The 57427-nt window shown below is 67.4% G+C and carries 50 protein-coding genes, 1 other RNA gene, 1 pseudogene and 1 other annotated feature (1 of these 53 cut by a window edge); of the genes and pseudogenes, 22 read left to right on the top strand and 30 right to left on the bottom strand.

Annotation, left to right across the window (positions count from 1 at the left end; translation table 11 throughout):
* The 8 genes from lpdA to CGZ91_RS09615 all read left to right on the top strand — a co-directional run.
* Positions 1-869, top strand: partial view of a dihydrolipoyl dehydrogenase gene (lpdA, locus tag CGZ91_RS09650; protein WP_094454695.1) — the 3' portion only. The gene continues 556 nt to the left of window position 1, outside the view; 869 of the gene's 1425 nt are visible here — the last part of the coding sequence; its start codon lies off the left edge, out of view; the stop codon is at positions 867-869.
* A 113-nt stretch (positions 870-982) separates the two neighbouring features.
* Positions 983-2824: a 2-oxoglutarate dehydrogenase, E2 component, dihydrolipoamide succinyltransferase gene (gene sucB, locus CGZ91_RS09645; RefSeq protein WP_094454693.1), complete on the top strand. Its 1842-nt coding sequence runs from the start codon at positions 983-985 to the stop codon at positions 2822-2824.
* Between the two features lie 117 nt (positions 2825-2941).
* Positions 2942-4351, top strand: coding sequence for an AI-2E family transporter (locus tag CGZ91_RS09640; protein WP_094454691.1), 1410 nt, complete (start codon positions 2942-2944; stop codon positions 4349-4351).
* Positions 4351-5070, top strand: a complete 720-nt coding sequence (gene lipB, locus CGZ91_RS09635; protein WP_094454689.1) for a lipoyl(octanoyl) transferase LipB — start codon at positions 4351-4353, stop codon at positions 5068-5070. Before CGZ91_RS09640 ends, lipB begins: the two co-directional genes overlap by 1 nt.
* The gene (gene lipA, locus CGZ91_RS09630) at positions 5067-6044 is read left to right on the top strand and encodes a lipoyl synthase (RefSeq protein ID WP_179229303.1); all 978 of its coding nucleotides are present in this window, start codon (positions 5067-5069) and stop codon (positions 6042-6044) included. Before lipB ends, lipA begins: the two co-directional genes overlap by 4 nt.
* Positions 6034-6816, top strand: coding sequence for a DUF4191 domain-containing protein (locus tag CGZ91_RS09625; protein ID WP_094454687.1), 783 nt, complete (start codon positions 6034-6036; stop codon positions 6814-6816). The genes lipA and CGZ91_RS09625 overlap by 11 nt, the downstream gene beginning before the upstream one ends.
* A gap of 4 nt (positions 6817-6820) precedes the next feature.
* Positions 6821-8623, top strand: a complete 1803-nt coding sequence (locus CGZ91_RS09620; RefSeq protein ID WP_094454685.1) for an ABC-F family ATP-binding cassette domain-containing protein — start codon at positions 6821-6823, stop codon at positions 8621-8623.
* A 192-nt stretch (positions 8624-8815) separates the two neighbouring features.
* The gene (locus tag CGZ91_RS09615) at positions 8816-10009 is read left to right on the top strand and encodes an alpha-hydroxy acid oxidase (RefSeq protein ID WP_324252660.1); all 1194 of its coding nucleotides are present in this window, start codon (positions 8816-8818) and stop codon (positions 10007-10009) included.
* Positions 10010-10013: 4 nt separating this feature from the next.
* Here CGZ91_RS09615 and CGZ91_RS09610 read toward each other — a convergent pair whose 3' ends face one another.
* Positions 10014-10454 (bottom strand): RDD family protein, encoded by a 441-nt coding sequence (locus CGZ91_RS09610; RefSeq protein WP_094454681.1) that lies wholly within the window; start codon positions 10452-10454, stop codon positions 10014-10016.
* 130 nt (positions 10455-10584) lie between these two features.
* On the opposite strand from CGZ91_RS09610, the gene glnA (CGZ91_RS09605) reads away from it, so the two are divergent.
* A complete protein-coding gene (gene glnA / locus CGZ91_RS09605; RefSeq protein WP_094454679.1) occupies positions 10585-12006 on the top strand; it encodes a type I glutamate--ammonia ligase in 1422 nt (473 codons plus the stop codon).
* Positions 12007-12114: 108 nt separating this feature from the next.
* Here the strand turns inward: glnA (CGZ91_RS09605) and CGZ91_RS09600 are convergent, their stop codons facing one another.
* The 8 genes and pseudogenes from CGZ91_RS09600 to CGZ91_RS09565 form a co-directional block, all read right to left on the bottom strand.
* Complete coding sequence (locus tag CGZ91_RS09600; protein WP_094454677.1) at positions 12115-13023, bottom strand: bifunctional methylenetetrahydrofolate dehydrogenase/methenyltetrahydrofolate cyclohydrolase; 909 nt, start codon at positions 13021-13023, stop codon at positions 12115-12117.
* Between the two features lie 155 nt (positions 13024-13178).
* The gene (locus tag CGZ91_RS09595; RefSeq protein WP_179229302.1) at positions 13179-14798 is read right to left on the bottom strand and encodes a glucosaminidase domain-containing protein; all 1620 of its coding nucleotides are present in this window, start codon (positions 14796-14798) and stop codon (positions 13179-13181) included.
* A gap of 70 nt (positions 14799-14868) precedes the next feature.
* A complete protein-coding gene (locus tag CGZ91_RS09590) occupies positions 14869-15438 on the bottom strand; it encodes an LURP-one-related/scramblase family protein (protein WP_229116553.1) in 570 nt (189 codons plus the stop codon).
* Positions 15439-15497: 59 nt separating this feature from the next.
* Positions 15498-16451 (bottom strand): DUF2510 domain-containing protein, encoded by a 954-nt coding sequence (locus CGZ91_RS09585; RefSeq protein WP_144276861.1) that lies wholly within the window; start codon positions 16449-16451, stop codon positions 15498-15500.
* A 263-nt stretch (positions 16452-16714) separates the two neighbouring features.
* Positions 16715-18484: an ATP-binding cassette domain-containing protein gene (locus tag CGZ91_RS09580; RefSeq protein WP_094454671.1), complete on the bottom strand. Its 1770-nt coding sequence runs from the start codon at positions 18482-18484 to the stop codon at positions 16715-16717.
* Entirely contained in the window at positions 18477-19529 is a 1053-nt protein-coding gene (locus tag CGZ91_RS14985; RefSeq protein ID WP_144276860.1) for a phosphopantetheine-binding protein, read from the bottom strand. The genes CGZ91_RS09580 and CGZ91_RS14985 overlap by 8 nt, the downstream gene beginning before the upstream one ends.
* Before the next feature lie 521 nt (positions 19530-20050).
* Positions 20051-21137 (bottom strand): annotated as a pseudogene (locus CGZ91_RS09570) (transposase).
* Positions 20728-20856: a sequence feature (AL1L pseudoknot), on the bottom strand. It overlaps the preceding pseudogene by 129 nt.
* A complete protein-coding gene (locus CGZ91_RS09565) occupies positions 21080-22099 on the bottom strand; it encodes a DDE-type integrase/transposase/recombinase (protein ID WP_229116552.1) in 1020 nt (339 codons plus the stop codon). The pseudogene CGZ91_RS09570 and the gene CGZ91_RS09565 overlap by 58 nt, the downstream one beginning before the upstream one ends.
* A 252-nt stretch (positions 22100-22351) precedes the next feature.
* On the opposite strand from CGZ91_RS09565, the gene CGZ91_RS09560 reads away from it, so the two are divergent.
* The gene (locus CGZ91_RS09560) at positions 22352-22846 is read left to right on the top strand and encodes a hypothetical protein (RefSeq protein WP_179229301.1); all 495 of its coding nucleotides are present in this window, start codon (positions 22352-22354) and stop codon (positions 22844-22846) included.
* A 117-nt stretch (positions 22847-22963) separates the two neighbouring features.
* Here CGZ91_RS09560 and CGZ91_RS14980 read toward each other — a convergent pair whose 3' ends face one another.
* The 5 genes from CGZ91_RS14980 to CGZ91_RS09540 form a co-directional block, all read right to left on the bottom strand.
* Entirely contained in the window at positions 22964-23260 is a 297-nt protein-coding gene (locus CGZ91_RS14980) for a transcriptional regulator (RefSeq protein ID WP_407670868.1), read from the bottom strand.
* Positions 23260-23442 (bottom strand): hypothetical protein, encoded by a 183-nt coding sequence (locus CGZ91_RS14050; RefSeq protein ID WP_144276859.1) that lies wholly within the window; start codon positions 23440-23442, stop codon positions 23260-23262. The genes CGZ91_RS14980 and CGZ91_RS14050 overlap by 1 nt, the downstream gene beginning before the upstream one ends.
* Positions 23443-23922: 480 nt before the next feature.
* Positions 23923-24684 (bottom strand): decaprenylphospho-beta-D-erythro-pentofuranosid-2-ulose 2-reductase, encoded by a 762-nt coding sequence (locus CGZ91_RS09550; RefSeq protein ID WP_094454663.1) that lies wholly within the window; start codon positions 24682-24684, stop codon positions 23923-23925.
* Positions 24681-26096 (bottom strand): FAD-binding oxidoreductase, encoded by a 1416-nt coding sequence (locus tag CGZ91_RS09545; protein ID WP_094454661.1) that lies wholly within the window; start codon positions 26094-26096, stop codon positions 24681-24683. Before CGZ91_RS09545 ends, CGZ91_RS09550 begins: the two co-directional genes overlap by 4 nt.
* 89 nt (positions 26097-26185) lie before the next feature.
* Positions 26186-29104 (bottom strand): bifunctional [glutamine synthetase] adenylyltransferase/[glutamine synthetase]-adenylyl-L-tyrosine phosphorylase, encoded by a 2919-nt coding sequence (locus CGZ91_RS09540; RefSeq protein WP_094454659.1) that lies wholly within the window; start codon positions 29102-29104, stop codon positions 26186-26188.
* Between the two features lie 119 nt (positions 29105-29223).
* Between CGZ91_RS09540 and CGZ91_RS09535 the strand changes: the two genes are divergently transcribed.
* Positions 29224-30009, top strand: a complete 786-nt coding sequence (locus CGZ91_RS09535; protein WP_179229300.1) for a sterol carrier family protein — start codon at positions 29224-29226, stop codon at positions 30007-30009.
* Positions 30010-30066: 57 nt separating this feature from the next.
* On the opposite strand, the gene glnA (CGZ91_RS09530) is transcribed toward CGZ91_RS09535, so the two are convergent.
* A complete protein-coding gene (gene glnA / locus CGZ91_RS09530; RefSeq protein ID WP_094454655.1) occupies positions 30067-31401 on the bottom strand; it encodes a type I glutamate--ammonia ligase in 1335 nt (444 codons plus the stop codon).
* A 21-nt stretch (positions 31402-31422) separates the two neighbouring features.
* Positions 31423-31629: a hypothetical protein gene (locus tag CGZ91_RS09525; protein WP_094454653.1), complete on the bottom strand. Its 207-nt coding sequence runs from the start codon at positions 31627-31629 to the stop codon at positions 31423-31425.
* A gap of 68 nt (positions 31630-31697) precedes the next feature.
* On the opposite strand from CGZ91_RS09525, the gene map reads away from it, so the two are divergent.
* Positions 31698-32558 (top strand): type I methionyl aminopeptidase, encoded by an 861-nt coding sequence (map, locus tag CGZ91_RS09520; RefSeq protein ID WP_229115920.1) that lies wholly within the window; start codon positions 31698-31700, stop codon positions 32556-32558.
* A 22-nt stretch (positions 32559-32580) separates the two neighbouring features.
* Positions 32581-32958, top strand: an RNA gene (rnpB, locus tag CGZ91_RS09515) — RNase P RNA component class A.
* A 25-nt stretch (positions 32959-32983) separates the two neighbouring features.
* Here the strand turns inward: rnpB and CGZ91_RS09510 are convergent.
* Genes CGZ91_RS09510 through CGZ91_RS09500 form a run of 3 tightly spaced genes read right to left on the bottom strand, consistent with a single transcriptional unit; the run spans position 32984 to position 36159 of the window.
* Positions 32984-34429: an RNB domain-containing ribonuclease gene (locus tag CGZ91_RS09510; protein WP_229116551.1), complete on the bottom strand. Its 1446-nt coding sequence runs from the start codon at positions 34427-34429 to the stop codon at positions 32984-32986.
* Between the two features lie 4 nt (positions 34430-34433).
* Complete coding sequence (locus CGZ91_RS09505; protein WP_094454651.1) at positions 34434-35165, bottom strand: zinc ribbon domain-containing protein; 732 nt, start codon at positions 35163-35165, stop codon at positions 34434-34436.
* Positions 35166-35205: 40 nt separating this feature from the next.
* Positions 35206-36159 carry an acyltransferase domain-containing protein gene (locus CGZ91_RS09500; RefSeq protein WP_094454649.1) on the bottom strand — a complete coding sequence of 318 codons (954 nt, stop codon included), beginning with the start codon at positions 36157-36159 and terminating at the stop codon, positions 35206-35208.
* Positions 36160-36249: 90 nt separating this feature from the next.
* Between CGZ91_RS09500 and CGZ91_RS09495 the strand changes: the two genes are divergently transcribed.
* A complete protein-coding gene (locus CGZ91_RS09495) occupies positions 36250-37761 on the top strand; it encodes an aminopeptidase P family protein (RefSeq protein ID WP_094454647.1) in 1512 nt (503 codons plus the stop codon).
* Between the two features lie 135 nt (positions 37762-37896).
* Here the strand turns inward: CGZ91_RS09495 and CGZ91_RS09490 are convergent, their stop codons facing one another.
* Positions 37897-38388, bottom strand: a complete 492-nt coding sequence (locus CGZ91_RS09490) for a general stress protein (protein WP_229116549.1) — start codon at positions 38386-38388, stop codon at positions 37897-37899.
* A 99-nt stretch (positions 38389-38487) separates the two neighbouring features.
* Between CGZ91_RS09490 and CGZ91_RS09485 the strand changes: the two genes are divergently transcribed.
* From CGZ91_RS09485 to CGZ91_RS09475, 3 genes are all read left to right on the top strand, one after another.
* Positions 38488-39756, top strand: coding sequence for a magnesium transporter MgtE N-terminal domain-containing protein (locus tag CGZ91_RS09485; RefSeq protein ID WP_094454643.1), 1269 nt, complete (start codon positions 38488-38490; stop codon positions 39754-39756).
* A 56-nt stretch (positions 39757-39812) separates the two neighbouring features.
* Complete coding sequence (locus tag CGZ91_RS09480) at positions 39813-40337, top strand: DUF1003 domain-containing protein (RefSeq protein WP_094449795.1); 525 nt, start codon at positions 39813-39815, stop codon at positions 40335-40337.
* Positions 40338-40433: 96 nt separating this feature from the next.
* A complete protein-coding gene (locus CGZ91_RS09475) occupies positions 40434-41582 on the top strand; it encodes an Mrp/NBP35 family ATP-binding protein (RefSeq protein ID WP_094454968.1) in 1149 nt (382 codons plus the stop codon).
* A gap of 42 nt (positions 41583-41624) precedes the next feature.
* Here the strand turns inward: CGZ91_RS09475 and CGZ91_RS09470 are convergent, their stop codons facing one another.
* From CGZ91_RS09470 to dapA, 5 genes are all read right to left on the bottom strand, one after another.
* Positions 41625-42047, bottom strand: coding sequence for a sec-independent translocase (locus CGZ91_RS09470; RefSeq protein ID WP_094454641.1), 423 nt, complete (start codon positions 42045-42047; stop codon positions 41625-41627).
* 9 nt (positions 42048-42056) lie between these two features.
* Positions 42057-43532 (bottom strand): S1C family serine protease, encoded by a 1476-nt coding sequence (locus CGZ91_RS09465; RefSeq protein ID WP_094454640.1) that lies wholly within the window; start codon positions 43530-43532, stop codon positions 42057-42059.
* Entirely contained in the window at positions 43529-45019 is a 1491-nt protein-coding gene (locus CGZ91_RS09460) for a zf-HC2 domain-containing protein (RefSeq protein ID WP_179229299.1), read from the bottom strand. The genes CGZ91_RS09465 and CGZ91_RS09460 overlap by 4 nt, the downstream gene beginning before the upstream one ends.
* Positions 45020-45024: 5 nt before the next feature.
* Positions 45025-45651 carry an RNA polymerase sigma factor SigE gene (sigE, locus tag CGZ91_RS09455; RefSeq protein ID WP_229116548.1) on the bottom strand — a complete coding sequence of 209 codons (627 nt, stop codon included), beginning with the start codon at positions 45649-45651 and terminating at the stop codon, positions 45025-45027.
* Between the two features lie 104 nt (positions 45652-45755).
* The gene (dapA, locus tag CGZ91_RS09450) at positions 45756-46652 is read right to left on the bottom strand and encodes a 4-hydroxy-tetrahydrodipicolinate synthase (protein ID WP_094454634.1); all 897 of its coding nucleotides are present in this window, start codon (positions 46650-46652) and stop codon (positions 45756-45758) included.
* Positions 46653-46816: 164 nt separating this feature from the next.
* On the opposite strand from dapA, the gene CGZ91_RS09445 reads away from it, so the two are divergent.
* The gene (locus CGZ91_RS09445) at positions 46817-47467 is read left to right on the top strand and encodes an O-methyltransferase (protein WP_094449789.1); all 651 of its coding nucleotides are present in this window, start codon (positions 46817-46819) and stop codon (positions 47465-47467) included.
* A gap of 30 nt (positions 47468-47497) precedes the next feature.
* On the opposite strand, the gene glgC is transcribed toward CGZ91_RS09445, so the two are convergent.
* On the bottom strand, positions 47498-48721 hold the full coding sequence (glgC, locus tag CGZ91_RS09440; protein WP_094454632.1) for a glucose-1-phosphate adenylyltransferase: 1224 nt from the start codon (positions 48719-48721) through the stop codon (positions 47498-47500).
* Positions 48722-48804: 83 nt separating this feature from the next.
* Here glgC and glgA point away from each other — a divergent pair, with 83 nt between their 5' ends.
* The gene (glgA, locus tag CGZ91_RS09435) at positions 48805-49989 is read left to right on the top strand and encodes a glycogen synthase (RefSeq protein ID WP_094454630.1); all 1185 of its coding nucleotides are present in this window, start codon (positions 48805-48807) and stop codon (positions 49987-49989) included.
* A 67-nt stretch (positions 49990-50056) separates the two neighbouring features.
* On the opposite strand, the gene CGZ91_RS09430 is transcribed toward glgA, so the two are convergent.
* Genes CGZ91_RS09430 through dapE form a run of 4 tightly spaced genes read right to left on the bottom strand, consistent with a single transcriptional unit; the run spans position 50057 to position 52467 of the window.
* Complete coding sequence (locus CGZ91_RS09430; protein ID WP_094449786.1) at positions 50057-50224, bottom strand: DUF3117 domain-containing protein; 168 nt, start codon at positions 50222-50224, stop codon at positions 50057-50059.
* Positions 50225-50261: 37 nt separating this feature from the next.
* Positions 50262-50594, bottom strand: coding sequence for a DivIVA domain-containing protein (locus CGZ91_RS09425; RefSeq protein WP_094449785.1), 333 nt, complete (start codon positions 50592-50594; stop codon positions 50262-50264).
* Positions 50595-50599: 5 nt separating this feature from the next.
* Entirely contained in the window at positions 50600-51307 is a 708-nt protein-coding gene (locus CGZ91_RS09420) for an LOG family protein (protein WP_094454628.1), read from the bottom strand.
* A gap of 29 nt (positions 51308-51336) precedes the next feature.
* The gene (gene dapE, locus CGZ91_RS09415; RefSeq protein WP_267490242.1) at positions 51337-52467 is read right to left on the bottom strand and encodes a succinyl-diaminopimelate desuccinylase; all 1131 of its coding nucleotides are present in this window, start codon (positions 52465-52467) and stop codon (positions 51337-51339) included.
* Positions 52468-52496: 29 nt separating this feature from the next.
* Here dapE and dapD point away from each other — a divergent pair, with 29 nt between their 5' ends.
* The 3 genes from dapD to CGZ91_RS09400 all read left to right on the top strand — a co-directional run bounded on the left by dapD (position 52497) and on the right by CGZ91_RS09400 (position 56740).
* Positions 52497-53477, top strand: coding sequence for a 2,3,4,5-tetrahydropyridine-2,6-dicarboxylate N-succinyltransferase (gene dapD, locus CGZ91_RS09410; RefSeq protein WP_094454626.1), 981 nt, complete (start codon positions 52497-52499; stop codon positions 53475-53477).
* 1 nt (position 53478) lies between these two features.
* The gene (locus tag CGZ91_RS14845; protein ID WP_094454624.1) at positions 53479-54351 is read left to right on the top strand and encodes a hypothetical protein; all 873 of its coding nucleotides are present in this window, start codon (positions 53479-53481) and stop codon (positions 54349-54351) included.
* An 814-nt stretch (positions 54352-55165) separates the two neighbouring features.
* A complete protein-coding gene (locus CGZ91_RS09400) occupies positions 55166-56740 on the top strand; it encodes a DUF222 domain-containing protein (protein ID WP_094454622.1) in 1575 nt (524 codons plus the stop codon).
* Positions 56741-57427: the final 687 nt, after the last annotated feature.

Here is a 57427-nt window from a genome sequence, read left to right as displayed (position 1 = left end):
GCGCGGTGATCATCGGTGGTGGCGTCATCGGCGTGGAGTTCGCCTCCGCCTGGGCCGGACTGGGCGCCAGGGTGACGGTGCTGGAGGCCGCCGACCGACTGTTGCCCAGCGAGGATGACCCCTCGGCCAAGCAGGTCGACAAGGCACTGCGGGCCCGGGGCATCGACATCCGGGTCGGCACCCGTTTTGACGGCATCCGCGCCAGCAGCACCGGTGTCGAGGTCGCCGCCGGCGGTGACCGCATCACCGCCGACGTCGCCCTGGTCGCCGTCGGCCGGGTGCCCAACGGGGAACCCTTCGCCGAGGCCGGGGTGGAGTTGGACGGGTCATGGGTGGTCACCGATGAGCGACTGGCGACCAATCTGCCCGGCGTCTTCGCCGCCGGCGACCTGGTGGCTGGACCGCAGTTGGCGCACCGCGGCTTCGCCCACGGCATTTTCGTCGCCGAGGAGATCGCCCACCGGCGCGGTCGGCTCGACGATGCCCCGAGCCCGGTGGTCGACGCCTGGCTGCCGCGGGTCACCTACTGCCATCCCCAGTTGGCCAGCGTCGGCGCTGCCACCGGTACGCCGGGCACCGAGACCTATCTCTACGACCTGGCCGGCAACGGTCGCGCCCAGATCCTGGGCGAACGCGGCCAGGTCCGAGTCGTGCACCGGGGCACCGACGGGGAGCCCGGCGAAGTCGTCGGCATCCACATCGTCGGGCCGCAAGCCGGCGACCTGATCAGCGAGGCCCAGCTGATCGTCGGCTGGCAGGCGATGCCGACCGATGTCGCGGATCTGGTCCATGCCCACCCGACGCTGAGCGAGGCGCTGGGCGAGGCGCATCTGGCGTTGGCGGGCAAGCCGCTGCACGTCCATCGCTGAACCTCACGGCACCCGCAGCGGCGATGTCATCGGCAGCGCTAGTGTGGGGGTGCCGTCCGCCACCGGTGCAGGGCTAGGCTAAGCACCAACAGTCACCAGAGGAGTCCCGTCACATGTCGACACCCGTTCCCTTGCCAGCTCTGGGCGAAAGCGTCACCGAGGGCACCATTTCGCGTTGGCTCAAGGAGGTGGGCGACACCGTCGAGGTCGACGAGCCGTTGGTCGAGGTTTCGACCGACAAGGTCGACACCGAGGTGCCCTCCCCGGTCGCCGGCGTGGTCCTTGAGATCAAGGCCGCTGAAGACGACACGATCGAGGTCGGTGCCGTCATGGCGATCATCGGCGAGCCTGATGAAGCCGGCGGCGGGTCGGACGAGTCCGACGACGACGATGCGGACGACGAGGCCGCCACCGATGATTCCGGCACCGCCGAGGCCGACACCGAGGAGCCGGCCGCCGTGCCGGCCGAGGAGTCCGCGCCCGCCGAGGCCCCCTCCACCGACACCGAGGAGCCCGCCGCCAAGCCGACTGCCGACACCGGCGCATCGGCTGCCAGCGGCACCGAGGTCACCCTGCCCGCGCTGGGTGAGAGCGTGACCGAGGGCACCGTCTCCCGCTGGCTCAAGGAAGTCGGCGACACCGTCGAGGTCGATGAGGCTCTGCTGGAGGTCTCCACCGACAAGGTCGACACCGAGGTGCCGTCCCCCGTTGCCGGCACCGTGCTCGAGATCCGGGTCGCCGAGGACGAGACCGTCGAGGTCGGCGGCGTGTTGGCGATCGTCGGCAGCGCCGACCAGGCCCCGGCTCAGTCCGAGCCGGAGCCCGAGCAGCCCGAGGCCGCCCCGGAGCCGGCCGACGAGAAGCCCGAGCCCAAGGATGAGGCTCCCGAGCCGGAGTCGGCTCCCGAGGATGAGGATCCCGAGCCGGAGTCGGCTCCCAAGGCTGAGGCCGCCAAGGCCGAGCCCAAGGATGAGGCTCCCCAGGCGGAGGCTCCGGCTTCCAACTCGGATGTCTACGTCACCCCGCTGGTGCGCAAGATCGCGACCGAGAACGGCGTCGACCTGTCGACCGTGACCGGCACCGGCATCGGTGGTCGGATCCGCAAGCAGGACGTGCTGGCCGCCGCCGAGGCCGCCAAGGCTCCCGCCGCTGCTGCTCCGGCGCCGGCCGCCGCTGCCCCGGCTCCGGCCGCCGCTTCGGCTGGTTCGGTCCAGGCCCCCGCCCCGAGCAGCCAGCGTGGCACCACCGAGAAGCTCAGCCGGTTGCGCAAGATCATTGCTGCGCGCATGACGGAGTCGCTGCAGACCGCGGCTCAGTTGACCGCGACCGTCGAGGTCGACCTCACCAACATCTCGCGGCTGCGGGCGCAGGTGAAGGACGACTTCAAGAAGCGCGAGGGCGCCAGCCTGTCCTACCTGCCCTTCATCACCAAGGTGGTCGTCGAGGTCCTCAAGGCCATGCCGACGCTGAACGCGACGATCGACACCGAGGCGGGCACGGTCACCTTCCCGGCCGAGGAGAACATCGGCATCGCGGTGGACACCGAGAAGGGCCTGTTGGTCCCGGTCATCAAGGGTGCCGGCGACCTCAGCGTTGCCGGTCTGGCTCGCAAGATCGGCGATCTTGGCAACCGGACCCGCACCAACAAGGTCGGTCCCGACGAGCTCAGCGGCGGCACCTTCACCATCACCAACTACGGTTCGGCCGGCACCTTGATGGACACCCCCATCATCAATGTCCCCGAGGTTGCGATCCTCGGCACCGGCGCACTGGTGAAGCGTCCGATGGTCATCAACCATCCTGAACTGGGTCAGACGATCGCGATCCGCGACATGATGTACCTGTCGCTGACCTACGATCACCGGCTCGTCGACGGCGCCCTGGCGGCCCGCTTCCTGAGCGCGGTCAAGGAGCGTCTGGAAGGCGGCGACTTCGGCGCCGAGTTCGGTCTCTGATCACCCATCACCATCACCGCAACACGCCCCGGGATTCCCCGGGGCGTGTTGCGTATCGGCTGGCCATGAGGCGGGCCAAGCCGGAGTAAGCTCCGGCACGAGCGGAGGAGATCATTGATGAGCGACACCACGGTCAACCCGGTGCCGGGGACCGACCCCCAGCAGTCCCGGGCATTCTCGTTCGGCATCGTCGCCCTCGTCGTGGTGGCCGCGATCGTCATCGGGATGGCAGGGTTGAGCTTCATCACCGCGGTCTTCACACCGGCCTTCTTTGCCCTCACGCTCGCCGTCACGGCCCGCCCGGTGCGCAACTGGCTCGAACGCCACCACGTCCCGCGCATCTTCGCCACCATCATCGTGCTGCTGGGCCTGTACGCCATCCTCTCCAGCATCGTGCTGGCGATGGGCATCTCGGTGGTCGAGCTGGGACGGGTGGTGCCGGAGTACGCGGGCCGCCTGCAGGAGCTGTGGGGCGGCATCCTGACCACCGCGCAGTCGCTGGGCGTCGACACCTCCGACCTCAACGCGCTGCTCAACCAGATCGACTGGGGCAGCGTGTTGGGTCTGGCCCAGTCGCTGCTGAGCTCGCTTTCTTCGGGCGGGTCACAGGTCGTCGTGGTCGTCATCGCGCTGGCGTTCATGGTCTTCGACATGTCAAACGTCACGGGTCGGATCGAGACCCTGGACCGGTTCCAGCCCCACTTGGCCGACTCGCTGCGCGACTTCGCCCACCGGATCCGCAAGTACTGGATCGTCAACACCGTCTTCGGTCTCATCGTGGCCGTCATCGACATGGTTGCGCTGTGGTTCATCGGCGTGCCGCTGGCCATGGTCTGGGGCCTGTTCGCCTTCGTGACCAACTACATCCCCAACATCGGCTTCGTGATCGGCGTCATCCCGCCTGCGCTCATCGCGCTGCTGGATTCGGGTTGGGTCTCGGCGCTGTGGGTCGTCATCGCCTACTCGGTGATCAACTTCACGATCCAGAGCCTGATCCAACCGAAGTTCACCGGTGATGCGGTCGGGTTGAACGTGACCGTCACCTTCTTGTCCTTGATGTTCTGGACCACGGTCGCCGGTGCCCTGGGCGCGATCCTGGCGGTGCCGCTGACGCTCTTCTGCCTGGCCCTCTTCGTTCGCTCCGACCCCAAGACGATGTGGTTGATGGCCTTCTTCCGGGCCAAGGACGATGAACACGTCGTTGAGCCCAAACCCGAGGGCATGCGCCAGATCCGCGAGCTCTTCCAGACCGGCGGCGAGGGCAAGGACCGCGATGCCTCTGCCCCGTCAGGTGGCAACGGCAAGAATCGCCACCGCCGCCAGATGCTGAGCCGTCTGCAACGTCGCCGCCGCAACCGGGGCGACACCGAGCACGCTGAGGCCAACCACGCTGACACCGAGCAGGAACCCCAGCCGGTCCAGGAGCCGCAGTCGGTCCAGTCCCCGCCTGCCCAGGAAACGCCATCCCCGGACGCCGACACCACCGCGGAGCCGCGCACCGACACCGACCCCGGCGCTGAGCGCTGATGGCTGTCGTCGTCGAACACCTGGGCCTGGCCGAGGGTGAACTGATCGACTACCAGGAGGCATGGGACCTGCAGCGTCGGATCCATGCCGAGGTCGCCGACGGCTCCCGCCCCGACACCATCCTGTGTCTGCAGCATGCCCCGGTCTTCACCGCCGGACGCCGCACCCTTGACTCCGAACGGCCCACCGACGGTTCGCCGGTGGTGGACGTGGACCGGGGCGGCAAGATCACCTTCCACGGTCCCGGCCAGTTGGTGGTCTATCCGATCGTCCGGCTCCCCCAGTCGGTCGGTGTGGTCGACTTCGTACGCCGCGTCGAGGAGGCACAGATCCGGATGCTGGCCGACCTGGGCCTCACCACCGGGCCGGTGCAGCGGCGTACCGGGGTGTGGGTCGGCTCCGACGAACACCGAGCCGAGCGCAAGATCACCGCGATCGGCATCCGGGTGGCCCGCAAGACGACCATGCACGGGCTGGCGCTCAACCTCTCCACGGACCTGTCGTGGTTTGACCGGATCGTGCCGTGCGGCATCGAGGACGCCGGGGTCACCTCGGTCGAGCAGGAGCTCGGGCGAGCCCCGAGCCTGGTCGCGGCAGCAGAAATGTTGGTGCCTCGGATCATCGAACTGATGAGTTGGGAGCCGTTCACCGCAGCGCCGGAGGTCAGCCACTGGTACGCGACCCCAACCCTGGCCCAGCAGGTACAATCCGCAAGGTGACTATCGCCCCAAACGGACGCAAGCTGCTGAGGCTCGAAGTACGGAACTCGCAGACGCCGATCGAGAAGAAGCCTTCGTGGATCAAGACGAAGGCCAAGATGGGGCCGCAATATCGCGAGTTGCAAAAGCTCGTCACGACCGAAGACCTGCACACGGTCTGCCAGGAGGCGGGCTGCCCCAACATCTTTGAGTGCTGGGAGGACCGCGAGGCCACCTTCCTCATCGGCGGCGACCAGTGCACCCGCCGCTGCGACTTCTGCCAGATCGACACCGGTAAGCCCGCCGACTACGACGAGGGTGAGCCGGTCCGGGTCGCCGAATCGGTCCAGACAATGGGGCTGCGGTACGCGACCGTGACCGGTGTCTGCCGCGACGACCTGCCCGATGAGGGCGCCTGGTTGTACGCGGAGACGATCCGCAAGATCCATGAGTACAACCCCGGCGTCGGCGTTGAGATGCTGGCCCCGGACTTTTCGGGCAACGCCGACCATCTCGGCAAGCTCTTCGAGACCCGACCGGAGGTCTTCGCGCACAACGTGGAGACGGTCCCGCGGATCTTCAAGCGGATCCGTCCCGGCTTCCGCTACGACCGTTCCCTGGGCGTACTGACGATGTCGCGCGACGCCGGGCTGGTCACCAAGACCAACCTGATCCTGGGCATGGGTGAGACCCGTGAGGAGGTCTCCCAAGCGCTGCGCGAGCTCCATGACGCCGGTGCGGAGATCATCACCATCACGCAGTATCTGCGGCCGTCGCCGCGCCACCATCCGATCGACCGTTGGGTCGAGCCGGTGGAGTTCGAGGAGATGGCCGAGGAGGCCCGCGAGATCGGCTACGCCGGTGTCATGTCGGGTCCGTTGGTGCGTTCCTCCTACCGCGCAGGTCGGCTGTACCGTCAGGCAATGGAAGCGCGTGGCGAGCCCGTCGCCGCGGCTGTGGGCTCCACCGGGGGTGGCAACAACGATGGCGAGTGAACGCGCCAAGGCATTGAAGGCCGAACAGAAGGCAGCCAAGCAGGCGGCCAAGGAACGTCGGAAGAATTCCGACAACCCGCGCGACTGGGGTGCGGTACGCCAGATCCGCGAGGCGTACAAGCTGGGCTCCGAATTCGACAAGACGTTGAAGTGGAAGTTGCTCGGTGCCATCGTGGCGCCGACGCTGCTGATGGTGCTGCTGGTCATCTTGGTCAAGCCGGGCATCTGGTCGGTGTCGCTGATCCTGCTCGGGCTGGTCGGCGGCATGGCGCTGGCGGCCTGGCTGCTGGTACGGGCCGTGAAGACCGGCACCTACCAGCGCTTCGCCGGGCAGGCCGGTTCGGGTGAGGTGGCCCTGGGCATGCTCGACAAGAAATGGTTCACCACACCGGCGATCGCCGCCAACAAGCACAAGGACGTGGTGCACCGCGCTCTCGGCCCGGGCGGCCTGATCCTCATCGGCGAAGGCGAGCGCGGCCGGCTCAAGCAGCTGCTGGCCAGCGAGAAGCGCAAGCACGAGCAGGTGGCGTACGGCGTCGAGGTGACCACCATCATCATGGGTGAGCGCGAGGGTGAGATCCCGTTGGACCAGCTCGCCAAGCACATCAAGAAGTTGCCGAAGACGCTGCGTACCGACCAGATCACCGAGGCGAAGGGCCGCCTCAAGGCGCTGGACCACATTCGCCCGAAGATGCCGATCCCGCACGGCCCGATGCCGACCTCGCAGCGTTCCGCCGCGAAGGGCATGCGGCAGAGCATGCGCGGCCGCTGACCGGATGGCACACCTTCTCGGAGCCGAGTCCCTTCACCTCGAATATCCGACTCGGGTCGTTCTCGATGCCGTGACCTTGGGCATCAACGAGGGTGACCGGATCGGTGTCGTGGGCCGCAACGGTGACGGTAAGTCCAGCCTGCTGGGGCTGCTGTCGGGGCGGATCGAACCCCAGTCCGGTCGGGTCACCCGCCGCAGCGGCGTCACCTTCGGTGTCTTGGACCAGAGCGACGGCCTCGACCCGGACCTGCCGGTTGGCGTGTCCATCGTCGGTGATGCCGCCGACCATGAGTGGGCCGGCGATCCCCGCATCCGCGACATCATCTCCGGGCTGGTGGCCGACCTCGACTGGCAGGCGCCGGTGGGCACCCTCAGCGGCGGTCAGCGACGTCGCGTGGCGTTGGCCCAGTTGCTCATCGGCGACTGGGACCTGCTCGCCCTGGACGAGCCGACCAACCATCTGGACATGGAGGGGGTGGCCTGGCTGGCCGACCACCTCAAGCGCCGCTGGACCCGCAACGCCGGCGGCCTGCTGGTCATCACCCACGACCGCTGGTTTCTCGACGAGGTGTGCACCAAGACCTGGGAGGTGCACGACCGGATCGTCGAGCCCTTCGAAGGCGGATACGCCGCGTACGTGCTGCAGCGGGTGGAGCGGGACCGGATCGCTGCGGCCACCGAGGCCAAGCGCCAGAACCTGATGCGCAAGGAGTTGGCGTGGTTGCGGCGCGGTGCGCCGGCCCGTACCTCCAAGCCGAAGTTTCGCATCGATGCCGCCAATGTCCTGATCGAGGATGTCCCCGAGGTCCGCAATCCGCTCGAATTGCAGCGGTTGGCAGTGGCCCGGCTGGGCAAGCAGGTCGTTGACCTGGAGGACGCTGGCGTCAGTTTCGGCGATCAGGACGTGCTGCGGCAGGTCACCTGGCGGATCGCGCCGGGTGAGCGCACCGGCATCCTTGGTGCCAACGGTGCGGGCAAGTCCACCCTGCTCGGCCTCATCACCGGCGCGGTCGCGCCCACCGAGGGCCGGGTCAAGCGGGGCAAGACGGTCCGGATCGGCCTGTTGGACCAACAGTTCTCGCAGCTGGCCAGCATCGAGCACAGCTTGGTCCGCGAGGTGCTCGCGCGCACCCAGACCAGCTTCACGATCGAGGGCAAGGACTACACCCCCGCGCAGTTGTTGGAGCGGCTCGGCTTCTCCCGCGCTCACCTCCAGGCTCGCGTCGGTGAGCTGTCCGGCGGCCAGCGGCGACGACTGCAGCTGCTGTTGCTGCTCCTCGACGAGCCGAACGTCATCATCCTCGACGAGCCCACCAACGACGTGGACTCCGAGATGTTGACCGCGCTGGAGGACCTGTTGGATTCCTGGCCGGCGACCCTGATCGTGGTGTCCCACGACCGCTATCTGATGGAGCGCGTCACCGACCAGCAGTACGCAATCCTGCCCGACACCGATGGGGTGGGGCGGCTGCGTCACCTGCCCGGTGGGGTGGATGAATATCTGCGGCTACGCCGGGAGTCGGCCGCTGAGCCGGTGAAGAGCACCACGACCTCGCCGCCGGTGGAATCCAGTGGGTCGGGGCTGTCTGGTCAGGAACACAGGGCGGCCCAAAAGGAAGTCGCCTCGATCGAGAGACGCCTGCAGAAACTCGCCGGCCAGATCGAGGCCACGCACCAGCAGCTCGCCGACCACGACCAGAGCGACTACGTCGGTCTGCAGCGCCTGAGCGAAGAACTCACCGGCTTGGAGACCGAGGTCGCCGAGTTGGAGGACCGTTGGCTGGAGCTGTCGGAGCTGGTCGGCTGATCAGGCGTACAGCTCGGTGGCGGTAGCCACCATGTCCAGCCATGCACCGCGGCACAGCGCGCCCGCCAGCCGTCACGTGACCCTGCCCACCCGGGCGGCGCGATGGGCGCAACAATGGGCCCAATCGATTCCGAGAGGTCCGCTGACATGGTCACCCGTCAATTCCCGCGTCCGGCTGAGTTGCTTGAGCTGATGAAGTTCAAGCGACCCGAGCTCAATGCCAAGAAGCGTCGTCTGCGTGACGCGTTGACCATTGAGGACCTGCGCCGGATCGCCAAGCGACGTACGCCGCGGGCCGCCTTCGACTACACCGAGGGCGCCGCCGAGGGTGAGCTGTCCCTGGCCCGGGCCCGGCAGGCCTTCCAGGACATCGAGTTTCATCCCTCGATCCTCACCGACGTGTCCCACGTCGACACCCGCACCAGCATCTTGGGCGGCCGATCCGAGATGCCTTTCGGGATCGCGCCCACCGGCTTCACCCGGCTGATGCAGACCGAGGGCGAGACCGCCGGCGCCGGCGCAGCTGGCGCGGCCGGGATTCCCTTCACGCTGTCCACCCTGGGCACCACCACCATCGAGAACGTGGCCGCCGCCAACCCGCATGGCCGCAACTGGTTTCAGCTGTACGTGATGCGGCAGCGCGAGATCAGCTACGGCCTGGTGGAGCGCGCCGCCGCGGCCGGCTTCGACACCTTGATGTTCACCGTCGACACCCCGATCGCCGGCGCCCGGCTGCGCGACACCCGCAACGGCTTCTCGATCCCGCCGGCGCTGACGCCTGCCACCATCATCGACGCGTTGCCCCGGCCGTGGTGGTGGTTCGACTTCCTGACCACGCCACCGCTGGAGTTCGCCTCGCTGAGCTCCACCGGCGGCACCGTCGGCGAACTGCTCAACTCGGCGATGGACCCCTCGATCAACTTCGAGGACCTCGCGGTGATCCGTGAGATGTGGCCGGGCAAGTTGATCGTCAAGGGCGTCCAGACCGTCGAGGATGCGGTCAGCTTGGTCGACCACGGCGTCGACGGGATCGTGCTGTCCAATCATGGCGGCCGGCAGCTCGACCGGGCGCCCGTGCCCTTCCACCTGCTCCCGCAGGTGCGCCGCGAGGTTGGCCGGGACACCGAGATCCTGCTCGACACCGGCATCATGAACGGCGCCGACATCGTCGCCGCCATCGCCATGGGAGCCGACTTCACCCTGATCGGACGGGCCTACCTCTACGGGCTGATGGCCGGCGGTCGCCAGGGCGTGGATCGCACCATCGCGATCCTGGCCGACCAGGTGGTGCGCACCATGAAGCTGCTGCAGGTCGCCACCGTGGACGAGTTGGAGCCGAGCCACGTCACCCAGCTGCACCGGATGCTGCCGCGAGCCCAGGACTGAAGACTCAGGCCGTACGCGGGGCGCGGCGCTGCACGACGGCCAGGTCCAGCACCATGTCGGGGACGTGGCGCCGGTCACCGTCGATGATGAGCCCGGGCAGCACCAGGCACAGGCCCAGCTGACGGATCGGCGCCCGCCACCCGACCGGTCCCCCGCGGGGTCGGACCACGCCGATCCCGGCGAGCAGATGTCCCGGCGTCCCGCCGGTGATCGCCAGCATCACGCTGGTCAGCACGAAAAAGATGGTGAGGGTCATCCACCGGTGCCACCCGCCGCCGGTGACCACCTCCGGGCCGAACGCGACGACCGCAAGGATCATCGCGATGGCCCAATCGGCAATCAGTGCGGCGACCCGGCTCCACCAACTCGCGACGGCGCCGACGCCGGACTCCGGCAGGCCCATGCGGGCGCCGGGCCAGGTTGCGGTGTCGGTCTTGGGGCTCATCGCTGCCATCCTATCCAGCCAGTCACAGTTCATTTGTGCACCGGATCCGTAACACCACTGAAACACCGCCGTGACGCTTGAGGCGCAAAGCACCCTAGGCTGAGGGTCAAGAAGTCAACACGGAGGACACATGTTCAACAGCGACGAGGAACTCCTCGCGTACATCAAGGACGAGGGCGTCGAGATGATCGACGTCCGATTCTGCGACCTGCCCGGGACCATGCAGCACTTCACCGTCCCGGCGAGCTCGTTCGGCCCCGACGTCTTCGAGGAGGGCCTGAGCTTCGACGGTTCGTCGGTGCGCGGTTTCCAGAAGATCCACGAGTCCGACATGGCTCTGCTGCCGGATCCCACCACGGCATACCTCGATCCCTTCCGCAAGGCCAAGACCCTGTGCGTGAACTTCTTCGTGCACGACCCCCTCACCAAGGAGTCCTACAGCCGCGACCCGCGCAACATCGCCCGCAAGGCCCAGGAATACCTCGCCTCCACCGGTATCGGTGACACCGCCTACTTCGCGCCCGAGCCCGAGTTCTACGTCTTTGACGACGTTCGCTTCGAGACCAAGCAGAACACCGGCTACTACCACATCGACTCCGAGGCAGGCGCCTGGAACACCGGGCGTACCGAGGACGGCGGCAACCGCGGCTACAAGGTGCGTTACAAGGGCGGCTACTTCCCCGTCGCGCCGACCGACCACTTCGGCGACCTGCGCGATGACATGGTGCTCCACATGGAGAACGCCGGCCTGCAGGTCGAGCGCGCCCACCACGAGGTCGGAACCGCCGGGCAGGCCGAGATCAACTGGCGCTTCGACGAGCTGCTGCGCACTGCGGACAACGTGCAGATGTTCAAGTACATCGTGAAGAACACCGCCTGGGCCCACGGCAAGACCGCGACCTTCATGCCGAAGCCGATCTTCGGTGACAACGGTTCGGGCATGCACGTGCACAGCTCGATCTGGTCCGGCGGCGAGCCGCTGTTCTATGACGAGTCCGGCTACGCCGGCCTGTCCGACATGGCGCGTCACTACATCGGCGGCATCCTCGCCCACGCGCCGGCGATCCTGGCCTTCACCAACCCGACGGTGAACTCCTATCACCGCCTGGTGCCCGGCTTCGAGGCCCCGGTCAACCTGGTCTACTCCCAGCGCAACCGCTCGGCCTGCATGCGGATCCCGATCACCGGCTCCAACCCCAAGGCCAAGCGAGTCGAGTTCCGCTGCCCCGACCCGTCGTCGAACCCCTACCTGTCCTTCGCGGCGATCCTGCTGGCGGGGCTGGACGGCATCCAAAACCGGATCGAGCCGGCCGACCCGATCGACAAGGACCTCTACGAACTGCCGCCCGAGGACCACGCCGACATCGCCACCGTCCCGGCCTCGCTGGAGCGGGTGCTGGAGGCGCTGGACGCCGACCGCGACTTCCTGACCGCCGGTGACGTCTTCACCGAGGACCTCATCGACACTTGGATCGAGCTCAAGCACGAGGAGATCGCCGCCATGCGGCTGCGGCCCAATCCGCACGAGTTCGAGCTCTACTTCGACTGCTGAGTCGAGCGCCCCGCGTACGGGGTGTGCGAAAACGACGGTCAGAACGGCTGATCTGCGCTGAGGTGCCAGATCGGTCGATCTGACCGTCGTTTTTGCACGCGTACGCCCTCAGTGCAGCGTGGTCAGCCGGACCAGGTTGCGCATCGCCATCGCGACCGTCAGCGGGCCCACCCGGGGCACGATCACCGAGGCCACCTCGGCGATGGAGTCATCGAAGTTTTCGAACTCGGACACGTTCACGCAGATGGCGCCGGGCTTGATCTCCTCGCCGCGTACCAGCTCGAAGGTGGGTGAGGGTACGCCGGTGATGACCACGTCCGCGGCGGACAGCGCCTCGGCGCGGGTCACCTGCGAGTCCCGTACGTCGTGGGCGCGCCGCCCGATCGCCGGCTCGAAGACCAGCGAGCCGTTGAGGTCGATCGAGTGCACCCGGGCGCCGTCGTTGGCCAGCATCGCCGACAGTGGCCGCCCCACAATGTCGCTGCGGTTGATGACGCAGGCCGTCACGCCCTCCAGCGGCGCCCGCTCCCCTTCACCGCGCATGCCGGCATGCTGGAGCAGCTTGAGGATCGCCAGCGGCGTACAGGGCAGGATTGCGCGCTGCTGACCCGCCTCGTCGAGGGTCCGGGTGTTCTCGTAGAGCAGCCGGCTCCAGAAGGAGTGCAGGCCCTCGACGTCCTTGCGCGGATCGACCAGCTCGCGCAGCCAGCGGTCCTGGGGGCCTCCCTGGATCGGGTAGTAGAGGAAGATGCCGTCGACGCTGTCGTCGGCGTTGGCCTCGGCGATCGCCTGCTGCGCCCGCCCCGGGTCGACCTGGCGCACCTCCATCTCGATGCCGACATCGGCCGCTCCCTTGGCGGCATAGCGGGCATAGGTCGCGGCCGGCCCGCTGGTCTGGCTCAGCAGACCCACGATCCGCAGCGGTGCCCGACCTTCGGTCAGCCGCGCCACCTCCAGGCGCACCTCAGCGCGATAGTCGGCGGCGACGGTGGACGGGTTCAACACGGCGGCGCTCATGTTCGCTGAGCCTACCGTTGGTCAGGCGATGCCGCCGTTCTCGCGGGCCTTGGCGATCTCTAGCGGTGCGTCACCGCTGTGACCGGTTGTCGTTTCCTCATCGCGGCGGTGGTTGTTGGCTCAGTATCAGCGATTCCTTGGCCGATGGGCCAGCCTCAGCCTCGGCTGGTGCGGATGTCGGTCTGCGAGTCCCAGGTGATCGTGCCGCCCTGGAAGGTCTGCGTACACACGCGACGATCGGTCAGGTTCTGGCAGCTTTCGGCGCTGGTGGGATAACCGAAGACACCGGTCTCCCAGCCGGTGCTGGCCCAGTGGTCATAGATGCGGCCGTACGCCGGCCAAGCGCCGCTGGTGCCGGACCAATAGATCGTGCCACCTTGGAAGAACTGGAAGCAGCCGCCGTTGCGGAGCCCGCAGAACTCGCCGCTGGTGGGGTAGCCCAGGTTGCTGCGTTCGTAGTCCATCGCGGCCCAGCGGCCGCGGATCTCACCGTAGGTGGGGTGGGCGTCGGTGGCCAGCGTCCAGGTGATCCCACCGCCGGAGAAGTTCTGGTAGCAACCGCCCTGGGTCAGGCCGCAGATCTCATCGCTGACCGGCTTGCCCAGGGTCGACTTCTCCCGTCCCATGCCGTCCCAGCGAGTGCCGATCCGGCCCCAGGTGGCGCGGGCGCCGGTGGGCAGCGACCAGGTGATCGTGCCGCCGGTGAAGGTCTGCTGGCAGCCCCCGCCGGGCAGGTTGCAGCGTTCGTTCGAGGTCGGCACGCCGAGGGTGCCAGCGTCGGCGCGCACGGCGGCGTACCGGTTGTAGATGGCCCCGAAGACGGCGAAGGTGCCACGGTCGGTGTGATAGAGGCGGCCATGTTCGAACTCCTGCGCCCAGCCACCGGCCACCTTGTAGCGGTCGCCCTTGACGTGGCCGATGGTGGCGCGCAGGCTCTCGCTGGAGCGGTACAGCCGCCACAGGTCCGCCGAGATCGGGTGGGCGCCCCACCGGTGGGTGAAGACGATCGCGCCGGCCGCGAACATCGTCATCCGGCTGCCCGGCAGCGGCCCGTCGATCTCTTCACCGATCGGCACCCCCAGCGCGCTGGACGCGCCGCCGACCTGGGCGTACTTGTCCCCGATCGCGCCGTCGACGCGCACCGGCGTGGTCGAGGCGGCCTCGCGGTCGTAGCGGTAGAGGTCGTAACGCTGCATCAGGCCGATGATGAGGTTGGCGTAGTTGGGGTCGGTGGCGTAGCCGGCCCGGTGCACCGCCCGGATGAAGTCATCGGGGTTGTTGGTCGAGAAGGCTGCGGCGTAGCGGCGGTTGTTGCGCAGGAAATGGCCGTGGTCCTTGAAGGAGTCGCCGGCCTTTTTGTAGATGCGGAAGGCAGACACTTCCGAGACCGGGTTGGCCGGGTCGTAGTACTCCAGGGAGTTCTTGTTCATGCAGCCGGACTGGTAGGGGCTGCCGGCGTTGGAGGTGTTGCACTTGATGCCGAAGTAGGCCTGCCCATAGACCGCCAGCGAGGAGGTGCCCCAGCCGGACTCGAGGATCGACTGGGCGATCGAGACCGATGCCGGTACGCCGTGGTCGCGCTGCCCCTGTTGGGCCATCGGCGCCACCGCGGCGATGTAGCGGCTGGTGTCGCGAGCCGAGGCGGTCGGCGCCTGGAGCGCGCCCACGGTCAGCCAGGTCGAGACGGCGACGGCGAAGGCGGCCATCACGGCCAGCGCCCGGCGCGGCCCGGAAACGACGAAACGCGCACTCGGCAGGGAAGGAACGGCGGTCATGGCCGCCATCTTCGGTTGCCGAGCGCGCGTGGCGCCAGTGGGGCCTCAACCCCCGGTCAAGAGTCGATCGTCAGCGTCCCATCAGGGCATCACACGCCACGGCAAGGCAGGCGCCGACGCGCCAGTCCAGCCGCTGCCCGTTGGGGGCGGCGGGCAGGTTGACGAGGTAGCGGTCCCGGACCGCCCACTTGCGCTCGATGCTCGCGACCGGGATGTCGCCACCGTTGGTCTGGAAGTCGAAGTGGATCGGCCAGCTGAAGTCGAGGAAGCGTCGCAGGACCGCGACGGTCGCGTTGCGCTCCTGGCCGGTCGCCTCCAAGCCCAGCGAGGGCACCCCCAGCGTCCAGGTGGAGCGGAGCATCGACTTGGCGAACTCCTTCTTGAACCAGCCGAGCTGGTTGCCTTGGACATCGGTGATGTCGTAGGTGGCGGCGACGTCCATGCGCTGCCGGGCCTTGAACTGGAACATCGGCTGGGTGCGGGCCTCGTCGGCGAAGAAGGTGACCTCGTCGCGCAGCGCCATGCGCTTCTGCTGCGCCATGGCGAGGATGGGGCCGTTGTCGTCGGGACGAATCTCGTACCGATTGACGGTCATGGTGATCTTCTGCTTCATCACGAAGCCGGGCAAGTCCTGATTCACCGGGAAACTGTACCGCGCGGCCCGGCCACCACGGCAGACCCAGAGAAGAAATTCTTCGGTCAGGGCGCCTGCAGGGACTGCAACGCAGTGGCGATGGTCTCCATCTCGTCGCTGCCGCCCGGGGCCCAACCCACCACCTGCACCAAGCCGTCAGGCATCTCCACGATCATGATCGTGACCTCATAACCGGCATAGCTGAGCTTGCCCTGATCCGGCAGCAGATAGGCGTACGCCACCCGCTTGGCTGGGTAGTCCCCCACCCGGGTGTCCCCGGCGGCGATCTCCTGCACCTCGTATTCGAGGTCGCCGAAGGCGCCATCGGGCCGGCGGAGGCACTCGTGGGCCCACGCCAGACCTTCGGCGGCGCTGCGCGGCCCCTCGCCGTCGGTCCCGATCCGGCCGATGGACACACCGGTGGCCCAGCCCTCGTCTCCGGGCCCGACGTCGACCCGGCCCCAAGACGCGGAGTCATCGAGCCAGGTCCAGTAGTCCAGCGAATACCGCCACGGCCAGTCGGCCGGCACCGTCATCTCAAGTCCGGGAGTGCCCAGCTTCGGCGGCCGAGCCCCCGACCCGGAGCCGTTTCCGATGCGGCAGTCGTACTTGTCGGGGTCCCGGCCGCCCGGACCGGTCGGGTCATCGGTGGTCTGAGTGCCCGGGCCGTCGGTGGTGGCGGGATCCTCGCCGGGGCCGGGGGCATTGCTGGGACGCGCGACCAGGCTGCCGATCAGCACCGCGGCGAGGATGATGATGCCGGCGGCGAGCAGCAGCCAGCGCAGTTGGACGCCGAGGACTTCGCGCGGCTGGCCGCCCGGCGTACCGGATCCGGCGCCACCGCCGGGGCCCGGGGGCTGCTGCCCGGCGTACTGACCTGACTGGGGGTGAGGGCCGTTCTGACCTGCTGGCGGCTGACCGGCCTGGTCGGAGACCGAGGTGGTCCACTGCTGACCGTCGAAGTAGCGCAGGGACCCCGCTTTGCCCATCGGGTCGGGGTACCAGCCTGGCTCGCTCACCCCACCAGCCTAACGAGCAACACCAGTGGCCGGACACCCTGTGAGCCGCCCGAGGTTTCATGCCGCGCCCGTGTGAGTCGAAAGAATGCCGGTCCTGCCGACGCGGATCGATCCGAAGGCCCAGGCACGTGGGCGCGGCACCTGTTGGAGCACTTGCCGGAGTACCCGTCGCTGCCCGAGATCTCGCAGCTGGGCGACCGCTACAGTCTGACGGTGACCTCTCAGCTCGCTCCGATCCGCGGCCAAGAACCCGTAAATCCGGTTCAGATATCCCCGACCAGCTGGTCGTGAAACAGTCGATAGAACTCCCCATTGGTATCCGTCACCAGTTCGCTAAAGGAGCCTGCTTGGACGATTCGCCCGGCACTGACGACGTGGATCCTATCCATCTTTGCCAAGGTCGAGGCTCGGTGAGTCACCACTAATGTGATCCGGCTGGAGGCCTCTCTGCGCAATGTATCGAAGACCTGCTGCTCTACCTCAGCATCAAGCGAGGCCGTCGGCTCATCCAGCACCCACACCGGCGAATCACGCAGTGCAAGCCGAGCGATCGCAAGCCGTTGCCACTGCCCGCCCGACATTCCGGACCCACCCCATTGCTCCCCTAGAACCGTGTCGAGCCCGTTCGGTAAACTAGAAACGACCCTCCTCAGGTGGGCAAACTCGAGCGCACTCCACATCTCCTCGTCCTTGACAGCGCCGCTTCGCCGCCCCACACCCAACTCGAGCGAATCTCGGATCGACAGCTCAAACCGCCCGAACTCTTGTGTCAAGAGCGCGAACATCTCACGTCTCTCGTCCCCGGGCAGCCCCGATAGGTCAATGCCGTCGGCTCGGACCGACCCCGAGGCCAGTGGACGCGCGCCGACCAAAGCGTTAACGATTGTCGATTTCCCTGCGCCGTTCACGCCGACCATCGCCACAAGCTCGCCTCGACGCAGAGTCATGTCGATCCCTTGGATGGCGAGGGACTCAGCGCCGGGGTACCTCAGCCCTACACCGTCCACCCTTAAGCACGAAACCGCCGCTCGAGCTCCGCTAATAGGCCCGGATGACGCATCGTCTGCCCCCGCCATCGCCCCGGCAATCTTCTCAAAACTCTCAAGTCGCGGACTCGCCGAGATGAGACCGCCTGCGGCATACCCGCACTGCCGAATGGAGTTCATTCCGACGATAACCGCAACAACTGCGGCCGCCACGCTCGCCGCCGAGCCGCTTACCAAGACTATTCGAATGATGACACCCCCGAACAACACCGCTGTTGCTCCGGCCGCAATCAACTCCATGCGCATGGCGTATCCGACCATGCCGTCCAGGACCTGAGCAGCTTGGCGAATCTTCGCCTGCCCACGTGCCGCCACAAGCCAACCTCCGCCCATGGTCGACAGCTCGGTTGCGGTTCGCTGCTGGAGCAACTGTTCCATCAGATAGCGCCCACGCCTTTCGGATGCGGCCACCTTAGGCCAGCCCGCCGACTCGCGCCTTGCGACCAAGGAGAAGGCCACAATCGCCGGCAAGACCGCCGCGGCCACCAGTAGGCCGGCAACTACATCGACGGACCACAACGCACCGGTGAGAAAGAAGCTGGCCCCCACTGCGCCCATGAGCTGCAGCGCCTTTGGGCCGACATCATGGATAGCCACTATGGCCTGATCTGCCGCCTCGAGGGCTGTCGCAACCTCCTCAGTGGCCAGATCCTGCGGTTCGAGCGCGGCAGCACGGTCCATCAGCTGCGCCCGATAATCGGCGCGAACCCGCAGTGCCATCCGCTGCGAAGCCGCCGTCGCAATCTGCGCGAGCGGATACACCAGCCCCACCAGCATCGCAATCGCCACAAGGACGGGCGCCATGTCTTCAACCTGGGCTCCCGCTGCCCCAACGAGCCGCCGCATCAGAAAGAACTGCATCGCCGGAAACGCTGCCTGCAGCAGCGTCAACACTAGTGCCAGCAAGAACCAGCCGGGGGAGCAGCGAAAGCTCGCCCGTACCCCAACCAGTCCAGTCCGAAGCAGTTTTCCCAATCCATCAATCATGCGTCCGCCCTCTCTCAAACGCCGCAGCTAGGGGGCGCCAGTTCCACCCGTGTCCGTACGATCGAAGCTCTCTCCACGGAAACCCCCAAGTAAGCTCCGCATGCCCCCCTGGAAATACCAAACGCTTGGAGCCCTCATACGTCGGGTCGCCCCAATGGCCGCGCCATGACCCTCGACTCGAGATCAGCAGCGAGTGTGCGGGCAGCGGCGGAGCTTCCGTCATCGCCGCCCGTGCGGTTCGAAACTGAAACAACTCAATTCTGCGCAGGTCGTCACCTCCCAGATAGCCAGGCAACGCCCCACGCTTGATTGCCAGCCTGGAAACCTCGGGCCAACTCCGACTCGCCCCGCGCCCAACGGTGTACCGCTCCCAAACGCGGCGCCGCTGGTCCAGAAACTCAGCTTCCGACCCACGTAAGTACGCGCTAGGAGGCAAGGGGTCCATCAAAACCAATCCAATCGAGCCAGAGTCAACGCACCCATGCGCCGCCTCCGCGACAAGTCTTGCGATCCATGCCCCCAGCGAAAACCCAACAAAAACCACCCTCCGATCCGGCCTCTCCAAAACCAGATCCTCGACTGCCTTCCAGTAGACTTGACCAAGCGCCGCGCCAGAGTCAGGGACTAGTTCATTGGGCCCCAGGCCATAACCCCGCAGCCCAAGAACGCCATCCCAATCCAGTAAGCTGCGTCGAGCGAACCCTACCTCCCCGTTCCCCGCAGGGAGCACCACCCAGATTATGGACGCATTGTCTTCTATTCGGGTACTAAACACCAGTAGCCCCGGCGGCACCATGGCCCCCGTCGCAGCGACAACACGCTCCGCCAAACTCGCGCAACTCGTACTCCTTGGATCTAAACCAAGTCCGAGCAAGGGAGCCCCCGTCGCGCGCCCAAGCTCGGCCAATAGGACCATAAAATCAACGGAGTCCAAACCAATGTCCTCCATGGACGCTGTAACTCCAACATCCGCTGACGGTCTTTCGGTGAGCCGACATACGATGCGCTGAACATCATACTCGTACGTTCCTCGCGGCTGGTCCATCACACCCCCTTCGATTAACCCGCCTTGGCTGGCTTAGGCAAGTCTGCCAGTCCGGGCAACGTATCGCCCATTGCTTACGACCTCGCCAGCATCTCCCGTGGGTCGCCAGCAGCCGTCCCAAAACACCTCGATCTCCCCACCCCGGACCCGAACAAGCCCCCCTGTTTCCGAAACCACCTCCACGTTCTGCGGTGTTATCAGGGGTGCGCTAAAGAATCCGGGGATCTCCGTAAGCCCGTACATATTCCTAACCGTGACGCCCCACCGCGATGTCTTCCCATCGCCAGACCCGCACCGAAATGGGCGCGCCCGGAGCGCATCGAACGCACGCCAAGGAGGACCGCGGCTCAGTAATGGTGAATCTCTCTTTCACATCAACATCCTAGGTAAAATTCCCCCTACCCCGGCCAGGGCGCCCACTCAGAACCCGAGCCACTGAGTGGCGATCAAGATCGCCTGACCCGTGACCGGCCCGCTACCGCCTGAATCGCCCGGCGTGTCCGGAGGCTGGGTTTGATGACTCAGCCGGTCGGCTCGAGCCGGTTCCTTGCAGCGTAGTGGAGTTCCTCGACGGCCATCGGGGTCAGGTCGTCCAGGGCTTCGTGGGGGCGCTCGTTGTTGAAGAGGTCAACCCAGTTCAGGGTCTCCAGTTCGACGTGCTCGACCCCACGCCACGGGCTGCCGGGCCGGATCGGCTCGGCCTTGTAGAGCCCGATCTGGGACTCGTTGTCGTAGGCATCCCAACCGATGGGGCGACGCCCTCAGCGATGAGCCGTTGGGTGAAGGCGAAATCGACGTACTGAGACCCGGCTTCGGCGTGGGTGGCTGACTTCACCTATGTCACAACCGGGGCCGGCACGGTCTATGTCGCGTTCATCTTCGACGTGTTGGTTCGGCTGTGATGCTCAGAACTGCCGGTCCACCCGGTCAGCAGGCCGCTCGGCGGCAGGGTCGCCGATCGTGGTCCGGACCTTCTTCAACCGCACGGCGCCCTGCCAGCCTTGCTCTCGGTAGAGCAGCTCGATCGTGCACCTGGCAACGTCGGGGCCCTTCCCGCGTGGGTGGAGCCACATCTTGCGCGCCCCGAACCTGGCAACAGCTTCTGCCGGTCACGCTCAGCCGCCATCAACGCAACAAGCTCCGCGTCGCGCAGCACCTGTCTGGAGGGACGTCGACTCAGGGCCTCGTAGAAGGTGGATGGGGCGATCTGGATCCCGTGCTCAGACAGCACGCGACAGATCGGCTCGACCCCGAACTCTTCTCTATGGGCAGCGATGAAGTCGATCAGGACCTGTTGGGGCGGTCGAGCTCCGCCGCGAAGAAAGCCGAGGCCGCCTTCAAGATCTCGTTGGCCCGCCGCAACTCGGCGTTCTCCTTCTTGAGCCTCTTGATCTCGGCGATGTCCTCGGTCGTCTTACCGGGCTTGACCCCGCCATCGATCTCAGCCTGCCGCACCCACTTGCGCAGCGACTCAGGGGTAGTGATCCCCAACTTGCTCGCCACGGACTTGATCGCCGCGGACTCATGGGGATGGTCTGCCCGGGACTCCATCACCATCCGCACCGCGCGCTCACGCAGCTCCGGGGTGTACTTCCAGGGTCGTGCCATGACGGTGATCCTTTCAACGAATCAACCCTCCAGACACACCGGGGCGGTTCGTAGCGGTGGTAGAAGCCGTAACGCCGAACCAGATGGTTGTTCTTGGACTCGATGGTGGCCTGGTCGTTCTTCTTGTAGGGCCGTGATCGGGTGAAGAACACGTCTCTGTCGCGGGCCCAACTGATCAGGTCGTGGTTGATGAACTCTGACCCGTTGTCGCAGTCGATGCCGGTGACCATGAACGGCACGGCCTCAACGAACGAGTCGAACACCCCCATCACATGGATCGCGGCGTTGTTACGGATCGCAGCGGTGAACACCCAGCCGGTGTGCATGTCGACGAAGTTGACGCTGCGCGCGAACTCGCCCTTCAAGCTCGGCCCGCAGTGAGCAACAGTGTCGACCTCGAAGAACCCCGGCTCGGCCTCGACCTCGTCACCAGCGCGACGGATGCTGATCGAGTTCCGCAACAGCGTCCCCGCCCTGGTCGTGGACTTGCCCCGGATCGGGTCGGTGGCCCGGGCCGCTGCCAGATAGCGGTCGATCGTTGCCGCCGACATCGCCTCCAGCTCAGCCCGGACCTCCACGCTGTAACGGTCCTGGCCGGCCACCAACGACCCTTCGGCTTCCATCGCATCCAGCCATTCCGTCATCGAAGCAGCCAGATACTTCCCGCAGATCCCGCCCGCAGTCGACCACACCTGTTGCAACACCTTCAACGCATCGAAGGAGTACTTGCGTGGCTTGGAGCGCCGGCCATCGATCACCGCGACGGTCGCGGTCGCACGTCCCTTGGGCTGGGCCAGCCGACGACGCAACTGCTGACGGGCATGGTCCCGGTTCCAGCCCGTCACCTCCACGACCTGGTCCAGGATCTGGCCCTTGACCCGCTTCGATGCCTGCGCATACGCCACCGCGTACTTCTTCGTGACCTCAACCCGTGCCGCCAACGACAGATCCTTCGTACCCACACCCCATCGTCGCCGCCACCACACTCGCGGGGAAAACTACGTGAGGCACGGCACCCACCTACGCGGGGACTTCATGTGAGTCTCGTCGAGGCCTTGACCACTCCACCTGACGGTATGTACCATTTTGTTCACAGTTCGCGACTGCAATAGAGCAGAGCGCGCTGCCCATACAACGCTGTATCATTAGGAGGATCTATGTCCACAATCCGTAGATTGGCAGCCATCGCTGCCGCGGCTGTGCTTAGCATGGCCATGCTGCTTCAGATTCCAGCCGCGTCGGCCGCCGAACGCCACCCATACGAGAACACCCAAACGCCGGCCGAATCGGTCCAAGAATCCAAGGAGCAGGACCCCAAAGGTTTCGCAGAACGGGTAGAACTCATCCAGCAAAGCCAGGCCCTTATGGCGCTGCTCCAAGGACTCGACAGCGACGCCAGGCTGCAGTACGTCGAGTTTTTCGCATCGACAGTAACCACTGCTCAGGCGAAGTCCTTTGTGGAGAGCACCGAAGGCAAGCACTTTGTTGTCACTGGGAGCGCCGAGAACCCCGTCGTTGAGTTGGTCGACGGACCGGCCGCAGGCCCTCAAGCAATGCCCACCTGCGCGGCTGGCTGGGCGGCAGCGGCCGCGTGGTTTGCCGGGCAGATGCTTCTCTGCTCCCCTCTCCCTGTGGTCGGTGGATTCATCTGCAACGGAGTGTTTTTTGCGATCGGCCTGCTGCCAGACTTCAATGCAGTCTGCAATTAAGGCGCAGGCGCAGTAAATCTGCCCGAACCCACGCAGCGATCCTCGCAACGACCAAGCCCCTTGGCGTTGCGAGGATCACGCCCGCCAACCGAGACCGAATGCGGGCACCGGTGGCTCTTAGGAATCACCCGCCAACGCCTCACTCAGCTGGACCAGGTACGTTCGCCATCTGCCTCGACCCTCGCGCGTGAGGCTAACGACGACCCCAGAGCCGGACCCGCGACGCCCGTTCAACTCAACAACGCCGGCGACCTCAAGTTTCGAAAGGTGCTTGCTCAACACCGAATCACTCACACCGATCCTGGTACGAAGCTCCAAAAAGCTGCACCGTTGAAGACCTTCGAGGATCGCACAGACCCTAAGGCGAATCGGAGAATGAAGCAGCGGGTCAATATCCGATTCAAGAGGCGGCATCAGCATACACCATAGTTGATGTAGTTGGAGTACAGTTGCGCGTGCCCAAACAGCAACGCCAACCAATACAACAATGCCCCGAGGAGATGCGCAAAGATGCCGACCGCGAGCGTCGGGTAGGTCGCGACCATGACCACCTCAAGCACGACAATCACAACCATCAGCACCGTGATCGACGCCACGATCTGACGCCCCCGAGAGCCGAGCCCGGAGCCGAGACGTGCCCACGCCCAAGGCCGACGGAACTGCCCAGTGGCACCTAATACCAGGCCGCAAACAGCGAGACATCCCAGCGGAATTGCGGGCGCCAGCGGGACACTTGGCCAAAGCCCTGGCCCAAGCAAAATCCATATGAAGGAGGGTGGCACAAACGCTTGGAGCAGGAGCGCCCACCACGGCACTCGGTTTCGCTCCACATTTCGCTCCCTCTCGATCCGTACAGCGTCCAGAGTAGACGCTGGTGTCATTGCCGGTTCCATGCAACCTCCCATACTTGCCAATGCGGCAAGTCTAGCACGGCGCATTAGCCGCAGAGGAGAGGTGTGGCGCATGGAGGTACGCGACGCATCGACCGAGTCCCCGTCCGCCGTGGTTCTTTCCACGACGCGTCGGACGCAACATGGGTCCATAAACCGACAGACACCGGCCGAGATGCGTCTCGCTCAGATCGGGAGCTTGCGGAAGATCGGGCGCGGGATCAGCTTGAGGATCACCATGACCCACCGGAAGAGCGGCGGCGCCCAGACCAGGGACTTGCCCTGCTTGACCGAGCTCACCGCGAGCTTCGCGACGTCTTCCTTGTCCACGGTGAGCGGCGCTTCCTTCACGTGGGCAGACATCCGGGTGCGGACCTGGCCGGGCCGGATCACCAGCACCTTGGGGCCGTACTCCTCGAGCGCCTCGCCGAGGTTGAGGTAGAAGCCGTCCAGGCCCGCCTTGGTGGAACCGTAGACGAAGTTGGAGCGGCGCACTCGCTCGCCGGCCGCCGAGCTCATCGCGATGATCTGGCCATAGCCCTGTGCCTTCAACTTCTGCCCCAGCAGGACGCCGACGCTCACCGCGCCGGTGTAGTTGAGGTTGCACGCCAGCACCGCCTTGGCCTGGTCCTGCCACAACTCCTCGGCGTCACCGAGCATCCCGAAGGCGACGATGGAGACATCCACGTCGCCGTCGGCGAAGCACTCCTCGACGGCCTCGGGATGACTGTCGAAGGCGGTCGCGTCGAAGTCGACGAAGCGTACGCTTGCCGCCCCGGCCGCCTCCAGCTGGGCCTTGGCCTCGTCCCGCTTGGGGTCATCGGCGAGCGCGGCCAGCACCACGTGCATCGGCTGAGCGGTGAGGAACTCCTCACAGATCGCCAAGCCGATCTCGCTGGTGCCGCCAAACAGCAGCAGTCGCTGGGGGTTACCCACGGCATCAATCACAGGAGCTCCAATCGTCGGGCCATGTCGGAGGCGAACACGCCGGTCGGGTCGACCTGGCGGCGCAGCGCGATGAATTCGTCCACGCGCGGATACATCTGGTGGAAGTGGGCGGCACTGACCCGGGAATCCTTGGCGCTGTAGACGCGGCCGCCAAACTCCAGCACCTGCCGGTCGAGTTCGGAGACGAACTCGTGCAGTCCGGGCCGGATCGGGAAGTCGACCGCGAAGTTCCAGCCCTCCATCGGGAAGGACATCGGCGCCTTGTTGCCGGGGCCGAACAGCTTGAAGACGTTGATGAAGGAGTAGTGCCCCGAGGACTGCACGGTGCGCAGCAGGTCCTTGAACGCCTCGATCGCATCCAACGGCACCAGCGACTGGTACTGCAGGAAGCCGTCGCTGCCATAGGCCCGATTCCAGTCCCCGATCATGTCGAGCGGGTGATAGAACTGCGTCAGGTTGACGACCTTGTTCCGGTACGCCCGGGCCTTGGCGTACCACAGCTCGCTGGCCAATCCGAAGGTGAGCTTGTTGGCCAGCCCGTTGGGGAAGATGTCGGGCGCGTTGAACAGCGCCGGCGCGTCGAAGGCGAGCGGATTCTTGCGCAGCTTCGCGGGCAACTCCTCCAGCAGCGCATGCCGGCCGCGGGAGATCTCGGCGCGGCCCAGCTTGGGCTCCGGGCTGATCGCATCAAACCAAGCGCTGGAATATTCGTACTCGTGCTCGGACCCGTCGGTGTGCAGCCGGATCGTCTCGTCCAGGGTCTTGGTGACGACCGCGTCGGCCAGGAAGTACGCCGTCTCGACGTGGCGCAGCTGCAGCTTCACCCGCAGGATCACCCCAGTCAGGCCCATCCCGCCGACGGTGCCCCAGAACAGCGTGCCGTCGGGATCGTCCTCGGAACCGTCGGGCCGCAGCGTCAGCACCCGGCCGTCGGCGACCAGCAGCTGCATCTCCACCACGGTGTCGCCGAAGGATCCGGTGGTGTGGTGGGACTTGCCATGGATGTCGTTGGCGATCGCGCCGCCGATGGTGACCTGCCGGGTGCCGGGCAACACAATGACCCACAGCCCGAAGGGCAGCGCCGCCTTCATCAGCTGGTCCAGGTCAGCGCCGGCGTCGAGGTCGACGATGCCGGTGGCGGCGTCGATCGAATGGATCCGGCGCAGCGGGGTCATGTCGATGACCAGCCCGCCGGCGTTCTGTGCCGGGTCGCCGTAGGAACGGCCCAGGCCGCGCGCGATGACGCCGCGCCGCAGCCAACTCGGCTGGTCGGCGGCCCGATCGGCCACGGTGGCCACCGCCGCCTGGATCTGCTCGAGATCGGGCGTCGAGACGACATGCGCCGTGGTCGGTGCGGTCCTCCCCCACCCTGACAGCCGGCGTACCTGCGCCGACACCTTGCTAGCGGCCATGGCCCTCCTTCTTCCGGAGCACGAGCCTACCCACCCTGCCCGACTCCGTGCCGGGCTGGGGCACGCCGACCCATGCAGCACCTGCAGTGTCAGCGGGCCGGCGGACCCTGGGTGGGATCCTCACCCCAGAACAGCCGCTCGGCGACCCTGCGGCTACGTCGCATCGCGGCCGCCAGGTCATCGAGCAGGTGGCTGGCCTGGCTGGGGCCATAGCCGAGCAACTCGGCGCAGGCGGCCAACTCGCGCCGGTCGCCGGGCAGGGTGTCGGTGGACCGACCCCGCACCAGCACCACGCTGTTGCGGACCTGGCTGGCCAACTGCCACGCCTCCCGCAGGATCCGAGCATCCTCGTCCGAGACCAGGTCTGCATCCTTCGCCGCCGCCAGCGCCGCCATGGTGTTGGGGGTGCGCAGCGGGCGTACCTCGTGGGCGTGTTGCAGCTGCAGCAGCTGCACGGTCCACTCGACATCGGACAGGCCGCCCGGACCGAGCTTGAGGTTGGCCTTGGGGTCGTGGCCGCGCGGCAGGCGCTCCTGCTCCATCCGGGCCTTGAGGCGGCGTACCTCGATCACCTGCTTGGTCGTCAACGGACGGGCCCAGCGGTGCTCGTCGATGATCGCCATCAGGTCAGCCACCAGATCCTCGTTGCCGGGACCGGCCGCCGCCCGCACCATCGCCTGCCGTTCCCAGGTCGAGGACCACCGCTCGTAGTAGCTGCGATACGCGCTCAGGGTGCGCACATCGGCGCCGCCGCGTCCCTCGGGCCGCAGGTCGGTGTCGACGACCAGCGCCGGATCGGGGCCGGGCGCCCGCAGCATCGAACGCAGGTTGGCGATCACCTGACCGGCGGCCTGGGCGTCCCCCTCGCCCATGACGAACATCGCATCGACATCGGAGCCGTACGCCATCTCGCCGCCGCCCCACCGGCCCAGTGCGATCACGCCCAGCGAGGGCGCGTTGTCGACGCCGCGGGCCGCGACGGTCAGCGCCGCCGCGATCGTGGCGTGGGCGATGTCGCTGAGGGCGCGCCCCTCCTGGTCGATGTCGGTCCGGCCCAGCACGTCGGCCAACGACACCCGCAGCAGCTCGGTACGCCGCTGCGCCCGGATCGCCTCCATCGCCTTCTTCGGCTCCTCGCGGCGGGACGCGGCCGCGACCATCGAGGCGGTCATGTCCTCCCTGGAACGCGGATCGAGCCGGCTGGTGCGGGTGAGCATCTGTACGCCGCTGGGCTCGCGCTGCAGCAGGTTCACCGAGTAGCGGCTGGTCGACAGCACCAGCGCGAGGTGCTCAGCCATGCCGCCCTCGTCGCGCAGGCCCCGCAGATACCACGGCGAGGATCCCAGCTTCTCCGACAGCTGCCGAAACGACAGCAGCCCCAGGTCGGGGTTGGCCCCGTTGGCGAACCACTCCAGCATCGCCGGCAGCAGCTGGCGCTGGATCTCCACCGACCGGCTGGTGCCGGAGGTGAGGGCCTGCAGGTGGGCCATCGCCGCCTTCGGATCCAGGTAGCCCAGGAACTCCAGCCGGTCCTGCGCGGCGGCCTCGCTGAGCCGGTCCCGCGCCCCGAGCCGCGCCACCGCCTCCAGCACCGGGGAATAGAACAGGCGCTGCTGGAGCCGCCCCACCAGCCCCTTGGCGGCCTTCCAGCGGCGCACCAGCACGCCGGAGTCGTTGCCGACGATCTCGCCGGTGCTGCGGGCCAGGTGGGCCAGGCCGGCCTCATCGTCCGGGAAGAGATGGGTGCGGCGCAGCCGGCGCAGCTGCACCCGGTGTTCCAGCACCCGTTCGAAGTCGTACGCCTCGGCGAGTTCCTCGGCGTCGCGGCGGCCGATGTAGGCGTGCCGCGACAGCGCCCGCAGCGCCTCCCAGGTGCCGCGCAGCCGGAGCCGCTCATCAGCGCTGCCGTGCACCAGCTGCAGCAGCTGCACCGAAAACTCGACGTCGCGCAGTCCGCCGACGCCGAGCTTGATTTCCCGGTCGGCCTGCCCCTTGGGGATCAGGTCCACCACCCGCTTGCGCATCGCCCGGGACTCGCCGATGAAGCCCTTCTCCTGGCTCACCCGCCACACCAGCGGATCGATCATGTCGATGAAGTCTTGGGCCAGCTCCAGGTCGCCGGCCACCGGCCGGGCCTTGAGCATGGCCTGGAACTCCCAGTTCTGTGCCCAGCGCTCGTAGTACTTCTGGTGGCTGGCCAAGGTACGCACCAGCGGCCCGGCGTTGCCCTCGGGACGCAGACCCGCATCCAGCGTCCAGAATGTGCCCGCCGGCGTACGCGAGGAACAGAACCGGGCCAGCGCACCGACCAGCTTGGTGCCGATCCGGGTCGCGTCGTCCTCGCTGGCCCCGTCGGCGGGCGCGACCACATAGAGCACGTCCACGTCGGAGATGTAGTTGAGCTCCCGGGCGCCGGCCTTGCCGAGCGCAACCACGCCCAGGCGTACGTTGTCGGCGTCGGCGCCGACCGTACGCCGCGCGATCACCATGCCCGCCTGCAGCACCTCGTCGGTGAGGTCGGAGATCTCGGCGGTGATGTCCTCCACGATCGCGGTCGGGTCGGTCTCGGTCAGGTCGCGGCAGGCAATCCGGGTCAGCGCATCGCGATAGGCACGCCGCACCTCGTCGCCGGCCCACTGCGGGCTGTCACCGCTGCCGGCAAGCTCGGGCAGCCGCCAGCTCGTCGCTCGAGCCGGCACCTCCTCGAGGTCGTCGAACTGTTCAGGATGCTGAACGAGGTGCTTGCCGAGCTGGTCGCTGGCGCCCAGCACGACGGTCACGTTGCGGCGCAGCCGGTCATGGTCGAGCAGCTGATCGACCCGCTCCGGAGCGGCATCAACCAGGTCTGCCAGCAGCATCAGGCACTGGTCCGGGTCCGCGCTGGCTGCCGCCGAATACAGCATCGGCCAGTACTCCTCCGGCCACGGCTCCACCACTGCCCGCATGCGCTCGACGTCGTCGAAACCGAGCTGGGCGAGGACGGCCATGGTCGAGGGGGTACGAGTCACGGCCTCAGCCTAGAGGTAGCCGGCCAGCCATTGGTCGGAAGATGTTCAGCACCTGTTCAACCAGTTGCACGCCGCCCCGTCGCTGCACCACCTAGGCTGGCGTCACGATGGTGGGATCTTTGGTAACACGCAAACACAGCAAGATGGCCGTCGCCGCGACGGCGCAGCTGCAGGCCATCGACGACTGGCTCAGCGACCTGCCCGAAATCGACTTCGCCCGGGCCCGTCGCGATGATCGGTGGACCGTGCGCCATCTGGTCGGCCAACTGATCGAGGTGGTGACCTCGACCACCGTCGCCCTCGGCCACCCCACCACCAAGCGTCCCGAGCCGCTGATCGACCACTGGCGTGCCAACCAGGGCCACCGCGATGAACGTTTTGACCAGGTGGTGCAGGTGTTGGGTGACGACTCCGGTCGCAGCCTGGCCCGCGACCTCCACCAGGTCAGCCAACAGTTGATCCGCCAACTCGAACACGACGACATCGCCGAGGCGCTCGAGGTCGGCATCGGGCCGATCGCCACCACCGACCGGCTCCGGATCACCCTGATGCAACTCACCGACACCGCCGATGAGCTCACGCTGGTCTGCCAACACCGCACCCCGATCCCGATCGTTGCCGCAGCCGACCGCGAAGCGACCCGCACCATGGCTGATCTGCTGGCCAAGGCGCACCCCGGCAGCAGCACCGAGGTCCGGGTGCCGCCGTACGCCGCCGTCCAGATCGGACTGGGCGACGGACCTCGGCACACCCGCGGCACCCCCGGCAGCGTCGTCGAGTGCGGCACCGACGTCTTTCGACGGCTGTGCAGCGGCCGGCTGACGTGGGAACAGGCCCGCAGCAGCGGTGCCGTGCATGCCTCCGGCGCGCACAGCGATCTCTCCACTGTGGTGCCGCTGAGCTGAGCCCCCGGGGTTGGTCGTGCTCGGGTTGGTCGTGCTCGGGTTGGTCGTGCTCCGGTCTCACAGCACCGGCAGCAGCTTCTCCAACTCGTACGGGGTGACCTGGGCGCGGTAGCCGTCGAACTCGGCGCGCTTGTTGCGCAGGAAGAAGTCGAAGACGTGCTCGCCGAGCGTCTCGGCCACCAGCTCTGACTCCTCCATGATCCGGATCGCCTCGTCGAGGTTGTGCGGCAGATCCCCGATGCCCATGGCGCGACGTTCATAGTCCGACAACGCCCAGACGTCGTCCTCGGCCTCGGGCGGCAGCGGATACTCCCCCTCGATGCCCTTGAGGCCGGCGGCCAGCACGACGGCGAAGGCCAGGTACGGGTTGCAGGCCGAGTCCAGCGAGCGCAGCTCGATGCGTGCCGAGGACGGCTTGTTGGGCTTGTACATCGGGATCCGGACCAGCGCGGACCGGTTGTTGGAGCCCCAGCAGATGTAGCTGGGCGCTTCGCTGCCGACCACCAGCCGCTTGTAGGAGTTGACCCACTGGTTGGTGACCGCGCTGATCTCGGGGGCGTGCTTCAACAGGCCCGCGACGAAATAGCGGGCGGTGTCGGAGAGGTGATACTCCCCCGAGGCGTCATAGAAGGCGTTGCTGTCACCCTCGAAGAGCGACATGTGGGTGTGCATCCCGGAGCCGGCGTGCTCGCTGAAGGGGCGTGGCATGAAGGTTGCCTGCATGCCCTGGCTGGTCGCCACCTCCTTGATGACGGTCCTGAAGGACATGATGTTGTCGGCCATCGTCAGCGCGTCGGCATAGCGCAGGTCGATCTCCTGCTGGCCCGGCGCCCCTTCGTGGTGGGAGAACTCCACCGAGATCCCCATCTGCTCCAGCTGGGTGATCGCAACCCGGCGGAAGTCCCGACCCATGCCGTGCACGGTGTGGTCGAAGTAGCCGGAAGTGTCGGCCGGTTCCGGCGACAACAGCGAACCATTGCCCTTGAGCAGGAAGAACTCGATCTCGGGGTGGGTGTAGAAAGTGAAACCCTTGTCGGCCGCCTTGCTGAGCATCCGCTTCAGCACGAAGCGGGGGTCGGCGAAGGAAGGCGACCCGTCAGGCAGGTGGATGTCGCAGAACATCCGCGCGGTCGGGTCGTTCTCGTCGCGCCAGGGCAGCAGCTGGAAGGTCGACGGATCGGGGCGGGCGACCATGTCCGCCTCGTACACCCGGGCGAAGCCCTCCACCGAGGACCCATCGAAGCCGATGCCCTCGGTGAACGCGCCTTCAAGCTCGGTCGGCGGAATCGCCACCGACTTGAGGAATCCCAGGACATCGGTGAACCACAGGCGTACGAATCGCACCTGCCGCTCCTCGACCGAGCGCAACACGAACTGGGTCTGCTTGTCCATGGGCTCAGTCTGGCACGACCCTCAGCTGTCCTCCTCCTCGTCCTCATCCGGGTCGTTGAAGCGAGGATCGTTGTCGAAGGCCTCGTTGCGTTCCCGCGAGGTCTCGATCGCCTCCTGGGCCTCCTGCTGGGTCGCGTAGGGACCCAACCGGGCCGCCGCCTTACAGCCCTCCCACGGCTCGACCCGCTGGTGTTCCAGGCAGTAGTACCAACCCTGCTTCTTGTCCATGGCGTCAGCCTAGGAGGTCAGCGTCCGCGCCGACACGCCGGCTCCCAGGAGCCGCCTATGATGCGCGTGTGAGTCCCGTACGCCAATACCCCGTCACCCCGATGCGCAGCGTCCCCAGCTCCATCCCCCGCCCCGAGTACGTCGGCCGGATGGGACCCGAGCGGGTCATCCCCGGCCACGTCCAGTCCGCCGAGACCATCGAGAAGATGCGGGTCGCGGGCCGGATCGCCGCCGATGCGATGGCCGAGGCCGCCAAGGTGATCGCGCCCGGCGTCACCGCCGACGAGATCGACCGGGTCGGCCATGAGTACATGTGCGACCACGGCGCCTATCCCTCGACGCTGAGCTACAAGGGCTTCCCGAAGTCGCTGTGCACCTCGATCAACGAAGTGATCTGCCACGGCATCCCCGACCTGCGCCCGCTCGAGGAGGGCGACCTGGTCAAGATCGACGTCACGGCGTACAAGGACGGCGTCCACGGCGACAACTGCGCCACCTACTTCTGCGGCGAGGTCGACGAGGAGTCCCGGCTGCTGACCGAACGCACCAAGGAGGCCATGGAGCGCGGCATCAAGGCCGTCCGCCCGGGCCGCCAGGTCAACGTCATCGGACGAGTCATCGAGAAGTACGCCGCCCGCTTCGGCTACGGCGTGGTGCGCGATTACACCGGCCACGGCGTCCACACCGCCTTCCACTCCGGGCTGGTCATCCCCCATGTCGACGAACCGCGCTTCGACACCACCATCGAGGTCGGCATGACCTTCACCGTCGAGCCGATGCTGACGCTGGGCACCCACGACTGGATCATGTGGGACGACGACTGGACTGTGCTCACCAAGGACGGCTCCCGGTGCGCCCAGTTCGAACAGACCCTGGTCGTCACCCCCACCGGCGTGGAGATCCTCACGACTCCCTCCGAGGCCGCCTGAGGGCGTACACTCGTGCGCTGAACGAGTCGGCCGGGTGATCGCGGCGCAAGTCGAGGAAAGTCCGGACTCCACAGAGCAGGGTGGTAGGTAACGCCTACCCGGGGCGACCCGCGGGCCAGTGCCACAGAGAACAGACCGCCCCGCAAGGGGTAAGGGTGAAACGGTGGTGCAAGAGACCACCAGCGCGTCAGGTGACTGGCGTGGCTCGGCAAACCCCACCCGGAGCAAGACCAAGAGGGCCGCTTCGGCGGCCTGCGGAGGCGTACGAGGGCTGCTCGCCCGAGCCTTCGGGTAGGTCGCATCGCGTACGCGCGGGAGGCCGCCGGCGACGGCGGTCACAGATGGATGATCACCGGCCCCGCAGGGGTCACAGAATCCGGCTTACAGGCCGACTCGTTCCCCATCCCTTGTTCTTGGTGAAGGGGTCAGGCCAGTTCGAAGTCGACCGTGCCGGCGACCAGGTCCACGGCGGTGAGCCGGACCTGGACCTGCTCCCCCAGCGGCAGCTCCCGATCCGCGGTGACGGTGGCCTCGACCGCGTCGGCCTCCACCACGATCCGCCCCCTGAAGCGGGTCGCGTCGGGCTTGGCCTCGTCGACGTCGACCACCACGGCGGTGAAGGTGTCGCCGACGCGATGCTGCAGCACCAGCGCCTCGACCAGGTCGACGATGCCGCGTTCGTACGCCTTGGCACGCCGGTCCGAGTCACGCATCGTGTCGGGCAGTTCGGGGTAGGCGGCCAGCACCCAGTCAGCCGGCCGCTGCCCGTTGACCAGCGCCAGGCAGGTCTCCAGGGTGTAGCGGTCCACCAGCCGGCGCAACGGTGCGGTGCAGTGGGCGTACGGGGTGGCCATCGCCGCGTGCAGCGGCTGCTCGGGCACCTCCCCGTCGAAGGCCTGATAGCCGGCTCCCCTGAAGAGCAGGGTGCAGGCGTTCATCATCGCCGAATGACTGTGGATCGAGGTGTCCAGCGTGGGCACGAAGTCCTGGTAGGGCATGTCGGCCGGCCAGTCGATCCCCAACAGTTCGGCGGTCTCGCGCAGGGTGCGCTCAGCATCGGGTTCAGCCGGCGGCAGCGTACGCAGGATGCCGACCTTGGCCTCGATCATCAGCTTGGCCGCGGCGATGCCGGTCAGCAGCGAGATCTGGGCGTTCCAGCCCTCCACCGGGAGCGTGGAGCGGAAGGACAGCTGCCAGCGGCCGTCGGTCGCCTCGACCTCCTGGTCTGGCAGGTTGAGGCTGACGCCGCCGCGGGCGCGTTCTTGGGCCTGCCGCAGCTGACCCACCTCGGCCAGCAACTGCAGCGCGGGATCGGCGTTTCCGGCATCCAGGTCGGCCTGCACCTGCTCGTAGGTGAGCTGGCGGCGGTTGCGCACCAGCGCGCGTTCCACCGTGGTCTCGGTGAGCGCGCCCTCAGCGTCCAGTCGGTGCTGCCACACCAGCGCGGGCCGGTCCTGGCCCTCGAGCAGGCTGGCCGCACCTTCGGAGAGCTCCGGCGGGTGCAGCGGCGTACGCCCGCTCGGCGCATAAAAGGTCTGGCCGCGACGGTGGGCCTCGGCGTCGATGACGCCGCCGGGCTCGACGAAGGACCCGAGGTCGGCGATGGCATACCAGACCAGAAATCCCTCGGCGTCGCGCTCCAGGTGCAGCAGCTGGTCGACGTCCTGGGCGCCGGGCGGGTCGATCGCCACGAAGGGCACCTCCCGCAGGTCCCGCTCAGGCATCGGCGCAGCCTTCGCGGCGGCGATGGCCGCGGCGGTCACGTCGGACGGAAAGTCATCGGGGACCTCAAGCTCCTCGCGGAGGCGGGCGATCCCTTCGGCGATCGGCGCCGGAGCCCCGTCGGCGCTGCGCAGATGGCGGGCCGGCACGGGATCAGGCCCCGGTCCGGACCAAGATCCGGCCGCATTCCTCGCAGCGGACCACCTCGTCGGCGTCGGCCGCCAGATAGGCCTGCAGGTCCGCCTGGTTGGCCTCGATCCGGCAGCCGCCACAGTGGCCCTGAGCCAACTCCGCGGCACCCGTACCGAGCCGGCCGGCGAGCTTGTCGTACGCCTTCAGCAGGGCCTCATCAATGCCCTCGGTGACCTGTTCGCGCTCGCTGGCGGCGCTGGCGAGCTGTTCGTCGATGGCCCCGGCCTTCTCGTCGCGAGCCGCCAAGGCCTGCGCGACCTGCTCATCAACCTCCCGATGGGCCACCGCGATCTTCTCGCGTTCGGTCTGGGCCTGCTCGAGCTGTTCCATGACCTCCAGCTCGGCGTCCTCGAGCTCGCCGATCCGCCGCTCCAGATGGGCGACCTCTTCCATCATCGCGGTCGCGGCCTTCGGGTCGGGGACCTGGCCGGCGTCGAGCTTCTTCTGGTTGCGTTCGCGCCGGTCGCGCACCGGCTGCAGGTCAGACTCGGCCTTCTTCTGGTCGGCCTCCAGGTCGCTGACCTGGGTCTGCACCGCGACCAGCCGCTGCGACACCTCATCGCGGCGCTGCTGCGCCTCCTGCAAGGTGACATGTTCGGGCAGGCTGCGGCGCTGGTGCTGGAGCTGTTGCACAGTGGTGTCGATCTGAGCCAGATCCAGAAGCTTGAGCTGTTCCTCGTGTGAGGCCCTCATGTCATGCCTTCCCTCGGTGATTCCCCGCAGACGATCGGACTCAGCCTAGCGACCGGTCCCCGGACAGGTCAGCGCCCCAGCCGCGCGCCACTCCCTCGCAGCTGTCGATGCTGCCACCGGCACGCAGGTGGCCCGCCAGCGCCCGGTGCAGCGAGGACCGTTCCGGCAGTTCGGACAGGTCAGCCGGGGTGTAGCCACGTGGCATGCCGAAGCCAAAGAAGTAGACCGAGGAGCCGGAGTCGTTCGCGCGTCCGGTCAGTTCCCAGCTCTGTTGGAAGGCAGCCAGGTTGGTGCCCGGCAACAGCTGGGACAGTTCTGGGGCAAGCAACCAGGAGTTGCAGATGATCCCCTCGGCGCTGACGCCGAAGTGGTCGGCGAGCTCGGGTTGGGCCCGGGCGAAGGCCTGCTGCACCGACTCCGGCGTGAGTGGGCCGGACTGCGGGATGTGCGTGTCCAGCCACCACTGCTCGCCGCGATCGGCCCCGGACCCGCCCAGCTCGCGGCGTACCAGATGGAACTGCAGCCGACCCAACCACGCGGTGTTGCCCAACCAGATGCCGCTGAGCCAGCGTTCACACTGCAGCCCGAAGGCGTGCGAGGTGGCCCAGTTGACCCACAGCTGCTGGCCCAGGTCCGACAGCGCATGCCACGCCTGCTCGGCGCCGATCCCCCGGCTCACCTGGAAGTCGACCACCTCCGGCGCCGTCGCGACGAAGGCCAGCAGCGGCAAGGTGCCCGGGGCATAGTGGTGCTGGCGCACCTCGTCGGTGAACTCGATCGGCTCAGGCGTCGGGAAGGTCCCGATCCGGGCCCACAGCTGGTCAGCCAGCACCTGCACCACCGCGACCTCGCCGGCGTCCTCGCGGACCGTACGCCAGGCGCCGAGGATCTGCTCAACGTCGTCGCCGAATTCGTGGCGGCGTACGCCCAGCCGGGCGAGCAGCGTCTCGTCCATGGCGTCGAGGCGGTGGCGGACATCCAGGTCAGGGCTCATGCGCTCATCCTGCCAAAGCGGGCCGCCGTGACGGGCCCGGTCTAGGATCGAAACCAGGCAACCGGAGACCAACGCCGGTTCGGCCCCGACATGAAGACCCGCACCCGACCCGAAGGACTCCCTGTGAGTGAGGAACAGCCGAAGCTCCCGAACCGCCAGTCACCGTTCTCGGAAGCGTTCATCGACTTCATTCCGAAGGATTGGGAGCCGCACAGCGAGGAGTTGCCGGCAGCGCTGCCTGCCTCCGGTCCGGCGGCGGAGCGGCGCGCGAAGCTCAGCGAGCAGTTCCCCGGCGAGCGGCTGGTGATTCCCGCGGGCGGGCTCAAGGTGCGATCCAATGACACCGACTATCGCTTCCGTGCCCATTCGGCGTTCGCCTGGCTGACCGGGCTGGGCAGCGACCGGGAGCCGGACGCGGTGCTGGTGATGGAGCCCGTCGAGGACGGCGGTCATGACGCGACCCTGTACTTCAAGCCGCGCGCCCCGCGTACGGACCGGGAGTTCTATGCCGATGCCCGCTACGGCGAGATGTGGGTGGGCCAGCGCGAATCGCTGACCGAGATGAGCGCGATGACCGGCATCGGCTGCGCGCCGGTGGCTGACCTGGAAGCCGCCTGGAGCAAGAACCTCGAGGCCACCGAGGTGCGGCTGCTGCGCGAATCCGAGGCCGCCTTCACCGACCAGGTCGACCAGGCCCGGCAGGCCGCCGGGCTTGACCTCACCGCCGTGCAGGAGACCGACGCTGAGTTTGAGGTGGCGCTGTCGGAGGCCCGGCTGATCAAGGACGACTTCGAGATCGCGGAGATGACTGAGGCCTGCCGGCAGACCGGCGTCGCCTTCGAGGCGGTCGTCCGCGAGTTTCCCGAGGCCGTACGCCGGGGCCGCGGCGAACGCTGGGTCGAGGGTGTCTTCGGGTTGCATGCCCGCCACGGCGGTAACGGCATCGGCTACGACACCATCGCTGCCGCCGGCGACCACGCCAACACCCTGCACTGGATCCGCAACGACGGTGAGGTGCGCGACGGCGACCTGATCCTGATCGACGCCGGCGTGGAGCTCGATTCCCTCTACACCGCCGATGTCACCCGTACACTGCCGGTCAACGGCCGCTTCACGGCGCCGCAGCGCCAGGTCTATGAGGCGGTGCTGGAAGCCCAGCGCGCCGGCATCGCCGCCGCGCAGGTGGGTGCGGAGTTCGCCGACGTGCACCGGGCCTCGATCGCGGTCGTGGCCAAGTATCTGTGGGACTGGGGCATCCTGCCCGTGCCGCCGGAGGAAGCGCTGGGGCCCGACGGCGGCCAGCAGCGCCGCTGGATGGTGCACGGCACCTCCCACCACCTGGGCATCGACGTCCACGACTGCGCCCGCGCGCGGGCCGAGAACTACCGCCAAGGGACGTTGCAGCCCGGCATGATCATCACCGTGGAGCCCGGCATCTATCTGCGGGCCAACGACCAGCTGGTGCCCGACGAACTGCGCGGCATCGGCGTACGGATCGAGGACGACATCCTCATCACCGAGGACGGTCCGCGGGTCCTGTCCGACCAGCTGCCGGTGGAGCCGGACGCCATCGAGGAATGGATGGCGCAGCTGCTCGGCTGACCGGGACGGGCGTACGCCAGACCGACGCTCCCGGCGTACGCCCTCGACACGCAGTTCCGTGCGACAACGACGGTAACTTCCAGCACTTTGCTTCTCAGCGGCAAAACCCGTGAAGTTGCCGTCGTTTCTGCACGCTCACTCGAACTGGCGGGCCCGGAAGCCGGGCTTGCGGTTGAGGATCTCCATCGCTGCCGTCACCGACTTGTGCTCGCAGAGGACCTCGTACTGGGTGGCGACGGTCTGGCTGATCGAGGTGAAGTCGCGCCGGCCGCCCGACATCAGGTGACCCAGCGCCTGGAAGATCACGCCGACCACGATGCCGGCCAGCAGCGCGGCGAGGAAGGCAAACAGGATGGCCTCACTGGGGCTGAAGATCAGCATCATGATCGTCACCAGCACCGCGACGGTGACACCGGTCTGGACGCCCTGCAGGATGACGGTGCCCCAGGTCTTGCGGCCCAGCACCCGCTCCACCGACTTGAGGTTGGTGCCGACGATGCACAGCTGTCCCACCTCGAACTTCTCGTCCGCGAGGAAGTCGACGGCTTCCTGGGCCTCGGCGTACGTGTCGAACACTGCCAGCGAGCGGGGGAACTCCAACTCGAAGATCGAACCGGGTGCAGCCACAATTTCCTCCTCAGGACTGGCCCAACCCTAACCGGTGGGCCACCGGTCGGCGCAGCAGGTCAGCCCAGCGATCGGGACCGCCACCGCTAGGCTTCGCTTGTGACCAAAGCAACCTCGATCTTCGTGTCCCGGCTGCGCGGGCTGCCCCTGGTCGACAGCGATGGCAGCCAGCTCGGCAAGGTGAAAGACGTCGTCGTCCAGCTCCGTACGCCGCCGCAGCAGCCGCGGGTGCGCGGCCTGGTCGTCGAGTTGACCACCCGGCAGCGAATCTTCGTACCGATGATCCGGGTGCACAGCATTGGCGCCGAACAGATCGTCATCGCCGGCGTGGTCAACCTGCGCCGCTTCACCCGCCGTGACTTCGAGACGATTGTGGGTGAGGAACTCTTCGACAGGCCGGTCCGGCGGCACGGAGACAATGCCAAGTGGCAGATCTATGACGTGGCGATCGCCGAGGACCGCGCCCATGACTGGCTGGTCAACGAGGTCGCAATCAAGGAGGTACGCAAGCGGCGCCCCTTCCAGCGCGACAAGGGCCACATCTCGATCGTCGAGTGGCGCGACATCTACGAGGAGAGCGACAAGTCGAGCGCCAGCCAGGACACCACCGAGCAGATGATCGCCGAGTTGGAGGACCTCAAACCGGCCGACCTGGCTCGGGAACTGCACGAGATGAGCGGCGAACGCCGCCGCGAGATCGTCGGTGCGCTGGAGGACCACCTGCTGGCCGACGCACTGGAGGAACTGCCCGAGGATGAACAGGTCGCGCTGATCAGCACCCTCGACACCGAACGGGCCGCCAACGTCCTCGAGGAAATGGATCCCGACGACGCCGCCGACCTGATCCACGAGCTGCCGCCGCAATTCGCGGAGGACCTGCTGGGCCGGATGGACCCCGAGGAAGCCCAGGACGTACGCCGGCTGCTCACCTACGAGGAGCTTTCGGCCGGCGGCATGATGACCCCGGAGCCGGTGGTGCTGGGGATCGACGCAACCGTCGCCGAGGCGTTGGCCAGGGTCCGGGATCCTGAGGTCACCCAGGCGCTGGCCTGCATGGTCTTCGTGTGCCGCTCCCCGTTGGAGACGCCGACCGGCCGCTACGTCGGCGTCGTCCACTTCCAGCGACTGCTGCGCGAACCTCCCTCGACGATGGTGGCCGAACTGGTCGACACCGAGCTGGAACCCCTGCGACCCAACGCCGAATTGCATGAGGTGAGCCGCTTCTTCGCCTCCTACAATCTGGTGAGCGCACCGGTGGTGGATGAGAATCATCGACTGCTCGGCGCCATCACAGTGGACGACGTCCTCGATCACCTGCTGCCAGCTGACTGGCGCGGGATCCAGCTCGAGACCACCAGCCGCAACTGATTCGCCCCTGATTCGCCCTCACAACCGCCAGATCCGCCCCGCCAGGAGGTGTCACCATGCCAGTCGACCACGATGCGCTCAGCACACCCGGACGCCGTCAACCCTCGTTGCTGCCCCGCGTCAGCGTTGATGGTGATGCATTCGGTGCCTTTGCCGAGAGCTTCGCCCGCTTCATGGGCACCGCCCGCTTCCTGCTGTGGATGACGGTCTTCATCGTCGTGTGGGTGTCGTGGAACACCCTGCTGCCGGAGGCAGTCCGGTTCGACGAGTACCCCTTCATCTTCCTCACCTTCGCCCTGTCACTGCAGGCGTCCTACTCGGCGCCGCTGATCCTGCTGGCGCAGAATCGGCAGGAAGCTCGGGACCGGATCAGCGCCGAGGCGGACCGAGCCCAAGCCCGTCAGAGTCGCGCCGACACCGACTTCTTGGCCCGGGAGTTGGCCTCGGTGCGGTTCAACATCGGCGAGCTGGCGACCCGCGACTACATCCGTTCCGAGATGCGCGGCGACATGGCCGACGAGCTGGCCGACGCGGTCGCGGAGAAGGTGCTGGCCAGGCTCAGGGACGCCGACGCCCGCTGAGGCCCGATGTGAGGCAGACCGAACTGGCGTACATGTCACCAAGAACTACACTCGGGCGTTGTGACTGACTCCGAGGCCGACCTTCCGATCACCCCCATCGATCATCCGCTCGCCGAACCGTTGTGGCGGGCGTTGGGAGAGGTGAACGACCCGGAAATCCACCGCTCGATCACCTCTCTGGGCATGGTCGATCAGGTGATGATCGCTGAGGACAACTCCGTCACCGTACGCATCCTGCTCACCGTTGCCGGATGCCCGATGAAGGCGACACTCACCGAGGACGTCACCGCAGCCGCAAGCGGCGTCCCCGGCGTCGAGTCGGTCCAGGTCGACCTGGGTGTCATGACCGATGAACAGCGCGCCAACCTGCGCGACCACCTCACCGGCGGCGCCGTCGAGCGTGAGGTCCCCTTCGCCAAGCCGAGCTCACTGACCCGCGTCCTCGCGATCGCCTCCGGCAAGGGCGGCGTCGGCAAATCCTCCGTGACGGTCAATCTGGCGCTCGCTCTGGCCAACCGTGGCCTCACCGTCGGCGTCCTGGATGCCGACATCTACGGGCACTCAGTGCCGCCGATGCTGGGCATCGCCGATGCCCGCCCCACCGTCATCGAAGACATGATCATGCCAGTGCCAGCCCTGGGCCTGAAGGTGATGTCGATCGGGATGCTCAAGGAGGAACGAGGTCAGGTGGTGGCCTGGCGTGGTCCGATCCTCGACCGAGCGTTGCGCCAGATGCTCGCCGACGTCTACTGGGGCGACCTGGACGTACTACTCCTCGATCTGCCGCCCGGCACCGGCGACGTGGCGATCTCGCTGGGCCAGCGGCTCCCCAACGCCGACGTGGTCGTGGTGACCACCCCGCAGGAGTCGGCCACCGAGGTCGCCGAACGCGCCGGAACCATGGCCGGGATGATGAACCAACGGGTCGTGGGCGTGGTCGAAAACATGGCGTGGCTGGAGACACCGTGCCCGCACTGCGGTGAGCCGCATCGGGTCGAGGTCTTCGGCAGCGGCGGCGGCGAACGTACCGCCCAGGGTCTCAGCGCCACGCTCGGCTACGAGGTCCCGCTGCTGGCCCAGATCCCACTGGAACTGGCCTGGCGGGAGGGCAGCGACGAGGGCGTACCCGTGGTGGCGACCGATCCCGAGCGGCCCAGCGCCCGCGCCCTGACCGAGCTCGCCGCCTCCCTGGTCGGCACCGGGCGAGGCCTCCTCGGCAAGCGACTGGACCTCTCCCCGAACTGATATGGCGTCAGGTCGGCTGCGGCCATCGCAGCCGGCAGCTGATCAGGTCGCTTCGGGATCGAAGGGGACGGTGACCAGCGCCGCCTTGGCGCCGGCACCTCCCTTGCTGATCTCGTTGAAGTCCTTCGAGGCAGCGTCGAGGTCCTCGCGTACGCCATCGGCGGCGGTTTTCGCGAGGGCCTTGCCGTCGGCGAGGTCGGCCTTCACATCACTCAGCACCGGCTCCACGTCGTCGAGCAGATGCTTCTGGATGAAGGCCTTCGGGTTCAGGTCGCGGACATCAAGATCGGCGAATTCCGGGCCAAGCTCCTTGCGCAGCTGCGACTGGGCGTTGCCGGCCATGTTGCGCACGTAGTTGAAGACCTGCGCCGCCTTGCGCGCCAGCCGCGGAAGCTTGTCCGGGCCGAAGATGATGACAGCAAGGACGAGCAGTACGAGGAACTCGCCCGGATTGATGTCAAACACGGCTCCAATCTAGCCCGCTTCGCCAGCGAGGGTCACCATCGCAGTCGCCCGTGAACCATTACGTTCGTATTCCAATTCGATCTGGTCGCCGGGGACCGACCGCAGGATCGCCACGGTCACCTCGTCGGGGGTGGTCGTCAACGCGTCACCGACGCGGATGATCACGTCCCCCTCGCGCAATCCGGCCTGGCCCGCCGGACCATCCGCCTCGACCGAGGCGAGCCGGGCTCCCCCGCTGCCGGCATCGACCCTGGCTCGGATCACTGGTCGCTGCACCTCGCCGGTCTCGATGATCTGCTCGGCGACGGCGAAACCTTGGTTGATCGGGATCGCGAAGCCGAGCCCGACGTTGCCGCCCGGGGCGTCACTGGAACCGGCGGTGCGAATGGCGGCATTGATGCCGATCACCCGGCCGTGTTCGTCGACCAACGGCCCCCCGGAGTTGCCGGGGTTGATGGCCGTGTCGACCTGCAGCGCATCCAGATAGGTGGTCGGGCTGGTTTCGCTCGGGATGGCGACGGCGCGATGCTTGGCCGACACGATGCCGGCCGTGAAGGTCCCGCTGAGGCCGAAGGGGGCACCAGCGGCGTACGCCTGCTGCCCGACCCGGACCGCGTCGCTGTCGCCGATCTCCAGTGCCTGGACGCCGTCGGGGACACGGGCTCGCAGCACCGCGACGTCGTAGGTCGGTGACTGGCCCAGCACCTCCGCGTCCACGGTGGTGCCGTCTGCGAAGGTGACCGTCACCTTGCCGTCGCCCTCAACGACATGGTCGTTGGTGATGATGTGTCCGGCCTCGGCGTCGACGATGAAGCCCGAGCCAACGCCTTGGCCCTCGGCGGTGCGCATCTGGATGGTGACGGTGCTGCCCAACACCCGGTCGGCGACCTCTTCGGGCCTCTGCGGCTCGGTCGGAGCCGGTGACGATGTCGGGGCCGTGGCTGTCGGCGTCGGATCCGGTGCTGGTCCGGCGCCCAGTCGGGTGCCGAGATAGCCGCCACCGAGGCCCACGATCAAGGCCAGTGCCACACAGACCGCGACGATGGTCCAGTTGCGCCGCTTCGTCGGCCGGGGGGAGGTCAGACTGACGGTCGAGTCGGAGTCCGTACGCGGCTGCTGCCCGTACTGCTGCGACTGCCCGTACTGCTGCCCGTAGTGCTGTCGAGGCGGCTCGTACTGCTGCTGGTACTGCTGCTGCGGGTCATGGTTGGACTGCCCGTCATGCGCCTGCTGATCAAACTGCGGCTGTCGATCAAACTGCGGCTGCTGCTGCCCGTACTGGTCCGGCTGCCCGTACTGCTGTTGCCCGTATTGATCGTGTTGTCCGTGAGGTGGCTGCTGGTGCTGACCCTCGCCGTACTGGGGCTGGCCGTGCTGACCCTCGCCGTACTGGGGCTGGCCGTACTGGGGCTCCCCGTACTGAGGGCCCTCACCCCAGCCCCAGCCGGATTCCTGACCGCGATCGTGCGGCCAGTTGCCGCTCATCGGATCCCCACCACGTCGGCGATGTGTTCCCAACCGCTCAACACCCGCGCGGCCGGAGCCGTGGCGCCGCCATCGGGCTTGGGGAGGTCGTCCAACAGTTCCGCCACCAGCCAAGGCGGCCCGTCGGTGACCACGGTGAAGACCTGGTCGCCGGACTGCCAGCTGACCGTGGTCGTCAGCCCGACCGAGGTCCACCGCATGCTGTCCGGGTTGTACGTCATCCCCTCCGGCTCCTCCAGCACGCCGCGCTGCTGGAAGACCGTCACCGTCGACAGCGCGGACCCGTAGACCGACGCAACCAGGCCGGGCTCGCTGGGGTCGTCGACCCGGAGTCGCTGCAGCGGCAGCCCGCGCAACTCGGCCTCACAGTTCCAGCCGGCCCGGCGCAGGTCCTGGGCCGAGGCGATCGGCAACGACAGGGTCGGGCGTACCGACAGGTTGGGCGGCAACATCAGCAGCGGCTGGGTGGCGGTGGTGACCCGGATCGAGGTGAAACCGGACGACTCGTGCACCCTGCCGTGGCCGTCGTACGCCTCCTGCCACAGCACCAGTCCAGTGCGGGCGTCCAACCACCAGCGCTGCCACACCATCGAACCGCTGCGCGCCTCGACCAGGTCGACACTGCGGCCGGCGATGGTGTCGCTGGAACGCCAAGCGGTCAGTTCGGCGCCAGCGGTGGTGTCGCGCTTCGGGTCGAACTCCCGGGCCGGCAGCATCCCCTCGAAGACCGGGTGGTGGCCGCCGACCGCGACGAAGGTGCCGTCGCCAGCCTGATGATGGACCTGGACCGGCACCGTCAGCACTCCGTCGGCGCCGAACGAGCGTACGACCTGACTGCCGCTGTAGGAGACGTCGGTGGTCTGGGCACGTTCCAGCACCTGCCACGCAGCCGGTCCGCGCAGCGCAGCTCCGGTGGGATGCCACCGCTGTGGATCGATCCGGGTGATGAGGGGGTCCAGGAAGCGTTGCGCCGTGCCGGCGCTCAACATCATCGCCGCGGTACGCCCGGGCGTGGTCAGGGCGCTGCGCTGGACCTCGGGATATTCCTGCCTGACCAACTCCAGCGGATCGGTGGCCTCGACCGGCCGCGGCGCCGCCAGCCAGCCGACCGAGACGAAGGTCATCATCAACCCGACCACGATCAGCGTGGCACCGGTCACCTGCCGATATCGCTGCCGTCGGGTGCTGGGCAGCCGGCCCCCGGTGCCGGGCCCGTCGAAGGCTCGGGTGTAGAGCGGCGCGTCGGCACTGGCTCCGGCGATCGCGGTGAGACGTGACAGATCCAGACCCCCCGGCACCGAACTGTCGGCGCCGGAGGCAACCGTCTCGCGTACCCGTCGCAATTCGGCGACCTCGGCACGGCAGGCCTCGCAACTGACCAGATGGGCGCTGACCCGCACGGCGTCGGCGTCATGGAGGGAATGGTCCAGCCAGGGCGACAACGACTCGACCCATTCGTCGCAGGCGTGCCATTCAGATGGGGTCACTGGACTCACCGCCCCAACTGACCGGACTCGACGGAAATGCCGCGGTAGCGCTGCCCTTCCCGCTCAGGCTGTCGATGGGCCAACGATTCGCGCAGCTGCGCTCGGGCGCGGGAGATCCGGGAACGGACGGTCCCCACGCGAATGTCGAGCACGTCGGCGATCTCGTCGTAGGTCAGGCCCTCGATGTCACACAGCACCACCGCCGCCCGAAACTCCGGCTTCAGCGAGGCCAACGCCTGTTCGACGTCGGCTTCCAACCCCTCCACCCCGTCGGTGGGACGCGGGCCATCACCGGACAGCCGGTCATCGGCATGCTCGGGGAGCCGGTCGAACCGGATCCGCTGCCGGCGCCGGGCCTGATCGAGGAAGAGGTTGGTGGTGATGCGATGCATCCAACCCTCGAGGGTGCCCGGCTGGAAGGTGTGCAGCGAGTTGAACACCTTGACGAAGACGTCCTGGGTGAGGTCCTCAGCGTCGTGCTGGTTGCCGGTCAGCCGATAGGCGAGGCGATGGACGCGCGCGCTGTGCTCTTCGACGAGCTGCTGCCAGGTGGGGGGCTGCCACGCTTCCGCGTCCTCTGAGGGGGCAGGCTGAGGGGTCTTGCCACGCCATCGCGTCAGCTTGTCGCGCACGCGGCCCCCTTCCGCCAATTCGGCCGTCAAGGATCCAACGATCAAACCCTCGAAAGTGTTCCCGCCCGTGAAGATCATTCAGGCAGGTCGCCAGTCTACGCGACTCAGGTCCGTGGCGGGTTCGGCAGCGGGAGACCGGCCGCGGTGATCGCGGCCAGGAAGTCGTCGACCAGCGCGACCGGCGGGTCGGCCAGCGGGGCCCGCAGCTCGCCCAGCGACCAACCGCAACGATTCAGGGTCGCTTTGACCATCATGCAGCCCTGACTGGCGAAGACCCCGGTGAAGACCGGCAGCGTACGCCGATAGAGCTCCAGCGCCTCGGTGGTGCGGCCGGCGGTGAAGTCGTCGATCACCTGGGCCATCGCCACACCGCTGACGTGGGTGGAGGTGCCGATCACGCCATGTCCGCCGACCGCCATCAGCGGCAGCGTGATGCCGTCGTCGCCGGCCCAGTAGCGCAGCCCGGTCGCCGCCATCACCTGGGCCGATTCGACCGGATCGCCCTTGGCATCCTTCACCCCAACGATCCTGGGATGGTCCGCGATCGCCGCGAAGGTGTCCGGGCTGACCGGGATCCCGGAGCGGTGCGGAATGTCGTAGATGATGACGGGCAGATCGGTGGCGTCGGCAACGGCCCGGAAGTGGGCCGGCAGCAGGTCCTGGGGTGGCCGCGAATAGTACGGCGTGACAACCAGAAGTCCATGGGCCCCGGCATCGGCGGCCTGCCGGGCCAGTTCGATGGTGTGGTCGGTGGAGAAGGTACCGGCGCCGGCAACCACCTCACAGCGGTCCCCCACCTCGTCGACGACGGCAGCCAGCAGCGCCGCCTTTTCCTCATCGGTGGTGGTCGGCGCCTCGCCGGTGGTGCCGTTGACCACCAGGCCGTCGTTGCGTTGCTCATCCACCAGATACGCCGCCAGCGCACGTGCCTCGTCGAGATCGACCCGGCCGTCGCTTGCGAAGGGAGTCACCATGGCGGTCATGAGTCGTGCGCTGAGCATGGGCCCATCGTAGGGGTCCTGCCCGACAACACCGGGTAAGGCCCGCGGATCGCCTGCCGTCGGCCTGCCGCGCGGCGTACGCAAACTCTCAGGGCCACCTTTAAGGTGGGCGAACCCGACGGCGGTCCTTGGTAGTTTCGTCCCGCCGACTTGAAGGAGCAGCCGTGAATCACGCACGCAAGGGCCGCGCGCCCAAGGCAGCCTCGTGGACGTGGGCCGAGACCCTGTCACCGGGCAGCGAGCCCGCCACCGCGGCGCGCGCCGCAGCCCACGATCTGGGCATCGACTGCGTCAGCGAAGGCGTCGCCGCCGCGCTGACCGTCATGGCAGCCGCCATCAACGCAACTGCCGTCGTCGAGATCGGCACCGGCGCCGGAGTGTCTGGGCTGGCCCTGTTTGACGGGATGAACCCCGAAGGCGTGCTCACCAGCGTCGACATCGAGACCGAGCACCAGTTGCATGCCCGACAGGCCTTCACCCAGGCCGGCCTGCCGCGGCAGCGTTACCGTCTGATCGCCGGCGAGGCGCTGACGGTGCTGCCCAAGCTCAGCGATTCGGCGTACGACATGGTCCTCATCGACGGCGACAAGCTGGAGTACGGCGAGTACGTCGAGCAGGCGCTGCGGCTGCTGCGTCCCGGCGGCGTGTTGGCGCTGCACCACGCGCTGTGGTCGGACAAGGTCGCCGACAAGAACAACGACGAGGACGAGACCATCATCATCCGCGAGGCGGTCGAGGCGATCACCGAGAACGAGGACCTCAGCCTGGCGCTGCTGCCGGTCGGCGACGGCCTGTTGCTGGCCGTACGCCGCTGACCAACCTCAGGTTCGCGGGCCAGCTGACCCTCAGGCGGGGAAGACCTCGACCGACTTGCCCACCACGGTGACGCCTCCGGGCGAGACGTGGAAGCCACGAGCCTGGTCGGCATCGGGGTCGACACCCACCTCGGCGCCGTCGTGAATGACGACGTTCTTGTCCAAGATCGCCTTGTGCACCACGGAGCTGCGGCCCACCCGGACACCGTTCATCAGGACCGACTGGTCCACTTTGGCCCACTTCTCGATCCGCACCCGCGGCGACAGCACCGACCGGTCCACGTCGCCGCCCGAAATGATGCTGCCGGCACCGACGATGGAGTCCTCGGCGGTGCCCCGCAAGGTGAACTTTGCGCCCGGCATCTGCTCCTGATGGGTCCAGATCGGCCAGTCGGCGTTGTAGAGGCTGAAGTCCGGATCCACCGAGACCAGGTCCATGTGGGAGTCGTGGTAGGCGTCGATGGTGCCCACGTCACGCCAGTAGTCGCGATCCCGTTCGGTGCTGCCCGGCACGGTGTTCTCGGTGAAGTCGTAAACCTGGGCCTGATCCTGCTCGACGAACCGCGGCACGATGTCGCCGCCCATGTCGTGGCGGGCCGACGGGTCCCGGGCGTCGTCCTCGAGGGCCTCGACCAGGGCATCGGTGGTGAAGATGTAGTTGCCCATCGAGGCGAAGCTCTCGTGGGGCGAGTCGGGCAGCCCGGGCGGGTCGGCCGGCTTCTCCAGGAAGGAGCGGATGGTGTTGTCCGATCGCGCGTCGATGATGCCGAAGGCACTGGCCCCTTCCCGGGGCACCCGGATGCCGGCCACCGTGCAGCCCAGCCCGGAGTCCTTGTGCGCCTGGAGCATCTGCCCGACATCCATCCGATAGATGTTGTCGGCGCCGAACACGACGACGTACTTCGGGGCGGCGTCACGGATCAGATTCATCGACTGGAAGATGGCATCGGCGCTGCCCTGGAACCAGCGCGGACCGAGCCGCTGCTGAGCCGGCACCGGGGTGACGAAGTTGCCCAGCAGCGTCGACATCCGCCAGGTCAGCGAGATGTGACGGTCCAGCGAATGGGACTTGTACTGGGTGAGCACGCAGATCTGACGCAGCTCCGAGTTGACCAGATTGGACAGCACGAAGTCGATCAGCCGGTAGGTGCCGCCGAACGGCACCGCGGGCTTCGCTCGGTCGGCCGTGAGCGGCATCAGCCGCTTCCCCTCGCCGCCGGCCAGAACGATTGACAGCACATCCCCGTTTGCCATGAGGCACACGCTATCCAATGCCGGAGACAGGATCTGCGCAGGGTCAATGACAGAACGCCACACAGGTGTGGAACGATCGCCCCATGTCTGACAGGTTCGGCCGCGTGGCCATTCTGACTCGTGAATATCCGCCGCAGATCTACGGCGGCGCCGGCGTCCATGTCGGCCAGCTGGTGCCCCAGCTCCGTGCCCTGTGTCCGGTCGAGGTGCACGCCATGGGCGAGCCGCGTGAGGGCGCAGCGACCTATCCCGAGACCTTCCCCGAGGGCGCCAATGCGGCATTGCGGGTGCTCGGCACCGACCTGGCGATGGTGGCTGGGCTGGGCGAGGTGGATCTGCTCCACTCCCACACCTGGTATGCCAACATGGCTGGTCATCTGGGCGGCCTGTTGCGTGACATCCCCCACGTCGCCACCGCACACTCCCTGGAGCCCTTCCGACCCTGGAAGGCCGACCAGCTCGGTGGCGGCTACCGGCTGTCATCGTGGGCCGAAAGCACCGCCTTCCACGGCGCCGACGCGGTCATCGGGGTCTCCGACGGCATGCGCGGCGACATCCTGCAGGCCTACCCCGACCTGGATCCCGACCGGGTCCATGTGGTGCGCAACGGCATCGACACCGAGGAGTTCAAGCCGGACCAGGGCACCGACGCGGTCGAGGCGATCGGGATGGACCCCACCCGCCCCTCGGTCGTCTTCGTGGGTCGGATCACCCGCCAGAAGGGCGTCATCCACCTGGTTCGCGCCGCCCGCCAGCTCGACCCCGAGATCCAGCTGGTGTTGCTCGCCGGCGCCCCGGACACCCCTGAGATCGCCGCCGAGGTCGGCGCCGCGGTACGCGAGCTGCAGGCCAGCCGACCCGGCGTGATCTGGGTGCAGGAGATGCTGCCGCGTGAATCCGTACGCCAGGTGCTCAGCCATGCCACCGTGTTCGCCTGTCCCTCCATCTATGAGCCGCTCGGCATCGTGAACCTCGAGGCGATGGCCTGCGAGACCCCGGTGGTCGCCAGCGCGGTCGGCGGCATCCCCGAGGTGGTCGCCGACGGCACCACCGGCCGACTGGTCGACTACCCGGGGCCCGAGGACGAGGCGGGCTTCGAGGCTGCGCTTGCAGCCGCGCTCAACGACGTGGCCGGCGATCCGGATCGGGCCGCGGAGTGGGGCCGCGCCGGTCGGCAGCGCTGCATCGACGAGTTCAGCTGGGCGAGCATCGCCGAGCAGACCATCGACGTCTACCAGGCAGCGAAGGCGCACCACGAGAGCAGCTGAGCCGAGCAGCAGAAAGGACCCCCGGGACAATGGTCCGGGGGCCCTTCTGATCGGTTGAGGAGTTCTCTCAGCCGATGACGCCCTTGAGCGCCTCGGCCAGCTCGGCAGCCTCGGTCGCGTTGACCTCGACGACGAGTCGTCCACCGCCTTCGGCCGGGATCCTGATGACGATCGATCGGTTCTCCTTGGTGACCTCGATCGGTCCGTCACCGGTACGGGGCTTCATCGCAGCCATGTCGCATCCTCAGCTTTCATCGGTTGTCCTGACCCCATTATTCCCCATCGGCCGGCTGCGGTTCCAACCTACGAACCTCAGGGCCGGCGCCGGCGTCCAGTTCGGCGCGCAAATCGTCGCGTTCACGGCGAAGTTCTCGCAGCTCCTCGGCGCCCCGCGCCAGAAGTTCATCCACTTGTCGCATGTCGTACCCACGGATGACCACCGCGAAGCTCGCCTCGTCCAACGTCGCGGGCTCGATCGGGTCCGGGATCAGCGGTTCGTAGCTGTCGCTGACCGGTTCGGGTGGCATCTCGCCACCGCGACCCTGTGCGACCAGGACGGTGATGCCGATGACGCCCACGGCCAGCACGACGATTGCCCACTCCATGGACCTCAGCCTAACGGGACAGGCGGCTCGCCGGAGGTCACCCAGCTGACCGCTTCTTCGACGTCATCGGTGACCTTGTAGAGCTCGATGTCCCCGGGACTGATGGTGCCCATCCCCACCAGGGTGTTCTTGATCCAGTCCAACAGCGGCCCCCAGAAGTCGGTGCCGAAGAGCACGACCGGAAACTGGTGGACCTTGCCGGTTTGCACCAGGCACAGCGCCTCGAAGAGTTCGTCCATGGTCCCGAAGCCGCCGGGCATCACGACGAACCCTTGGCTGTAGCGCACGAACATCGTCTTGCGGGCAAAGAAGTAGCGGAAGTCGATCGGCAGGTCGATGTACGCGTTGAGGCCCTGTTCGTGAGGCAGGTCGATCCCCAACCCCACCGAGCGGGCGCCGACGTCGCGGGCCCCCCGGTTGGCCGCCTCCATGATCCCGGGCCCGCCGCCGGTGATGACGGCGTAGCCGCGCTCCCCCAGTGCCGCGCCGATGGCCCGGCCAGCGGCGTACCAGGGGTGGTCCTCGGGCGTACGCGCGGAGCCGAAGACGCTGATCGCCGGGCCCAACTCGGCCAACCGCTCAAAGCCCTGGACAAACTCGGACTGGATCCGCAGCACCCGCCACGAATTCGTGACGGATGCCTCTGCGCCGTGGCCCTGCAGCAGGTCACGGTCGGCGGAATCCTGGTATCGGCTGGCGTGTGGTGCGGTCATCGGGTCTCCTTCGGACAGTCGGACGAGGATCAGGCCGGCAAGGTGTCGGCAGTACTTGTCCCGCCGTTGCCGAGCCAGGCGGTCAGGGCGCGCGAGCACGCGTACAGGTCGCTGACCGGGCAGAACTCGTCGTCGGCGTGGGCCTTGCTCGGGTCGCCGGCACCGTAGTTGACCGCCGGGATGCCGAGTTCGGTGAAGCGCGCGACGTCGGTCCAGCCAAACTTGGGGGCCGGCTCTCCTCCGACGGCACGGACAAATTCCTGGGCCAGCGGCCGGTCCAGGCCGGGGCGGGCCGGCGGGCCGAAGTCGGTCCACACCAGCTCGTAGCCCGCCAGCACCCGGGCCACCTCAGCCTTGGCGGATGCCTCGTCCTTGTCGGGCGCGAAGCGATAGTTGATCGTCACGGTGCAGGCATCGGGCACCACGTTGGTGGCGATACCGCCGGTGATCCCGACCGCGTTGAGGCCTTCGCGGTAGGTCAGCCCGTCGACGTCGACCTCGGGCGGCTGGTAATCCTCGAGCCTTTTGAGGACATCCCAGACGTGGTGGATCGCGTTGTCCCCCATCCATGCGCGGGCCGAGTGTGCGGCCCGTCCGGTGACCGTCACCTCAGCACGCAGCGTGCCCTGGCAGCCGCCCTCGACGACGGCGTTGGAGGGCTCCATCAGCACGGCGAAGTCCCCGACCAGCCACTCCGGATGGTTGCGCGCCAGCCGGCCCAGCCCGTTGCGGGACTCCTCCACCTCCTCGAGGTCGTAGCAGACCCAGGTCACATCCCAGCGTGGTTCGGTGAGCAACACTGAGGTCTGCAGCAGCACCGCCAACCCGCTCTTCATGTCGCAGGCGCCGCGCCCAATGATCCGGTCCTGGTTGGTGCCGCGGTCCAACCGCACCGAGGGCAGATTGTCGGCCACGGGCACGGTGTCGAGGTGGCCGGCGATGATGACCCGCTGCGGGCGGCCCACGTCCGTACGCGCCACCAGCGCGTTGCCGTCACGCTCGACCTGGAGGTGGTCGGCCCCCTGCCAGGCCCGCTCCACGGCGTCGGCCAGCTCGGCTTCATTGCCGCTGACTGATTCGATGTCCATGAGGGCCTGCAACAGGTCGGGCAGATCGGCCCTCAGGTCCAGTTCCGGGGGATGATTCTCTGCGGTGCTCACGCCTTCACCCTACGGGTAAAGTTTCCGCCATGACGTCTGCTCCAGTTGCCATGTCCACTGCCACGACCCCCGATCCCGGCGCCGCCGAGAGCCGCCGGGCATGGGGGTGGGCGCTGGTCACGCGCCACGACAACGGCGAGGTGTTGGACGCCTGGTTCCCGGTCCCCGAGCTCGGTGCGGCGCCGGCCGACGCCGCTTCCCCAGAGCTGCCGTCGGGCCGCGACGAGTTGCGCCAGGTCACCACCGAGCCGGTGCTGGTCGAGATCGACCTGGACGCCGCGCCGGCGGACACTGTCGACGCGTGGCTGCGGCTGCACCTGCTGAGCCACCGGTTGGTCCAGCCCCACGGGCTGTCGATGGAGGGCATCTTCGCCAAGCTCACCAATGTGGTCTGGACCAGCTTCGGCCCCTGCTCGACCCAGGACTTCGAGGCCACCCGGGCGCGCCTGCGTACGCGCGGCCACGTCTCGGTCTTCGGCATCGACAAGTTCCCGCGGATGACCGACTACGTCGTCCCCTCCGGCGTACGGATCGCCGACGCCGATCGGGTACGCCTGGGCGCCCACCTGGCCGAGGGCACCACTGTCATGCACGAAGGCTTCGTCAACTTCAACGCCGGCACTCTGGGTGCCAGCATGGTCGAGGGCCGGATCAGCGCCGGCGTCACCGTCGGGGACGGCTCCGACGTCGGCGGCGGCGCCTCAATCATGGGCACCCTGTCCGGCGGCGGCACCCAAACCATCACGATTGGCGAGGGCTGCCTTCTCGGCGCGGAGTCCGGGGTGGGCATCAGCCTGGGCGACAACTGTGTCGTCGAGGCGGGGCTCTATGTCACCGCGGGCACCAAGGTCACGGTCGTGACGGCCGATGGCGAGTCGGCCGTCAAGGCCCTCGAACTCTCGGGACGTTCCGACCTGCTCTTCATCCGCAACTCCGTGACCGGCCGCGTCGAGGCCCGCAGCCGGGTCGGTGGCCGCGTCGAGTTGAACGCCGACCTGCACGCCAACTGAGATGGCCCCGAAACCCCGTTGGGGCCGCGGGCTGCTCGGGGTGGGCTGTCTCGGGATCGCTGTGCTCCTCTTCGGCGGGGTGGTCTGGGCGGCGTGGACCTTCACCCGCACCTCCCGGCCGCCCTCCCCGCTGGAGGACCAATGCCGGATCACGGCCGTGGTCGACGGCGAAGAGCACACCGTACGCCTGACCACCGAGCAGGCCGAGAACGCCGCGATCATCGTCGGGATTGCGCTGCAGCGGGGGCTGCCCGCGCGGGCCGCGACCATCGCGATCGCCACGGCGTACCAGGAGTCGGGGATCCGCAACATCGACTACGGCGATCGGGACTCCATCGGCCTCTTCCAGCAGCGGCCCTCGCAGGGCTGGGGCACCGTGGAGGAGATCATGGATCCGTACTATTCGGCCGGCAAGTTCTATGACGCGCTGGTGAAGATCCCCAACTGGCAGACCGGCGACATCAACGACGTGGCCCAGGCGGTGCAGCGCTCGGGCGTACCGGAGGGCTACCGCAAGCACGTCACCAATGCCCGCGCGATCGGTAGTTCGATGACCGGCCACAGCCCGGCCTCGTGGACCTGCCACCACTCCAGCCCGGCGGCCGCCGACCCGGACGGACTGCGCGACTATCTCGACAAGACGCTGGGCGCCGGGGTCACCGGTGAGATGAGCGTCGTGGATCGACAACTGGAGGCCCGCCCGCCCGAGCCGCGGCTCGCGTGGGCGGTCGCCGTCCAGGGTGTCGCGCAGGGCTCCCGCTTCGGCGTCGCCTCTGTGACGCTGGAACAGCAGCGCTGGCAACTCGCCGATGACGGGCTGCCGGACTGGCAGCCGATCGACGTGGCCATCGAGGGCGTCGCGATCGGGTTTTGAGCGGGGTGGGGCGGCGCCGCGGCGTGCGCAACCACAGCAGGCTGTAGATATGCAGGTGAAACGGCCCAGATCACCTGCGTAGCGGCTGGCGACTGTAGTTGTGCGCGTCCGGAGGGAGCCGGCGTACGCCCTGGAGGCCGGCTGCGCTGGAAGTCAGCTCGGGTGGGGTGCCGGTTGGGGTCAAAGACGCAGCAACGAAGGCGTGGGTCGGGTTGGGCGGTCGCCGCGGCTTCCCCCGTGCGCAACGACGCGTTGCTGTAGTTGTGCAGGTCGAATGGCCCGAATCACCTGCGCAGGCACGCGATGCTGTAGTTGTGCAACCGCGGGTTCGCTGCGTACGCCTGGGCCCCGGTTACGTGGAGGCCGGCGCGGCGAGGGTGCCGGTTGGGGTCAAAGACGCAGCAACGAGGGGCGTGGAGTCGGGCCGGCCTGCAGCTGCGGCTGGGCCGTGCACAACGACGCGATGTTGTAGATGCGCAGGTCAAATGGCCCGAATCACCTGCGCAGGCACGCGATGCTGTAGTTGTGCAGGGCCTGGCTCGCGTACGCCGTGGCAGAACTTCAACATGTTGAGGTTTACGTCCCGGATCAGCCGATTCGGGGCCAACAAGCTCAACATGTTGAGCTTTGGTGCGCCGCAACTGCCGCGCCTGCGGCCTCTATCGCGGACGGCGCCCAGCCACGGCACTACACCCCGAACCTCTCGAGTTTGTGTTCGATTGCTCGCCGTTTTCTCTAGTATTTGTCGGGGCCATCAGGTAAGCTGAAGGCACTCAATCGAACACCGTTTCGAACCAGTCAGGAGGTGAACCCCATGACCGATCCGCACACCGCAGCAGCGTTGAATGTGATCTCTGAGATCCGTGCCGCCCGGCAGGAGAAGCTGCAGGCGGAGGCGCGGGAGTTCATGAAGGTCGCCGAGTTCGCCGATCTGTACGACGCCGACTGGTACGCGATCGAATACCCGAACGGCCCCGGGCCCGTCGGGGAACGGTTGGTCCGCCCCGGCGGAGAAGGTACGCCGCTGGTCGGCGAGTTCTGTGTCCTCGAGCTCGGTGCCGCTCTCGGGATGTCGGGGGACGAGGCTCATGTCGAGCTGGCTCACGCATTGGCGTTGCGGCACCGATTCCCGAAGACCTGGGAAGTGCTCGGGGAAGGCAAGCTGCGGGTGTGGCAGGTGCGCCGCCTCATCGGCGAAACCCGCGAACTGTCGGTGGAGCTGTGCACCAAGATCGATGCGCAGGTCGCCGAGTTCGGGACCTCGATGGGCAAACAAGCCCTGAAGAACATGATCGAAGCCATCGTCCTCGAACACTCACCCGAGGCCGCCCAGACCGCGCATGAGGCCCAGCTCGCCGGCCGGCACGTCACGATCGACCACCGCGGCGACGGCGTCGTCCGTGAAATCCATGCCAGCGTCGACGTGACCACCGCGATCCGCCTGGATGCACAACTCAATCGGCTCGCGACGATCATCGGCCAGAGCCAACTCCGCAACCGGCAAGCCGAGGCAGCTGTGGGTGATGTGCCGGCGACGATGGATCCCCGTGAGGTCCGGCGCGCCCTCGCGCTGGGGATCCTCGCGACGCCGGCTCGGGCGCTGCACCTGCTCCAGGAATCCTTGATCGACGCCCTCGACGATGCCGAGCTCGATCTGGCCCCCGACCAGAGCCACCTCGAGGACGGGGGCGGCGAGGCTGCGGCTGCACAGGGCCCCGCGGTCGGCTGCCCGATGGCGAGTTCACCGGCCCACACGTGCGGTCAGGTCACCGTCGACCCCGCCAAGCTGCTCCCCAAGGCGAAGCTGGTGGTCCATGTGACCGATGCGAGCTTGAAGGACGGCGGTGTTGCCCGCGTCGAGGGCGTCGGACCGGTCCTGACCAGCTGGCTGACGGACCTGTTGTCCGACTCACACGTCACCGTCCGGCCAGTCCTCGCCCCGGACCAGGCCTGGGCGACCGAGGCGTACGAAATCCCCGAAGCCATGCGCGAATGGGTCACCCTGCGGAATCCGAGGTCGATGTTCCCGTTCTCCAACCGCAACAGCGGTCATCTCGACATCGACCACACCCAACCCTGGGCGCTCCCACCACTCGCGATCCTGCCCGACCCAGATCCACCGGACGGTGAGCCGCCGGACCGGCATCCACCCGACGGCCATCCACCAGAGGACCTGCCACCAACCCGGCCCGGGAACCTCGCACCGCTCGCCCGCAAGGAACACCGAGCCAAAACCCACGCCAGCTGGCACGTCGTCCAACCCAGCCCAGGCATCCTCCTGTGGACCTCACCCCTCGGCTTCCAATACCTCGTCACCGCCAGCCACTGCTGGCTGATCCACGACCCCCACGACACCATCAACGAGGACGCCGCCGCAGCCGCGGCCTGAACACCACCACCTGACAGCCCCGGGCAACACCGGGGGCCATCAGGCTGCCGAGTCGCTCGCCCAGATCACGAGTCCTGCCCGACTCGCACGGACAGCCATGACGCTGGCATCCAGCGGTCTCAACAGACCGGCTGCGGACGCGCTGGCGACGCTGGCCCAGAGATCGACAGGCACCCTTCGGACCTGTGCAACCCCGTCCTGCAGGTCGCGCTTCGGTCACGCTGGGGCAACGCCCGCTTGATCCTGTCTCTCGACGAAGATGGACGCGTCATCACGGCGACGTGGTTCGTCTGGGCTGAACGAAGCGTCGATAGGCTGGCCGATCTGTTTCGGCGGCTCAACCTCGAGTTGGGTATGCCGACCGAAGCGTCTGCGTCGTCCCCGACGCCGACAGTTGCTGCCCACGGCCTCGGCATGATCGAGACGTATCGACACCTCGAGAATGAGGCTCATCAGCGGGGCTCGGCCTGCGTTCAGCTCAGCCTCAGATCTGTCGCGCCCCAAGAGCACTGAACTCATCGCGCACCGAGCACGCCCGTCGCCCCGGCTACCGCTGCTCGTGGCCTGACCCCCTTTTGTAGGTCCAGTCATTGTGAGAGTTGTCCTGTTGCTCGAGGCTTCGGGCAGGGAGACTGGTCAGATCATGACAAACAGAAGGAAGCGTCACACGCCGGAGCAGGTGGTTCG

It is taken from the genome of Parenemella sanctibonifatiensis (genome assembly GCF_002250565.1).
Classification (GTDB): Bacteria; Actinomycetota; Actinomycetes; order Propionibacteriales; family Propionibacteriaceae; genus Parenemella; species Parenemella sanctibonifatiensis.
This window is presented reverse-complemented; position numbering and strand designations above follow the sequence as displayed.

What these genes read in the sequence shown, in the direction of transcription:
- CGZ91_RS09600 (WP_094454677.1), bottom strand. Translation starts at nt 13,023, where the DNA reads ATGAGCGCCGCCGTGTTGAACCCGTCCACCGTCGCCGCCGACTATCGC.
- CGZ91_RS09560 (WP_179229301.1), top strand. Translation starts at nt 22,352, where the DNA reads ATGCTGCTTCAGATTCCAGCCGCGTCGGCCGCCGAACGCCACCCATAC.
- lipB (WP_094454689.1), top strand. Translation starts at nt 4,351, where the DNA reads ATGGCTGTCGTCGTCGAACACCTGGGCCTGGCCGAGGGTGAACTGATC.
- glnA (WP_094454655.1), bottom strand. Translation starts at nt 31,401, where the DNA reads ATGGACAAGCAGACCCAGTTCGTGTTGCGCTCGGTCGAGGAGCGGCAG.
- CGZ91_RS09615 (WP_324252660.1), top strand. Translation starts at nt 8,816, where the DNA reads ATGAAGTTCAAGCGACCCGAGCTCAATGCCAAGAAGCGTCGTCTGCGT.
- glnA (WP_094454679.1), top strand. Translation starts at nt 10,585, where the DNA reads ATGTTCAACAGCGACGAGGAACTCCTCGCGTACATCAAGGACGAGGGC.
- CGZ91_RS09430 (WP_094449786.1), bottom strand. Translation starts at nt 50,224, where the DNA reads ATGGCTGCGATGAAGCCCCGTACCGGTGACGGACCGATCGAGGTCACC.
- glgC (WP_094454632.1), bottom strand. Translation starts at nt 48,721, where the DNA reads ATGGCAAACGGGGATGTGCTGTCAATCGTTCTGGCCGGCGGCGAGGGG.
- CGZ91_RS09480 (WP_094449795.1), top strand. Translation starts at nt 39,813, where the DNA reads ATGCCAGTCGACCACGATGCGCTCAGCACACCCGGACGCCGTCAACCC.
- CGZ91_RS09620 (WP_094454685.1), top strand. Translation starts at nt 6,821, where the DNA reads ATGGCACACCTTCTCGGAGCCGAGTCCCTTCACCTCGAATATCCGACT.
- CGZ91_RS09595 (WP_179229302.1), bottom strand. Translation starts at nt 14,798, where the DNA reads ATGACCGCCGTTCCTTCCCTGCCGAGTGCGCGTTTCGTCGTTTCCGGG.
- CGZ91_RS09505 (WP_094454651.1), bottom strand. Translation starts at nt 35,165, where the DNA reads ATGAGGGCCTCACACGAGGAACAGCTCAAGCTTCTGGATCTGGCTCAG.
- CGZ91_RS09545 (WP_094454661.1), bottom strand. Translation starts at nt 26,096, where the DNA reads ATGGCCGCTAGCAAGGTGTCGGCGCAGGTACGCCGGCTGTCAGGGTGG.
- CGZ91_RS14980 (WP_407670868.1), bottom strand. Translation starts at nt 23,260, where the DNA reads ATGCCGCCTCTTGAATCGGATATTGACCCGCTGCTTCATTCTCCGATT.
- CGZ91_RS09640 (WP_094454691.1), top strand. Translation starts at nt 2,942, where the DNA reads ATGAGCGACACCACGGTCAACCCGGTGCCGGGGACCGACCCCCAGCAG.
- CGZ91_RS09610 (WP_094454681.1), bottom strand. Translation starts at nt 10,454, where the DNA reads ATGAGCCCCAAGACCGACACCGCAACCTGGCCCGGCGCCCGCATGGGC.
- CGZ91_RS09495 (WP_094454647.1), top strand. Translation starts at nt 36,250, where the DNA reads ATGAAGACCCGCACCCGACCCGAAGGACTCCCTGTGAGTGAGGAACAG.
- CGZ91_RS09400 (WP_094454622.1), top strand. Translation starts at nt 55,166, where the DNA reads ATGACCGATCCGCACACCGCAGCAGCGTTGAATGTGATCTCTGAGATC.
- CGZ91_RS14845 (WP_094454624.1), top strand. Translation starts at nt 53,479, where the DNA reads ATGGCCCCGAAACCCCGTTGGGGCCGCGGGCTGCTCGGGGTGGGCTGT.
- CGZ91_RS09425 (WP_094449785.1), bottom strand. Translation starts at nt 50,594, where the DNA reads ATGGAGTGGGCAATCGTCGTGCTGGCCGTGGGCGTCATCGGCATCACC.
- sucB (WP_094454693.1), top strand. Translation starts at nt 983, where the DNA reads ATGTCGACACCCGTTCCCTTGCCAGCTCTGGGCGAAAGCGTCACCGAG.
- dapA (WP_094454634.1), bottom strand. Translation starts at nt 46,652, where the DNA reads ATGCTCAGCGCACGACTCATGACCGCCATGGTGACTCCCTTCGCAAGC.
- dapD (WP_094454626.1), top strand. Translation starts at nt 52,497, where the DNA reads ATGACGTCTGCTCCAGTTGCCATGTCCACTGCCACGACCCCCGATCCC.
- CGZ91_RS09580 (WP_094454671.1), bottom strand. Translation starts at nt 18,484, where the DNA reads ATGATTGATGGATTGGGAAAACTGCTTCGGACTGGACTGGTTGGGGTA.
- glgA (WP_094454630.1), top strand. Translation starts at nt 48,805, where the DNA reads ATGTCTGACAGGTTCGGCCGCGTGGCCATTCTGACTCGTGAATATCCG.
- CGZ91_RS09500 (WP_094454649.1), bottom strand. Translation starts at nt 36,159, where the DNA reads ATGAGCCCTGACCTGGATGTCCGCCACCGCCTCGACGCCATGGACGAG.
- CGZ91_RS09465 (WP_094454640.1), bottom strand. Translation starts at nt 43,532, where the DNA reads ATGAGCGGCAACTGGCCGCACGATCGCGGTCAGGAATCCGGCTGGGGC.
- CGZ91_RS09420 (WP_094454628.1), bottom strand. Translation starts at nt 51,307, where the DNA reads ATGACCGCACCACACGCCAGCCGATACCAGGATTCCGCCGACCGTGAC.
- CGZ91_RS09625 (WP_094454687.1), top strand. Translation starts at nt 6,034, where the DNA reads ATGGCGAGTGAACGCGCCAAGGCATTGAAGGCCGAACAGAAGGCAGCC.
- CGZ91_RS14985 (WP_144276860.1), bottom strand. Translation starts at nt 19,529, where the DNA reads ATGGACCAGCCGCGAGGAACGTACGAGTATGATGTTCAGCGCATCGTA.
- CGZ91_RS09525 (WP_094454653.1), bottom strand. Translation starts at nt 31,629, where the DNA reads ATGGACAAGAAGCAGGGTTGGTACTACTGCCTGGAACACCAGCGGGTC.